Here is a 57,671-nt window from a genome sequence, read left to right as displayed (position 1 = left end):
ATTTGCTTCCAGCAATCCATCACCTGAGCAGATATATCTAGAGAAGTGCTGGGTTATAGGAGAGGGCGGTGGCTTTGACCGCGAGAGATCGAACACGGCGGGAGTCATCATTCTCGCAAAGGATATTGTTACGCTAGAGCTGTACCATGTTGACTTCCCAGAAGAGGATGAAAATTGTGAGCAAGCGAAGTGACTCGTCCGAGAAATATGGCTACCAACCCAGCAAGAGTGATTCTAGCCCTGTTAAAGGAGGCTACGCGCCGACCCCTACGAGTGAAAGGGCTCCGGCGCCGCCACCTAAAAATCCTTGACCTTCGTCAAAATGCGTCCGTTAAGAGGATTTCAGAATGTCAGAGGAGCAAAAGCGCGAGCCGAAGCTGCAAACCAACGGGTATCAGCCTTCAGCAAAGCCTGTTTTGGCTCAAGATACGAGTAAGCCTGCCGCTCAGAGCCAGCCGAAACCACCACCTCGAAACCCATGAACGAAGGCGGTTGAGGCTTTGATTTCGCATCAGAAGCGCACTTGAGACTCCTGTCGTGAGTGCGCTTCTGAGGAAGTGGCCACTTAGCATCACAAAGGTGTTGCTTCCAATCCGAAATGGTGTATTTTGGCTTTGCGTGAGCGTACCGCTCACTTGCTGCAATCGAAACGAAACATCCGCTGGTTAGCTCAGTAATGAGCATTCAATACGTTTCAGTATTGAACTGATGAGGAGGCCTCGGCAGTCTCCGACCCCGCGTCCCGCTGGAGTGCTTCACGGTGGGCCTACCATGAGAAAGATGGTGGTTTTCAGCGGATGGTTTCGATGAATGCAACATCTTTCTCTATACCCTATGTCATGGGTTGGTGTGGCCCACATTTATTTCCTATGGATTGGTGCGATGCTTTCGAATCCCCAGAAGGTGTCTAAAAATTCTATCTCTAACCGAGAAAGCTTATGCAAGCTACTTCGCGTTTCTGATGAGTTCCTAACCTCGGTCTTAGCTCTTAGCCAAGATGAGCGATATTCTAGAAAGAATAGCGTCATGAAAGCTGGTGGGGTGGAACGGCCAATCTATAATCCGCACCGTTTTTTGCGAAAGCTGCAAAAGCGTATTAATGTCGCGATATTTTCTAATAGATACGTTGTGAAGTGGCCGCACTATATTTATGGTTCCATCCCAAATCAGAAAAATAACGACGGGTACGATAGTAAGGATTACGTCTCTTGCGCTGGAAGGCATTGTGGTGCCAGAAGTTTGTTAAAGATTGATGTCTCCAGTTTTTTCGATAATGTCCATCAGGACATTGTTTACGCTATATTTAAAGACTTTCTTAGCTATAGCGAAGAAGTATCAATTATTCTTGCGGACATATGCTGTCACAATGGTCATTTGGTGCAGGGAGGCCTCACCTCAAGCTACATTGCCTCCCTCTGTCTTTACGATGTGGAGGGGCGAGTAGTTGAGCGGTTGAATAGGAAGGGGTTGACGTACACAAGGTTGGTAGATGATATAACAATCTCATCTAAAACATTAGGTACAGATTTTACATATGCATTGAAAGTGGTTGGCGATATGTTGGTCGATAAGGACTTGCCAATCAATGAGGGGAAGGCGCGAGTTTTCAGAACTTCAACTGAGCCTTTGACTGTACATGGACTTAGGGTGAGTTTTGACAGTCCAAGGTTGCCTTCGGATGAAGTGAGAAGAATACGAGCCGCCGTTAAGAATTTAGAGTCCCTTGCGGCTGAGCCTGGCTATAGAACGACCCACGACTATAGACATGATTACAATAGATGTATGGGGCGCGTTAATAAGCTTCACCGAGTAAAGCACAAGCAGCATATACCACTTTTGAGACGTTTAAATGAGATAAGACCCCTTCCTTCTCGCCGTGACGTTAACAGGGCTAAGGACATGGTGGCTCGTTTAGAGAGAGACTTTTCCTCAAAGAGGTCAACCTATTGGTATAGATCTAGATATTATCGTGTTATGGAGAGGTTGACTGTGCTGGGCCGAATCTATGATAAGGCGACTGACCAGTTGAGGATGAAACTGAGGGCATTGAGACCTGGTTTTGAGGATTAAAGTGAAGGCGATATTTCATAGGTGCGAGTGGTGTGAGATTCTGCGAAATAAGTTCTCGCGCGTGCATCCGTACTTTAAGTATCTGATTTATTTTCTCGCGTTTATAGCTGGTATCGGATTTTCAATTTCTGCTGTGATTACAGTCTCTATAGTTTTTGCGGATGAAATTTATAAGCTGCCTGTCTGTTTTTCCAATAAATGTTTTCTGCGGTTTTATGAGTATTTTAGCTCTGCTTTCACTGTTGCCAAATCTACGCTTGACTTGATAGGTGTTGTAGCAACTGTAGGTGCGATTTTTGTCGGTTTGTTAAGTTATTTATCTGCCTTGCGTTCATCGCATTTCACAAATCATGTATCACATTTGACATTGTTTCAGCAGTTCTTCGTAGAAGAAATTCGCAAGCGTGACTTGTTGGCTTTGTCTTCTTTCGATGTTCACAAGATTTATGGTCTTATCTACGGAGGTTCGCGAAGTGGTGATATGTCTATTTCGGCTGCATATTTTTCTTTTATAAGTTCAGTAAATTCAGTTATAGGTGAGTCAAATTTCAGATCATTCAAGGCTAGTAAAGGTCCGTTCATATATAAAGAGCATCAGTCGCGGATGATTGATGTACTAACTTTGATAGGCTTCGATCTGCAATTTATGCCAAAAAAAGATTTTTATGAAATCGAATTGCAAGTGTTCTCTCTGATTGATGCGATTTCAAATTCATTTTGTGGTGGTGATGCACGGGCTAAACTTGATGCTCGTATTTACAGGTGACGGTAATCGAGTGGTTAGGTTCTGTTTCTACTTTCATGCTCATAGCTGTCAAAGTGTTTGGCTTGCAATGATTGACTCTCGGTATCCGCCGAACGCACTTTCGCCAGTTGTATCCAAGCGACGTTGGAACTCAAATTCCAGGTCATCGTCCGATAAGTGAGCAATGACATCGTCGGAGTCGTCGCAGGGGGCCTAGCATCTCGCGATTATCCGCAGGCAATCATTCATGACGCGCATGGCCTCCTAGGGCCGAGCATCTATTCAACGCTCGTATTTGTCGACGCTTTACTGCCGTTGCGAGATGGCCCTTTCGGCTAAAAGCAGGCTGTCCGAAATTCTCGCGTTGCCCCGAGCAGCACACATTTGAATTTTCGACCTCATGCAGGGCGTGGCCCTCGAACCACAATTGGCTCAATTTCCCGGAATGAGTACATTTGTACTCCTCCGAGTCCTGCGCTCCTTTTTAGGATGTTAATATCGGATAGGGACTCCGAAGACCCTTCGAAAATTTACATAATCACGAACCGTGGAGCACAAGCGAATGAGAACTAACCTAAGTGAAGAAGAAATGCGGCGGGCTCTTTTCGGTGATGCTGCCCTCCAAGGCGATTCCGGGGCCAAAAGATCCGCTAGCGATACTTCGCGCAAGCCTTCACATCAAATTACATCCAAGATTCGAGTGACCTTGCAGGTAACGAATGAGTTTGAGGGTGGCTACGAAGAAGTCGTCTTTGACAGCCCTAGCCTGAGTACCCTGGTAGCAGTGATGGACGCGAAGAAAAAGTATAAGCGGTACAGGTATATTACCGTCGTTTCCACAGCTAGGGTTTAGAAGGGGCTGTGCGGTCCAGCTCTCAACTGCGCAGGTGATGCGAAAATTTTTGGCTTCGCCGTGGTGTAAACCGTTTAGGCTTACAGAATTCAGCGCCATAGAGTGGAAGGCTCGATGGAGGATCAAGGATTAATGCGGATGGAAGATGTCAATGATTGAGCAAGTACGGCGACTCGGCTCGGATCTCATTGGGCAATTGATCAACGTGGTCGGCATCGACACGAAATCGGAAACGTTTGGCCGGCTGATGTTTCAGGTAGTCCAGACGCTTGCTCCTTTCCAATTGGCCTCAATGGTCGTCTACAGTGCGGCAGGCGGCGCACGGTGCATTCATCATAATTTCGTAGAGCAAGAGCACCGGGACGGACTCGACAGATACATCAACTACACGTATGTGCTGAACCCTGTATACGCGGCGTTCCAGCAGCAAAACCTAGCAGAGCTTGAAGGGGTAGTGCGCGTCACGGACCTTAACGATGAACACCCAGTGGCTCAGGCGGCTGCGGTAGATGGGTTAATAAAGTCCGAGTCTGAAGAAATTGGCTATCTGACCCCAGGATGGCCGACCGGAATGACCGAGATCCTTGTCCTCACTCGCCTGGAAGATGGGTCTCTATGCGAGATGGGGCTCCTGAAGCCCTCACATGAAGGGCGATTCACTGAGCAGGACATCGCATTCTTGATTTCGGAAAAGCCAATTCTTGACGCTCTCCTTAACCGTCATTGGTTAGGTGTTCGTACCACAACTACTTCAGAGAATAGTCATGTGGCGAAGGCCTTTGAGAGCTTCGCCCAAGATCGACTCACCACCAGAGAGCAAGAGATAGCACAGATGATCCTTAGAGGACACTCGTCCTTGTCGATAGGGCTGAACCTTGGCATCGCGCTGCCCACGGTGAAAGCGCATCGACGGAACATCTACGCCAAGCTGTCGATCGCCTCGCAGTCTGAGCTACTGGCTCTCTTCCTGGCATCGGTCGACCGATTTCGTACGCATAGCTGAAGCCGTCTAGTCCTCTAGGATCATAGATCAGCAGCCACGAGATGAAGAAACTCCTAGGAAACCAACCTTGGAGATACCCATGAAATACGTGCGAATGGCCCTTGAGAAGGAATCCCCCGAAGAGCTGGGTTACGGGAACATCCGCTTCAACCTATCAGAAAGCTCGATCGCAGACCGACGCATGGGGGAATTCAGTGTCGACCTGTCAGACCTGGTGCTGCTCTACGGTGACCACAAAGGTCTACCAGAGCTGCGAGAACTGGTCGCACATCAAACTGCGCAGGAGTCGATCAGTACAAGCGATGTACTCCTTACCAGTGGTGCCGCTGGTGCACTGTTCATCATTTCTACATCGTTGCTGAACAGCGAATCCCATCTGGTAGTGGTTCGTCCGAACTATTCCACTAACCTTGAGACCCCTCGTGCCATAGGTTGCGAGATCTCCTACGTTGACCTTTCGCATGAAGAAGGCTTTCGTCTCGATTTGGCGGCAGTAGAGTCTGCTATTACCTCGCGCACGAAATTGATCAGCATTACGTGTCCTCACAACCCGACCGGTACCGTGATGCCGTGGACGGACCTGCTTGCATTGGAAAAGCTCGCTGAGAAGTACGACTGTCGCCTTTTAGTCGATGAAACATATCGAGATCTGACTGCGGCCGAGCCCTATCCGTGCGCAGCAGGGATTAGTTCTCGCGTCATTGCTGTCTCCTCAGTCTCCAAAGCATACGGCGCTCCAGGGTTGCGTGTGGGCTGGCTTGTGACCAAGAACCCCGAACTGTACGAATTGTTCTTGGCGGCTAAAGAGCAGATTGGAATCTGCGGAAGCATCGTCGACGAAAACCTTGCCCTGGCTGTCTTGGAGCAGCGAGATGTATGGCTTAGAACTGTGCGGGGAGAGCGAGCCGAGCGGCTCGAAATCATCCAGGAGTGGGTGGATAGTGATGAACTCATTGATTGGGTTCGGCCCGAGGGTGGGGTGGTTTGCTTCCCGTGGATGAAGGTTCCAGCATCCTTTGACTTTGACCAATTTTACAGCCGACTACTGGCCGAGCACGGCACCTACGTTGGGCCTGGTCACTGGTTTGAGATGCCGCGAAATTTCATGAGAATCGGCTTCTCTTGGCCCACAGTAGATGAACTCAAGGCCGGCCTGTCAGGAATCTCTCTAGCGCTCCGTCAAACCCTGTGATGCCGCAGCCGGGTGCTGTCTAATTCTGATGGCGCCCGCGTTCCGTGCGAATTTTAAGAGACACGGGCTTGATCCATGGTCTGATCAAGCGGCCAGACGTATCACTAATCGGTGACGGTCTGGAGCCTAAATCGCTGGTTATTCTTAGCGAGAGCTACGTTTGGGCAGGATTTTGAACGTTGCTTCGGGCTGGGGAGTGGCAGGTAGTAGAACTTAAAATGTGGCAGAGTTCGTCCTTCCAAACCAAGCACTGACCTACAATTTCAGCGGTGTAAGGGCCAGGAAAGTGAGAGCTACTCCTGCTGCGTGGTTACGTGTCCCGCCGCGGTCAATAAGGGCAAAGCTTTGTCCAGGTCTGATTGCTTAAGTAGCATGTGATCGCCATCGAACGTTGAAACGACGAACACCCCGATATTGGACTCGCTAAGCGGTTTGATCACGGAGAGTACGATGCCAGTTTCATCAAATGCGAATGGGCCTACGAACTTCAAACAAGCCCAATCGCGATCACACATGATGGCTTCAGGAATTCGGCTTTGTAGGCAGACGATGGACAGCTCATCCTGAGAGCGTGAAATTGTCACAAAACCCTCGCCGTCCGCCCAGGTAGGAATCAGCTCCTCGGGCCCAAGGCGGCATACGCTGTAGGTGCCAGCAAGCACATTTAGCTTGACGCGTTTTGTAATTGTCACTGTCGATCCTCACGAGATGAAGTGGGAATGGTGCTTCCGAAGGGGCTAAGTTATGAGGGCCTGACGATGAGTCAGGCCCTCATAACAGGTTAACGTAGCTCGCGCAGGAACTCAGATACCTTGGCCAAGCCTTCTTTCAAAACTTCAGTATTGTTGGCATACCCGATACGGACATAGCCTTCAATGTCCAGTGCGCTGCCAGGCGTAAACATCACGCCTTTGGCATCCAGCAAGCGGATGCAGAAGTCACGAGAAGAGATGTCAGCATCGATCTTAAGCAGGGCAGTGGTGCCGGACTTGGGTTTGACGTACGAGACTTTCGGCTCGTCTGCAACCCAGGCGTCCAGAATCTCCAGGTTGGTACGGGTGAGGGCATGGTTACGCGCGAGGATCTTGTCACGGTTCTCCAGTGCGATGGAGGCAAAGTGGTCATCCAGCATGCCAACACTGATGGTGTTGTAGTCTCGGTGAATCGAAACAGCATGGATCAGCTCGACGGGCCCAACGATCCAGCCCAGACGCAGACCAGCGAGCGAGTACGCCTTAGACATGCTCGCGGTGCTGATTCCTTTCTCGTACAGGTCAGCAATGGATACCGTGTAGCCATTACCCAGTTGGTCAGTCCCGCGGTATACCTCATCGCAAAGTAGCCAAGCGTCAACTGAACGTGCGACATCGACGATCTGTTCGAGCATAGCGCGATCCATCAACGAGCCGGTAGGGTTGTTGGGGTTGTTCAGTGCGATCAGTTTCGTGTTTTTGCTAACCATGCCGCGGAGTTCTTCCAAATCAGGCAGGAATGCATTTTCTTCACGCAAGCGCAGAATCGACACGTCGGCACCGTAGCTTTCCGGGATCGAGTAGTGCTGCTGGTAGGTAGGTCCAACCGAAATGACATGATCGCCAGGCTCGACCAGCGTCTCATGCACCAGAGCGTTTGCGCCAATTGCCCCGTGAGTGATGATGACATTCTCGGGGGCCTGGTTGTCGTAGAGCGATGCAACGACTTTGCGAAGACGGTCGGAGCCTTCGATAGCGCCGTAGGTCATTTTCATTGGCAGCAATTCGGAAAGGATGGTGTCCTTCTTGCCAGCGAATTCCAGCAGTTGATCGATGGTGATGGACTCGACGCAGGTTTCGGCCAAGTTGTATTTGCACTTGGTTTCGTAGGCGTTCATCCAGATTTCTACGCCGAACTCTTTAATTTTCATAGTGTGCTCTTATGATTTTTTAGGGATGGTTGAGGGTCAGGACACAGTGTCGCGGGCGTCGCTCAACGAGCTTGCGTTGTGCTTGGCTGCAACCCAGTTCTTGTACAGCTGAGTGGCGTAATAACCACCGTAACATAGGGCAATGAAAGGCAGACTCACGTACAGCGCGATGCGTTGCTCAGGATCAAAGCCGATCCCGATACATGCTCCCAGGCAAGAGAGCAGAGCGATAACAGGGACCACGGGGTACCAGCGCACGCGGTAACTCAGGTCTTCGACCTTGCCCCCGCGACGGAGGTGATCTCTACGGAAGAGGATTTGGCAGGCAGCAATGCTGATCCACACCGCGACGATTGAGAATCCGCCGATAGATATCAGCACCAGATAGACCGTCTCAGCGGCCCAGACGCTACTCATCAGCGCCGCGATTCCGCCAACCATGCTGAAAAGAATTGCAGTTGTTGGAGTGCCGCGTCGGTTCAATCGGGCAAAGCTGCGAGGCAGTTGGCCTTGATCGCCGAGTGTCCAGAGCATGCGCGCAGCGGCGTACAGGCCAGAGTTTGCAGCCGATATAAGCGCTGTGATGATCACGAAATTCATGATGTCGGCAGCGTAGGGGATGCCGATTTTGCTGAACACCGTGACGAACGGGCTCTCGGATATACCAGCCTGCTCTCGCGGTAGCATCATGCAGATGACTAGGATGGTCCCGATGAAGAAAAGCACCAGCCTAAGTACTGTTCCGTTCAGCGCACGAGGGATAGTGCGCTGTGGGTTTGCCGTTTCGCCGGCAGCAATGCCGATCACCTCGGTGCCCGCAAACCCGAATGCCACAGCCAGCAGCACGAGCCCGATGGAGCCGAAGCCAGTCGGGAACCAGCCTTCCCTGGTGAAGTTCGCCAGGCCGGTCGTTTGCGGGTCGCCGCCGGAGATGAGACCACCGATCGCCAGACCACCGACGATAATGAAGACGATTACGGTGATGACCTTGATCAGGGACAGCCAAAACTCTGTTTCAGCATAGGCCCGGACCGATGACAGATTGTTGATCGTGATCACCGCTCCGAACATTGCCGCCCAGATCCAGACGGGCACCCCGGGGAACCATCGTTCCATTAGGACGCCCGCTCCCAGCAGTTCCGAGCCAATAGCAGTAGCCCAACTTAACCAATACAGCCACGCGACCGTGTAGCCCGAAGCAGGGCCTACGAACCGTGTGGTATAGGCGCTGAAGGAGCCTGTTTCGGGCATGTGCACGGCGAGTTCACCCAAGCAGCACATGACGCAATACACCATCACCGCGCAAATCACATATGCGATGACTGCACCTAAAGGCCCTGCCTGACCGACGGTGAAACCGGAAGCAAGAAACAATCCGGTACCGATGGTGCCACCGATGGCCAACATTACCAGGTGGCGGGTCTGCATATCCTTTCGGAATTCATTCTTACGTGGAGGACGTTCGAGGGGACTTGTCATTCTTGTTTTCTCACGCTTGAGCTGCTGCTGGAGCGCCAGGTTGCTCAGTCGGCCCGCTATCGGCCATGGCCTGACGCATTGATCTTTGTTGTGAGTCCATTTATAGCCTAAAAGTCTCCCATAGACAATCATTCCATTTATGGGTAAAAATTGGCTACCCCGGCGCTGGCTGTCCTCACCTTCAATACAGCCGACGCTGGGCTGGTCTCATGAAATCCAGCTAGATCAACAAGATAAGGAATGACACGAATGAGCATTGAGCGCCTGCACACCGACAAGCGTATGAGCTTGGTGGTGAAGCATCAGGGCACCGTCTATCTGTCCGGCGAGGTCGCGAATGACTTCCACGCCGGTATCGCACAGCAAACCCGGGAAACGCTGCAAAACATCGAGCGTCTGCTGGATGAGGCAGGAACTGACAAAAATCACATCCTGTCGGCGACTATCTATCTGAAAGACATCGATGCTCACTTCACCGGGATGAACGATGTCTGGGACCAATGGGTTCCAGCCGGCAATGGCCCTGCGCGTGCAACTGTCGAAGCGAAAATGTGCGAGCCTGGCATTCTCGTGGAAATCTCTATCGTTGCAGCTTTGCCAGCCTGACGGTCCTGCTGGGGCAGTAATCGGTAGGCGATCACTGCCTTGGTCCTAAGTACAAAAACAACAAATCTCCGTTGCCCTTATCGGGTAGCATCAAGATGCCCGCCGAAGGCAACGTTTCCGCATACTTATCGGATCCTAAGGTATGGGCTTACATCTCAGGTTCGGGCACAAAATCGTGCTCGCGGCATCGGCGATCGTGCTCGTTGCGTTTTCATCCTTCACCATCATCAGCGAATCTAGACAGCGCGAAGAAATTCGTAAAAGCGTTGAACAGTTTCTTCAGGCAGTAGGGTCGGACTCTGCCTCAAGCATCTCGCATTGGATTGCTGGCAGGACATTGCTGGTAGAGAACCTCGCCCAGACAGCTGCTCTATCCCCTCATTCTCAAGCCGTAGAGCCATATCTTTCATTGCAATCAATGAAGCAAACCTTCATTGCCACGTTTGTGGGTTGGCAGGACGGTGGATTCGTGACGTTTCCTGATGACCCGATGCCTGCCGGCTACGATCCGCGGTCACGGCCTTGGTACCAGCTGGGGATGGCCACATCAGGTGTAGCTATCACCGAGCCATACGCAGACAGTATTTCGCAAGAATTGCTGGTATCGATCGTGGGCAAGGTCCAGATGCGGGGGCAGGTTTTAGGTGTCGCAGGTGCGGATGTCGCACTCAAGAGTGTTGTAGACATTATCAATGCAGCTGACCTCAAAGGTTTGGGGTACGCCTTCTTGGTGAGCAGCACTGGGAAAGTGCTAGTGCATCCAGACTCATCTATGTCCATGCGTCGCCTCGACGATGTGGTTCCTGGTGCTCAACCCCTTTTACTAGATCACCTCCAGGAGGTATCAGGAGGTAAAGAGCTGTTGATGTTCATACCAGTACGAGGTCTTCCATCGCTGGATTGGCGCGTTGGGTTGGTGGTCGATAAGCAGAAAGCGTACGCACCAGTGGAGGCATCGAGAAAGGTCACATTCATCACGCTGTTTTTGGCGGTTTTCGTTGTGATCGCCCTGTTGGGTGCACTGGTCCAGAGGTTGCTGCTGCCGCTGCGCACAATGAGTAATGCCATGCAGGACATCGCTCAAGGGGAGGGGGACTTGACGGTCAGGTTGGTTAGCCGAAGCAATGATGAGTTCGGCGCACTAGCTCAATCTTTCAACCGGTTTGTGGGCAGGGTGCATGAGTCGATGCAGCAGGTGGCCAGCGCTGCGAAGGCAGTAGATCATGGTGTGCGTGCGGTGACGCAGGCGTCGGAAGCCTCTCTCAGTAGCTCATCGGAGCAAAGTACCCGGACAAGCAGCGTTGTGACTGCAATCCAACAGCTAGGTGCTGCTACGCAGGATATCGCTCAAAACGCAGCGCTTGCCTCTCAAAGAACTGTCAGTGCTCGCGATCAGGCAGAGTCAGGATATACAGTCCTGAGGGACACCATCAAAGCGATTGATCATTTGACCCAGCTGATTGGCGTCTCTGGTAACAGCATCAATTCGCTCCATGCCAAGACAGCTGGTATCGGGCAGATACTCGATGTGATCACGGGTATTTCCCAGCAGACAAATTTGCTGGCTTTGAATGCTGCAATTGAGGCTGCGAGAGCCGGCGAGGCCGGACGCGGCTTCGCTGTCGTTGCCGATGAAGTTCGCAGTCTTGCGTACCGTACACAGGAATCTGCTCGCCAGGTGCAGCAACTCATTGAGGAGTTACAGGAGCAGGCGCAGCGCTCGGTTGCTCAAATGCAAGACAGTCAGCATTACGGAAAGGAAAGCATCGACATTGCGCAGAAAGCTGGGGTCCGACTTGGGAGCATCAACACGATTGTCGGTGAGATCGATGGCATCAACCATTCTGTTGCAGCTGCGACTGAGGAGCAGAGTACGGTCGCTGATTTGATCAGTTCCGATACGACTGAACTGGATCTACTGAACAGGAAGGGCGTCGAGAACCTCCGAGAAACGCTTGATGCTTGCGCGCGGCTACAGCAGCAGGTTGAGAGCCTCCGCGGGCTTGTGTCCGGTTTCAGGCTTTGATGTGAGAGAGGGAAGAAGGACGCAATTGGAGCCCGATCCTTCTGAAATCCATGTGCAGATGTGTGCCCATCGACGACAACCTGGTCGAAAACCAGATACGCCATGGGCACTCGGCCACTCGACTGGTTCGTTTGCTGGATTACTGCGCAGTCATATCCCATCCACTAACGCCATCGGGCTCAGGCGGTCCTGCAAAGGCCTCCATCAATTGCAATGCGTACGCCGGTGATGTATCCCGCCAGTGGGCTGCTTAGAAACGCAACCAGAGCGCCTAGCTCCTCCGGGGCGCCATAGCGATGCATTGGAATCTGTAGACTTTCTTCCGCCTCCAGTGCAGCAAGAGTGCGGCCAGATTCGATGGCAGCTCGGGTTAGCAGGTCGCGCGTACGTGCAGTGTCGAACGATCCGGGGAGCAATGTATTCACCGTGATGCCGAAGGCCGCCAGTTCATTGGCCAAAGTCTTTGCCCAGTTGGCCAACCCTGCTCTGAGGCTATTCGACAGGGCCAAGCCCGGAATGGGCTCGACTACGCTAGTGGAAGCAATTAATAAGACTCGGCCGAAGCCTTGCGCTTTCATCTGCGGCACAAAGGCATTCGCCATGGCAATGGAGGACAACAATTGGCCTTCGACTTCCCTACGCCACAGGGCTGCATCGAAGGCGGCCGCTGCTGCTGGTGGAGGCCCCCCATTGTTCAGCAGCAAAATATGCGGCGTGCCCAGTGCCGCGTGAATGGCATCTACGGTTGCCTGGATGGCATCCACATCGTACAGGTCAGCCACTATACTGACCGCGACGCCGCCATCCTCACGAATCTGTTTGACCGCCTGCCGCAGCTTTTCCTGGTCACGTGCAGCTAGGCAGACCTGCACACCTTCAGCTGCGAGTGCTCTGGCTGAGGCCAGCCCCAGCCCTGAGCTGCCGCCACCTATCACTGCCCGTAAACCTTCGAGCTTCATATTCATGGATCATCCTCCTGGGGTTGGGGCCTTAGCGCATTTCACTCTCCAAGCCATTCACTGCGGATGGCTCGGTGTTGCGCGTCAACAGGCTGATCAACACGAAACTCACAATGCTCGTGCCCAAGCCATAGAAAATCGGCGTATTGGCGTCCATCCCGTCTTTCCACAGGAAGAACAATGTGACCAGCGCACTGAGCGCCATGCTGAACAGGGCTGCCGTGGTGTTTGAACGCTTCCAATAGATCGCACCCACCAGCGGTACCATCATGCAGCCGACCAGCAGGTTGTAGGCGACGGTGAGCGGCTTGAACACATCATTTAGCACCAGCGAAAGCGCCAGGGTCAGCAGTCCCGCTACTAGTGTTGCGATCCTGTTGGTGTTGAGACTGGATTGTTGCTTGCGCACTGTTGGAAGAATGTCTTGGGCGATCGTCGAGGCGGCGGCCATCATCGCAGCACTGGCAGTCGACATCAGGGCGGCGAGGGCAGCGGCCACCACGAGTCCTCGTATACCGTCTGGCAGGCTGGCCTGTGCGATCTTGGCGAATGCGTCGTTGACGTTTTCAAGCTCAGGGATGAGTACCCGTCCAGCCATCCCGATCAGGGCTCCGCAAACTCCGTAAAGCACGCAATAAAGGCCGGCAGCTGCGCCGGCGTACTTGGCCACGCCGATGCTGCGGGCTGTGAATACTCGCTGCCAGATATCTTGGCCAATCATGATCCCCAAGAAGTAGTTGAGGAAGTAGCCGATCAGCAACGGCCAGCCAATGTTGATCATCGAAAAGTGCGTTTCGGGCAACGCGCTAACCAAGGCATTCCAACCGCCTGCCTGGTTGATCGAAAGCGGCATCAGCAAGAACATGATGCCCACCGTCATGATGATGAACTGGACGATGTCGGTCAGCGTGATCGACCACATGCCACCGATGGTGGAGTAGATGACGACGATACCGCCGCCAAGCAGTACGCCCTTCCAGAAGTCGATGTCGAAAATGCCGTTGAGGATAGTCGCGGTTGCGACAACCGAGACCACGGCCACCATCAACGCATAGACGACCATGATTAATGAGCTGCTGAAGCGTGCGGCCGGGTTGTAGCGGCGCTCCAGAAGCTCTGTCACGGTGAATAATTTCAGGTTGAGCAGGTGTTTGGACAAAAACAGGCTGATTATCATGATGCCCAGGCCCATCATGGTGCAGAACCACAGGCCTGAAATGCCGTAGACATAGCCCAAGCGAACGGTGCCGAGCGTCGAGGCCCCGCCGAGAATCACCGTGGACAATGTAGCGGCATACATGGAGGGGCCAAGATTGCGTCCGGCCACCAGATAATCTTCGCGGGTCTTTGCCCTGCGCATGGCGAACCAGCCGATGGCGAGCATCGCCAAGGCATAGATCACTACCGTAATCAGATCGATTGTCATTGTTTTAATCCTGATGCAGGCCTTCATTCTGAGGGCGAATGATCCCCTCAGAGCGCTCGACGAACGCTCCGAAGGCCATTGAGATGGGGTTGCGAGAAGAGAGCGGTTTAGTTAATCGAGGTTGATCCAGGTGGCCTTGAGTTCACTGTACTTGTCGAACGCATGCAGTGACTTGTCACGGCCATTACCCGATTGCTTAAAGCCGCCAAAGAGCGCGGTCATGTCGCCGGCATCGTATTGGTTGACCCATACGCTACCAGCTCGAAGCGCTTTAGCGACCCGATGCGCTCGTCCAAGATGAGTCGTCCACAAGCCCGCCGCGAGGCCGTATTCGCTGTCGTTGGCGATCGCGATCGCTTCGATTTCATCGGCAAAGGTCAGCACGCTCAGCACCGGCCCGAAGATTTCCTCGCGGGATATGCGCATCGCACTGCTGACCCCGTCGAAGATGGTCGGCATCACGTAGGTACCGCCTGTTTCGGCCAAAGTTTGGACTCCGCCGCAGCTCAACTGCGCGCCTTCATTCTTGCCGATCTGTACGTATTCGAGGATCTTTTCCATTTGCTGATGATCGACGATGGCGCCGACGCGGGTCTGCGGATCCAGCGGGTGGCCCGGTTGCCAGGCTTGCAGTGCCTGATGCACTTTCGCCAGCAATTGATCCTTGACCGATGCGTCCACCAGCAGGCGTGAGCCTGCGGTACACACTTCGCCTTGGTTGAAAGCGATGCCGGCAGCGACGGCCTCGGCGGCACGGTCCAGGTCGGCATCGGCGAAGACGATGTGTGGGCTCTTGCCGCCGGCTTCTAGCCAAACACGCTTCATGTTGGACTGGCCTGAGGCTTCAAGCAGTACCTTGGCCACGCCAGTGGAGCCGGTAAACGCCAGTACGTCGATATCCTGGTGCAAGGAAAGTGCTTTGCCGACGCTGTGACCAAAGCCTGGCAGCACGTTGAACACACCATCCGGGATACCCGCCTGCTTGGCCAAGGCGGCGATACGAATGGCGGTCAGCGGCGACTTCTCCGAGGGTTTGAGAATCACCGAGTTGCCCATGGCCAGCGCCGGTGCAATTTTCCAGCACGCCATCTGAAGCGGAAAATTCCACGGCACGATGGCGGCAACCACGCCCGCCGCCTCGCGGGTTATCAGGCCGAGTTGGTTGGTGGGGACCGGCGCAACCTCGCCGTAGACCTTGTCAATGGCTTCGGCGGTCCAATCGATACACTCCCAGGAGCCTGGAACATCCAGGGCCAGGGAATCACTGATGGGCTTGCCCATGTCCAGCGTTTCCAGGAGTGCCAGCTCCTCGGCGCATGCCTCTATCAGTCGAGCGAAGCGTTGCAAGATTCTCTTGCGCTCGGCTGGCGCCGACTGACTCCACTCACCGCTGTTAAAGGCACGACGGGCAGCTACTACAGCGATCTCGACATCAGCCTGATCGCAGCTGGCGACCTGGGTCAACAAGCGGCCATCGACAGGACTGTGACAGGCAAATTGCTGGCCTCCCACGGCATCGAGGTATCTACCGTCGATGAATGCACGGCCTTCAAATTTCAATTCGGTAGCTTTGCGTTGCCATTCACTTAACGACATTTGACCTCCTATTTTTAGCAACGATGCTCGACTTACTGTGCGGTTACGAATGGCGCGGCTTCACAGACTTCAATAAGGGTCGGCACGCGACTTTGTGCGGCCTCGACCAACAAGCTAGAGAGGTCTTGGTGATCGCTGGCACGAACAGCTTTCCAGCCGAAGCCTTGGGCGATGGTTTTAAATTCTGGAGTGTAAATATCCACGCCGAGTGGTTGGACGTCTCGGCGCTCCATCGCGGTCTTGATTTCGCCATAGCCGTTGTTGTTCCAAAGCAGAACGATGATGGGTGCATTGGCTTCGATGGCGCTGCTCATTTCGCCCAATGTGAATTGCAGGCCGCCGTCCCCAATCAGACAGACCACTGGCGATTGTGGGTCGGCAATCTTGGCGCCGATGGCAGCAGGCAATGCATAACCCAGCGTGCCGTAGCCTGTAGAGGCATTGAACCAGCGACGCGGGCCGTCCAGCTCTACCAAGTGGTTGCCGGTGTAGACGGTCTGGGTCGAGTCGCCAACGTAGCGCGCATCGGGGAGAGCCTGGCTGATCACGTCGAACAGATGTGTGTAATCCGCCCACCCCTGTAGATCTTGGAGAATCTCTTCGCGCACAGCTGCTGCGCGCTGGGCGCCAACGCTTTCGTGGCTCAGGGTGCCGACTGGCAAGTGCTTGAGCAGCGCATCGATGGCCAGCTCAGCATCTGCCGGCAGCGCGATGCTCGGCACGTAGTTGCGATTGAGCTGAGTTGGATCGACGTCGATACGGATGATTTTGCCGTTTAGCTTGAAACCGCCGTTGAAGACCACGTCGTAGTCGGTTTCTGCCAGTTCGGTGCCGATTGCGAGAATCACATCGGCTTGGGCGGCAAGCCTGCGCACGGGGTCGAGTGACTGGTTGCTGCCTAGTGCCAATGGATGGCCGTTGGGCAGGATGCCCTTAGCATTGATCGTGCAGGCAGTAGGCGCATCGAGGGCCGCTGCCAGCAGGCGGACTTTCTGGAATGATGCCTGGCAGCCGCCCCCAACCAGCAGCAGCGGGCGCTCCGCGCTGAGCAACAGCTCGGCCGCTGCGCTGATCAGCTCGGGATCGGGGGCAAGGCGGCCTTGGCGTGGCAGTTCGAGAATCGGGAGGTGGCTGGCGTCGAGTTCTATCAGGTCAAGAGGGATCTCGATATGCACCGGCTGCGGGCGGCCGCTTCTGAACAGGCTGAAGGCTTGCAACAGAACCTGGGGCAGTTGTTCGAGGCTCAGCACGGTATGACTGAACGCGGTAACACCCGCGATCAGATAGCGCTGACTTGGCAGCTCATGCAGATAGCCATTACCTAATCCCAATCGGCTGCGCTCGTTGACGCTGGAAATCACCAGAATAGGAATTGAGTCTGCATATGCCTGGCCCAATGCTGTGGCAATGTTAGTCATGCCTGGACCGGTGATGCAGAAGCACACGCCTGGTTTTCCGGTTACTCGGGCGTAGCCGTCTGCCATGAAGCCGATGCCTTGCTCATGGCGTGGGGTAACATGGCGAATGCTGCTTTTGGGCAGGCCGCGGTATAGACCGATGGTGTGCACCCCGGGTATGCCGAATACAGTGTCGACGCTCCAGGCCTGCAATTGATTAACCAAATACTCCGCACAGGTTGTCATTTGAATCTCCGCTTGGAAAACAGCCGCAACGGGCTAGGGTCAGTGGTGTATTTGCGACAGGAATGCGCGAGCGCGTGGGCTTTGCGGGGCTTCAAAAAAGGCTTTTGGAGGGGCGGTTTCAACGATCCGGCCAGCGTCCATGAACACCACTCGATCAGCTACTTTGCGAGCGAAGTCCATTTCGTGCGTTACGCACAACATGGTCATACCGTCCTTCGCTAAACCGGTCATCACCTCCAGCACCTCACCAACCATTTCCGGGTCCAGCGCGGAAGTCGGTTCGTCGAACAGCATTACCTTAGGACTCATGCACAGTGCCCGGGCGATAGCTACGCGTTGTTGCTGGCCGCCGGACAGTTGGCACGGCTTTTTGTGTGCATGGGTACCGATATGGACACGGTTCAGGTAACCCTGGGCGAGTGCTTCGGCGGCATCACGCGACAGGCCGCGGACTTTCATCGGCGCCAAGGTGCAGTTGTCGAGGACCGACATGTGCGGGAACAGGTTAAAGTTCTGGAAGACCATGCCTACTTCGCGTCGGGCGAATTGGCTGCCCCGGCTTTTACTGATGTCGTGACCCTCGACGATAATCGTCCCGCTGTCGTGCGGTGCTAACCGATTGATACAGCGGATTAGGGTCGACTTGCCTGAGCCGGAGGGCCCACAAATGACGATCTTCTCACCCGGTTGCACAGTCATTTCGATGTCCTGGAGGACATGGAAGTCGCCATACCGTTTGTTGACTTGGTGGAGCAGGATCATTTCGCTCATGCTGACATCCTCATGCGCGCCGTAGGCGAGCCATGGTGCGTTGAACAAAGCTCACGCGAGTTATCGCTTCGGTGGGTGCATCCCAGGCCATGCGGCGTTCCAGGCGAGCTTGCAAGCCGCTCAGCGTGTAGACCATGACCAGGTAGTAGACCAAGGCCACCGCGTAGTACTCCGAGAACTGGAACGTGGTGGAGACCGTCTGTGAAGTGACCGCCATCAGCTCTTGCAGGGAAATCACCGAGGCCAACGAGGTGATTTTCAGCAGGGTGATGAACTCGTTGGCGGTCGGAGGAATACCGATGCGCGCCGCTTGCGGCAGAATCACATGGCGCAGCGTGTGCCAGCGCGAAAGCCCCAGCGCATGGCCTGCGCTGTATTGCCCCGGATCGATCGCTTTGAGTGCCGCCCGGTTGATCTCAACCTGGTACGCCGCCTCATTCACGCTGAGGGCGATCCAGGCCGCGATGAACGGGGTGAACCACGCCTGCTGCAAAGCGGGAAAGAACTGCGGTAGGGCGTTCCATACGAACAGCAGTTGCAGCAGAGTAGGCGCTCCACGGAAAACGCTAAGTACCGAGCGTAGTGCCGTCCGCCAGACTCTCGGCGGACCGTCCAGTGCCAGTGCGGCGGGGATCGATAGGGCGATCCCCACCGAATGCGACAACAAGGCCAGCGCTAGGGTGATGCACGCGCCCTTGAAGAACGCGTAAGAGGTCAGAGCGCTGATAAAAACATCGAAGTCGAAATGCATGGTCAATACCTCTCTACGCCGAAGTTACGGGTTCAGTTGCTCCACGTTGACGCTGGGCAATTTCCACTTTTCGGCGATGGTCTTCATTTCGCCTTGGCTGCGTAGCGCCGCCAGGGCTTGTTCCAACGCTTTGACGTTGCCTTCGATTGGCCGGATGTAGACGCCGAAAATCTGCTTTTCCGGGAAGGTGTACAGGGTTTGTAACTGGCCTGGGTTCAACAGGTCGCGGTAGGCGTATTCGGTCGCTTGAGAGATTGACGCGGCTGCGCGTCCCAGCAGCAACTGCTGGATGGCATCGCTTTGTTTGGGATAGGTCTGGACCGTGGCCTGAGGTTTACCGGCAGCAGCCAGGCGGTTGTTCAGCTCACTCATGATCTTGACGTTATTGGTACCGGACTGGATGGCCACGACCTGGCCACTGAGATCTTCAAGACTGGTCATTTTCAAGGTCGACTTGCTCGACCCGATTACCACATTGGATGTCGCCAAATAGCCAACCGCCTTCAGCTTCTGGGTCCGTTCTGGAGTGATCAAAGTCCCGCTGATCACGGCATCACAGCGATTGGCCTCAAGCCCTGGGAGCAGTCCGGTAAACTCGGTTACGAAGAAACCTGGGCGTACGTCCCAATGCTTTGCCAGGGCTCGCACCATATCGGCATCGAACCCGATGGGATCTTTGTCGCCGGCCTTCTCGAAAAACTCCAGGGGCGGAAAGGATGGGTCCGAACAGACCTTGAATTCACCATCTGCGATGAAATCTGGTTTCAACATCTCATGGGCGTAAGCGCTGCCAAAGCCACTGACAATCGCGAACATGGACAAGGCAAGAGTGATTTTGCGCATGGATTTTTCCTCTGAGTTCGTAAGCCCGGTGCCGGGTCGGCACCGGGAGATCTGGGCAGACTTGAAGATGCAGGCTTTTCAGCGACCGATATGGCGCATTATTGTTTTTTGAGCATTCGGACTCAGGACGTCCGGTGATGGCAGGCCAAAGGGGCCTTTCGGGCCATACACGACAGAGGGTTCGGGGAAAAACATCAGCAATGTCCAGTAGAGAGCCGCCGAAAGCAGCAACGACACTGGCAGGCTGATATCGATATCGCCGGCCAGGCCTGCCAGCGGTCCTACGAACTGACCGGGGATGTTGACGAAGCACAGTCCAATGATTGCGCTTGGAATCCAGGCGCCCAGGCCGCGCCAGTTCCAGCCGTTGTGGAACCAATAAGCACCGCCGCGAAGTCCTCGGGTGAATACTTGCAAGTCGTCAGCGTGATAGAAGCCCCTACGCACGATCAGCCCTAGGCCCAGGACAACCATCCATGGCGTAGTACAGGTGACGATCAGCACGGCAAAGGTCGAAACGCTCTGTACAAGGTTGAAGCCAAAGCGGCCGACGAAGATGAACGCTACCGCCACAAGGCCAATCACCAACGTGGCTTTGGCGCGGGTGAAAATGTTCGGCACCAGGCTGGACATGTCGAGGCCAACGCCATACAGGGAGGCCGTGCCGGTGGAGAAACCGCCGATGAAGGCAATCATGGCCAGCGGCAGGAAGTACCAGCCAGGGGCTACGGCCAGCAGCCCTCCGATATAGTTGTTGTCTGCCATGTACTGCGGCGCGTGCTCCGCGACGATACAAGCTGTGGCCAGGCCGAACAGGAAGGGTGACAGTGTCGCTAGTTGAGCCAGGATGGTTGCACCGATGATGCGGTACTTTGGGGTGGTGTCGGGAATGTAGCGCGCCCAGTCACCAATGGAGGCGCCGAACGAGATCGGGTTGCTCATAGCCAACAAAGTAGAACCGATGAAGGCTGGCCAGAAGGTGTCAGGATGCACCAACGACACGGTCCCGGCGAAGTCCGCATTGAAGGTGTACTTGAAGGCAAAGATGCCGACGAAGAACAGGATTGTTGCGCTCCAGACCGCGATCTTGTTGACCCACAGCATGAATTGGAAGCCATAGATGCAGATCACCAGCACCAGTAGTGCAAAGAAGGCATAGATGGTGGCCAGTACCCAATCCGATTCCGGCAGGCCGATCATTCGATGGAGTGCGCCTAACAGTGCATCTCCGGCGCTCCAGACACCGATTGAGAAAAACGCGATCGCGACCAATAGGGCCAGGAACGAACCCACGACACGACCGTGAACACCAAAGTGTGCGCCGGAGGAAACTGCGTTGTTGGTACCATTGATCGGCCCAAGCAGTGACACTGGCGATAGAATTATCGAGCCTAGTAATACGCCGATTACGATGGATGCAGCCCCAGCCCAGAAAGACAAACCGAACAGAACTGGAAATGCACCCAGCATGCAAGTTGCAAAAGTATTGGCTCCGCCGAAAATCATTCGGAAGAGGTCAAACGGCGTAGCGCATCGCTCATGATCGGGAATGCGTTCAACACCAAAGGTCTCGATCTGGGTCAGCGAGACGTGACTATCCTGTTGATGCGACATAGGTCACCTCAAAGTGTAAGGGCAGATGTTTGTACAGACGCGCTTACGGCTCTGTGGCCGCTGGGCGTCTTGCGGTCAAAAAGGCAGTGTCAAAAAGGTTTTGCCTTCAAACGCGGGCGTGAAAACATCCAGCACTGAGGTGTCAGGTCGAACATTACGTGCCTTTTATTCTTGTACATGGCATGGGTTTCCTGATTGAAGGGGGGGGCGCGTAACGCTCCCCGGCATGGACTACCGACGGATTACGCCTGGCAGTACACAAAGCATTTCGTAGAGCAGGTTGGCTCCCAGAAGAGACGTGTTGCCAGTCAGATCGTACGGCGGCGAGACTTCCACAACGTCACAGCCGACCAAGTCCAAACCGTTGCAGCCACGAATAATTTCCATGGCCTGGATAGTGGTAAGGCCGCCGATTTCTGGGGTGCCTGTACCTGGCGCCCACGCAGGGTCGATGCCGTCAATGTCGAAGGACAGGTAGACCGGCCCACCGCCGACTTTTGCTCGGACTTCCTCCATCAGCGGCGTCATTGATTTGTGCCAGCATTCCTCGGCCTGAACCACGCGAAAGCCCTGTTTGCGGGACCAGTTGAAGTCTTCAGCGGTGTAGCCTTGGGCACGCAGGCCGATTTGCACCACGCGATCGCAATCAAGCAGACCTTCTTCCACCGCTCTGCGGAAGGTAGTGCCGTGGGCTAGCTTTTCACCGAACTGCTCATCGTTGACGTCGGCATGCGCGTCGATGTGCACCAGGCCGACCTTGCCATGCTTTCTGTGGATGGCACGGAGAATGGGCAGGGTGATGGTGTGGTCGCCGCCCAGCGTCATCGGAATGATGTCGTGCTCCAGGTAGCCGTGGTATGCCTCTTCGATGATTTTCACGGCGGCTGGAAGGTTGAACGTGTTGATTGCCACGTCACCGATATCAGCGATGCTCAATGAGTCGAAGGGCGCGGCACCGGTTGCCATGTTGTAGGGGCGGATCATCACCGATTCCGCTCGGATCGAGCGTGGGCCGAAGCGGGTGCCTGCCCGCAAGGATGTGCCGATATCTAGTGGTACACCGATGAATGCTACATCCAAGCCCTCGGGGGTTGGAAAATGTGGGAGGCGCAGCATGGTGGCGATGCCTCCAAATCGTGGCATCTCGTTACCGCTGAGCGGTTGATGAAAAGTCTTGGTCATCGCGAGTTTCCCCAGGGAAGTTGGTTTAAGGCAGTTCGCGCAGAACATGCTCCAGCGTTTCGATGAACAGGTCGGCATGTTCACGCTGGAAGATCAGTTGTGGGCGTACCTTCAGGATGTTCTCCATAGGGCCGGCGGAACTGATCAGTACACCTCTATTACGCAAGCCGTTTACAACTTGCGTCGTCGCCTTCGCTGCGGGTGCTTTGCTGGCACGATCTGTCACCAGCTCTACACCGATGAACAGGCCGCTGCCGCGTACATCACCGATTACGGGGTAGCGCAAGGCGAGTTCTGCAATACCGGCTTTGAGGTAGGCGCCAACATTTGCGCAGTTTTCCAACAGCCCTTCGTTCTCGATGACTTCCAGCACCGCGTTGCCAGCGGCACACGACACTGGGTTACCGCCAAAGGTATTGAAGTAGCGTGCTGTGCGACCGAACTCTTCGACAACTTCGGTGCGCATCACTGCTGCCGCAATCGGCTGGCCGTTGCCCATGGGTTTACCCATGGTGACGATGTCAGGTTTTACTCCGTGGCGTTGGAAGCCCCACATGCTGGAGCCGGTCCTGCCAAAGCCTGATTGCACTTCGTCGGCGATGTACAGAAGGCCTTCGGACTGTGCAAGTTCGACTGCCTCCTTGGCGAAGCCAGCGGGATCGGATAGCACACCGTCGCTTGCAAAGATCCCATCAAACAGCAGGGCCGCAGGCTTGATGCCTGCACTGCGCATGTCGTCGATTGCTCTGCGCATGTCTTCGGCAAAAATCCGTGAGACATTTTCTGCACCTAAGCGATAAGCATCAGGGGCTCGCACGGTACGCACGCACTGGCCGAGAGGCACACCGGCGCCAAGTGAAGGTGATGTCGCTGCAACCTGCTCAGTGATTCCGTGGTAGGCGAGTTGAGTCACGATCACGCCGGTACCACCGGTGTATTGCCGGGCAATCCGCAGCGCCAGATCGTTTGCTTCGCTGCCTGTGCAAGTAAACATTACGTGATTCAGTTCGGCAGGAAACGTCGCCAACAGCTTCTCGGCGTAATCGAGAATGCCTTCGTGAATGTACCGGGTGTGGGTATTGAGCACGTGCGCCTGATCACAGATCGCCTTGACCACATGGGGGTTGCAATGCCCGACCGATGCGACGTTGTTGTACGCATCCAGGTAACGTTTGCCCTCGGCATCATAGAGCCAGACGCCATCGCCTCTGACAATGTGCAAAGGGCGTTCGTAGAACAGGCGGTAGGCAGGGCCCAATGCACGCTCTCGGCGGGCCACCAGTTCACGTTCTGACGCAGGCAGGCGCTCGGCATCCGCTGCGGTGAATCCGTTAACCATGGTCATTGCTGTGCCTCCTGAGCGCAGATTTGGCGAATTTTCTGTTGTGCAGCCTCACGTGGAACCTGTCTGAATCTGCGCAGTGCGCTCCATGCAAGTGGCGCGTTGCGTAGGATGTAGGCACTGTTTTCGGGGTACATCGAGGCGCGCCAATTGGTGATGACGACGGTCATCACCAAGCGTGCGGCAATCAGGTCAAAGAGTATTTCCTGCTCAATTTCTTCAAGTGGGCAAACCGTGTGGTAGGCCTGGATGAATGCAATGGCCTGGTCCAGCGGATCGCCCGTCTGACCCAACTGGTAGGATGCTGCAACTGCTAGATCGTTGATCAGTGGGGCGTGGACCATGTCGCCGAAGTCGAGGATGTTCCGAATGACTTCTGCGTTGTGGTCGTCGACGATGACATTATGAAAGTTAAGGTCGTTGTGAATAACCTGAGCGCGCAAGCGTTTGAGATGTGGCAGGGCATACTGCTCGAAGTTATCGAGGAAGTGCTCTGCAAGCTGGCGATCTTCGACATTCTCGATGTGCTCGACCAACCCCTTCAAGCGCGACGAATGCTTGATGTCCCAGAGCAGCTCATGGCCGGCAGCGGGATGGAAAAAGCCACGCAGGGCTATCCCGAGTCGAGCCAGATGCTCGCCCAGCCCACTGCGAAGTTTCTGGCTCGGATGCTCGACCTTGTTCAGTGGTGTTCCTACAACGAACGAGAACAGACGTACCAGAACGGTTTGGCCATCGAGGTTTACGAACACTTGATGAAGACCAGTAGTGGTCGGGTGGATTCGTTGGACAGGCAGCTCAGGGGCAGTGTGCTGAATGTGGAGCAATGCCTTGTTCTGGAAGTCGGTGACGTTTGGGTCTTCTGCCGGATTGGAAATCTTGAGCAGAAACTGACGGTCGTCGTCGCATCGCAGGTGGAAATTGAGGTCTCGCTCGCCAGCGAGTAACGAAGCGCAAGCACTCAGGCCATAGTGCAGCTTGGCGATCGCGCAGGCTTGCTCGTCAGAGGCATGGGCGCTGGCGGCTGTGAGGACATGATCCAATGCTGGTTTTGTTTGAATCGTCACTGAACAATCACTCTGTCGGTGGCATCGATAGCGGGTGATGTACCCGTCAACATGAGACCGACGATAGGGCAGAATGGCGGTATCACATATAGCCAGAACCGAGCATGTTATAAGTCCACTTTGCGCGGGAGCGCTAACTAGCGATGACTTTCCTGCCACTGCCCTATCAATGACTTGAGCCGACTGCCGGAAAAGCTCGGGAAATGGCCACCGTGCACGGTTGTGACCGGCAGCTTTAGAAGCCGCTCCAGGCTCATGAGGTAGTCGTCTAAATTACTGTGGTAAGCGTCTTCGATCAGAGGGCCGTCGTAGATCACGTCGCCGCTGAATAGCGTTTGCGTGGAGCGCTCCCACAAGCTGATGCCACCCGGAGAGTGGCCGGGGGTGTGTAGCACTTCAAGGACCCGGTTTCCGAGATCGATCACGTCACCCTCTTCAATCATTCGAGTCGCGGGCGCGGCGTTGACGCGATATTCGGCGTAGCACAACAGGCATTCTGGGTGCGCATCGAACATTTCATCGCCGACAAATTGCCTGGCCAATGTGTTGTCCGGATTGGGGTGTGCTAACACATGAGCTTCATTGCGATGGACCACCCGCTCACTGAATTCGTGATGGCCGGCGATATGATCGAAGTGAGTATGGCTAGCGATAGCGCATACAGGGCGTTCGGTGAGCAGAGGTATCTGTTCGCGCAGGCTTACCAGCCCTGATCCGCTGTCGATTAGTGCACCTTTGTCGCGCCCCAGGACATACCACATGTTGCAACGATATAAAGGCCTGATCCAAGGTTCGTGGATCAGGCTAATACCGTCGGCCATGTGTTGCAGCTCGAACCATCGATTTTGGCTCACGATTTTCATGATGACTCCATTGACCAGGCCTGACCGCAAATCGGTCAGGAAGCAGCAGACATTACCGGTCGCTGTGTGCAAGCTATAAGGCCAGATCAAGGCCATATTTGAGTCCACTTGTACAAATGGTTCTGCATGATTTACTTGTCAGCCAACTTGAAAGCAGTGGTGAGGCGACCTTACAGCGCAAGTTTTTCGCCTCATTCAGGCGTGGGTGCTGGAAGGGAATTTACACTTCGGCTACAAGACGCTATCGACGCGTATGCGGCCGATCAGTTTGCAGATCTTGCCTATTAGCTTTCTGTGGCTTATGAGCGGCGGTCAGGGGAGGGGAGTAGCTGCATCTGGGTCGAAGAGGCTGATTCTGAGGTAAGGTGGCTTCGATACCTTATGCTTCGGTCACGACTTTCTTAGGGGGAGCGACCCTCGAGGCAGCTGGCGGCCACCTTGAGGGTGCTCAGTTGTAAGCTTCGGGTTTAGTCGAGGCTGATCCAGGTCGCCTTCAATTCGCTGTACTTATCGAAAGCGTGCATAGAGCGGTCACGACCGTTGCCTGATTGTTTGTAACCGCCAAAGGGAGCGGTCATGTCACCGGCGTCGTATTGGTTGACCCATACACTACCGGCACGCAGTGCCCGAGAAATACGGTGTGCTCGGGCGAGATCGCGCGTCCAGATGCCAGCGGCGAGTCCGTACTCAGAGTCGTTGGCGATCGACACGGCTTGTGCTTCATCACTGAAGGAGATGACGCTGAGAACGGGGCCGAAGATTTCCTCACGAGCGACACGCATGTCGCCATTGGCTCCTTCAAAAATTGCGGGGCTAACGTAGGTGCCACCGCTCTCGGATAGAACTTGGCATCCGCCTTCACGCAGCTTGGCGCCTTCTTGTTTGCCGATCTCCACGTACTCCAGGATTTTCTCCATTTGCTGGCGGTCGACAATTGCACCGACTCGCGTCGAAGGGTCCAGCGGGTTACCTGGTTGCCAGGCAGTCATGGCGCTCGAAATTTTGTCCAGCAGCGCCTCCTTGATCGATTCATGGACCAGCAATCGGGAGCCGGCAGTGCAGACCTCACCCTGATTGAATGCGATACCCGCTGCGACTGCCTCCGCTGCGCGATCTAAATCTGCATCGGCGAATACCAGGTGCGGACTCTTCCCGCCAGCTTCCAGCCAAACCCGCTTCATGTTCGATTTACCTGAAGCTTCCAGAAGCTTTTTGGCAATCATGGTCGAGCCGGTAAAGGCCAAAACATCAACATCATTGTGGATGGCGAGGGCGTTGCCGATGGTGTGGCCAAAACCGGGAACCACGTTGAAAACACCACTTGGAATACCCGCTTCCTTGGCCAAGGCGGCAATGCGGATCGCGGTCAGCGGGGATTTCTCAGAAGGCTTTAGGATGACTGAGTTGCCAAGTGCGAGCGCTGGCGCGATCTTCCAGCATGCCATTTGCAGTGGAAAGTTCCACGGTACGATTGCAGCGACTACACCGGCCGCTTCTCTCGTGATCAGGCCAAGCTGGTTCTCTGGAACCGGAGCGACCTCTCCATACACCTTATCGATCGCCTCGGCTGTCCAAGCGACACATTCGTATGAGCCAGGTACGTCCAGACTCAGCGAATCACTGATGGGCTTTCCCATGTCCAGTGTTTCGAGCAGTGCCAATTCTTCGGTATGCGCTTCCATGAGTTGCGCAAGACGCAGCAGCACTTTCTTACGCTCCGCTGGCGCCATACGACTCCATTCGCCACGTTCAAAAGCTTGGCGGGCAGCACTGACTGCTATCTCTGCATCGGCATCGTCGCAACTCGCAACCTGGCAAAGCAGACGTCCGTCAATTGGGCTCAGGCAGTCGAAGACCTCGCCGTTCAGGGCGTCTCGATACTCACCATCGATGAAGGCTCGCCCTTCGATGTTCAACGCTAGTGCCATTTTTTGCCAATCATGTACGGTCATGTGTACTCCTGTCGAAAGTGGTCATTGGCTGAAGGATGTAAATTTTTTGCTTAAAGGTAGAAATCAAGGCAGGTCGATTTGTCTTGCGAGCATCGTTTTTCGCCGGGTGTGATTGGTGCTTGGCGGGCTCGGGGCATTTGGGGCCTTACATCTCCCTAGGCTCGGGTAACGTGACCAGAAGTAACCAATAGAGGATGGCGGGCATGAACGATGAAGCTGGCAGGCTGATATGGGCTGGGCCGGCCAGATCCGCGAGAGGATCGACGAATTGCGCAAGCCGAGCGCTGCACTTGCAGCCATCCGCCTAGTCCTCGCCAAGTCTTCTATTTCTGTACATGGCACGGCCTTCTACAGAAAAAGGGAGGCAGAGCCTCCCTTGTGGTTAACGGCGAATAACGCCCGGTAGTACGCAGAGCATTTCGTAGAGCAGGTTTGCTCCCAGAAGGGAGGTGTTGCCGGTGGTGTCGTAAGGCGGGGAAACTTCGACGACGTCGCAACCGATAAGATCCAGGCCGTCGCAGCCGCGGATAATTTCAATGGCTTGAATTGTTGTCAGACCGCCAATTTCTGGAGTACCTGTGCCAGGTGCCCAAGCCGGATCGATCCCGTCGATATCGAAGGACAGATAGACCGGCCCACCGCCAACCTTCTCGCGTACTTCGGCCATGAGAGGCTCAAGGGACTTGTGCCAGCACTCCTCGGCCTGGACCACCCTGAAGCCCTGATTGCGGCTCCAGTTGAAGTCGTCAGCGGTATAGCCCTGCGCCCTAAGGCCAATCTGCACAACACGGTTGCAATCCAAGAGCCCTTCCTCTACCGCGCGGCGGAAGGTTGTGCCATGAGCGATCTTCTCGCCGAACATTTCGTCGTTGACGTCGGCATGAGCATCAATGTGAACGAGTCCAATTTTTCCGTGCTTTTTGTGGAGCGCGCGCAGGATGGGCAGAGTGATTGTGTGATCCCCGCCCAAGGTGAGGGGAAGGATTCCATGACTCACGATTCGGTCGTAAGACTCCTCGATGATCCGCACCGCTTCTTTCAAGTTGAAGGTGTTGATTGCTACATCACCGATGTCCGCTACGTTCAGCGAATCGAACGGAGCAGCCCCCGTTGCCATGTTGTACGGGCGGATCATCACTGACTCTGCGCGAATCGATCGCGGGCCGAATCGTGTTCCTGAACGCAGTGATGTACCGATATCCAAAGGTACGCCAACGAAAGCAGCGTCCAGTTCCTCCAATTGTTCAGGGGACTGAATGTGCGGCAGGCGAAGCATGGTTGCGATGCCACCAAAGCGGGGCATCTCATTGCCGCCCAAGGGCTGATGTAGGTTTCTTGTCATGGATCTCTCTCAGGCTGGAGGTATGTAAACGTCTAGCGGGTTCAATCTGTCTGCATCAAGAACATCCCATCACCTCGATGAGCGCTCAGCTGTGCCGAGGCAGCGCTTGCGCCGACCCTCTCACTGATTGGCCATAGTGAATTGGGCGGGAAATTCAGGGTATATTTATATCCTAAATGTCTACACTGGACAATAAGTCCACCGTGTCGGGTCTCTATGCTTGCTGGGAGGTGCCCAGAAAGTCCCTGTTTGCGGGGCCCCTCCTGGCTGAAGAGTGGTCAGATTACGGAGGACAAGTGGCTATGGATCTATCAATGGCAGCCATAATTGTGCAGTTGATAAGACCACTCTGAACGGAAGGCGAGGCTGACTGCTGCTGGAAACGGCTTTATGATCGTGTTCGTTTCAGGTGAGAGTGGTGAGACCAAAATGGCGGTATTACTACATGACTTGCTGCTTGACTCGCTGGATCGCCAAAGTGGCATCAGTCTTCAGCGGCAAATCTACGAAGGGATCCGAGAGGCGATCCTTCAGGGACACCTGCCGGTCGACGCCCGTATGCCCTCTACTCGCGCCTTGGCTGAGCACCTAAGAATTTCCAGGGTGACTACATCGCTTGTCTATGAGCGGCTCACGACAGAAGGCTATCTCTACTCAAAATCGGGGAGTGGTACTTACGTGGCGGACACGCTGCCGCGGACCTTCCATCGCGACCCTGGTACTGACGTATCTTTGGAGGCTGATCGCCTACTCTCCAGCCGCGGCGCTGAAATCACACGCCGTGTTACAGGGCTTGCTAAGGCAGGAGGAGCATTTGTTCCGGGTGTTGCTGATACGGAATTCTTTCCATTTCACATCTGGCGGCGCCTCCAGAATCGCTATCTGAAACGGAACCATGCCGAACTCACCGGGTATGTCGAACACGGTGGATATAGGCCGTTGCGGGACGCCCTCAGTGCCTACCTGTACACGTCGAGAGCAGTGAGATGCAGCCCTCAGCAAGTGATCATCACGATGGGGACGCATCAGTCGCTCGATCTGATCGCGAAGCTGCTAACGGATCCTGGTGATGCAGCTCTAATAGAGAGTCCATGCCATTGGGGGGCGCCAGTCGTGCTCTCGGCTGCGGGCCTTGAATGTCGCCCACTTCGCCTCGATCTAGAAGGGGCCTGCATACCCGAGACAGATGTGGCAGAGGGCTCTCGTCTAGCATTCGTCACGCCTTCCCATCAATACCCCACGGGGAGCGTCATGACCTTGCAGCGTCGGCGCGATTGGCTGTCCTTCGCAGAGGCGCAAAACCTATGGCTGATCGAGGACGATTACGACAGCGAGTTTCGTTATGACATCGATCCCTTACCCTCTATGCAGGGATTGGGTAACAAGAATCGAGTAATTTACCTTGGGACTTTCAGCAAGGTGACATTTCCCGGCTTGCGGTTGAGCTACCTCGTCGTTCCAGAGGCATTGGCAGATGCCTTCAGCAAAGGGATGACCCAGCTTTACCGACCTGGGTTTCTGACGCTTCAAGCCGCAATGGCCGATTTCATTTTGGAGGGTCATTTCGCAACCCACATCCGGCGAATGCGAGCAGTCTATGCCCAGCGCCGCTCTCACCTGCAATCCACTCTCGACGCCTACTTTGATGGAGACATTCAATATTCTCCGGGCCAGGCCGGTTTGCACCTAGCAGTGAAAATTGGTCCGGCAGGGACGGCCAGAAAAATGATCAATGCGGCTGTCGATCATGGGCTCACATTGCGCGGAGCGTATGCGTTGGATCCTCTGGCTGGTGACGATAACCTGCTGGTTCTTGGCTATGGAGGCATCAGGGATTCCGAGGTGGAAGGTTCGGTGCGGCGTTTGAGAGGTCTCTACGATGCCGTGAGATAGGGGGTGGAGAAGTCATAGGGGGGGGGGGTGGACTGGATATCTATTGTGGAATGGGACGACACATTCTGGTTATCATCCGCCTCCTTGAAGAGCCAGGCAGCTGAGGTTTATGTGAATTCGAACAAGACGTGGACCGCGGCGCTGATTGGCATTACTGCGATTTGGGGATGGAGTTTCGTTGCGAAGCAGCAGAATCTGCACAGCATGAGCGCTTCGGCGCTGAATGCTTGGATTTTTCTGTTGGGGGCTATCGCACTTCTTCCGTTTGCTTGGCGACGGGTACCCACACTCACCGTTAAAGACTGGCTTGCCGGTTCGCTAGCCGGCGTGGTCTTGTTTATCGCTTTCGCGTTTCAAACGAGTGGATTGGGGCAGACAACGCCCTCTAATGCCGGGTTCATCACAGGGCTCTCGGTAGTACTTACCCCGTTTTTCCTGTTCTTGATCAATGCCGAAAGGCCTTCGTTGAAGCAGGCAATGGGCGCCTTCGTTGCTCTGGTTGGCCTGGGTTTGCTAAGCCTCAATGGTTATGCAATCCACTCTGGAGACCTGCTTATCCTCGGTTGCGCTATCTTTTTTGCCATACACATCGTGGTCCTAGCCAAGATCAATTTCAGCTCGTCCTCGTTGGTGCTCGCGTTCATCCAGCTCCTCGTTGTTGGCTTCTTGTCTTTGGCCTGGAGTGTTTGGGCGGGGGAGTTCTCGGTGCCGGATACTGCATCATCTCTGACTGTGACTTTGGTGGTGGCAGTGTTTGGTACGGCCCTGGCCTACTTCGTTCAGACCCGCGCCCAAGCGGTACTTTCCGCTCAGAAGGTAGCATTATTACTGATCTTCGAGCCCATTTTTGGAGCGTTCTTCGGCTATCTGCTTGCAGGAGACAGATTCACGGTCATGAATATTACAGGTGCGGTGATGATCATCTCGGGCATGCTTGTCAGTGAGCTTCGACTGCCGCGTCTGCGCCGAAAACCTTTGACCATGGCAGTAGACTGAAGATGGAAAATTTCATCGAGTTACCACGCTCTGTCGGGTTGAGATTGCGTGAGGAACGTTTGCGATTTGGTCTCAGTCAGACGGTCTTCTCGAAAATGCTGGGCGTGTCACGAAGAACCCAGACTCTCTATGAAAATGATGGCAGAGACCCTGGAGGGCTGTACCTGTACAAAGCTCAGGAGTATGGGGTGGATGTGCACTATGTTCTGACTGGCCGTCGGGAGTCGGTGCCACAAGAGGAGCAGAGTCGCGGGGCTAAGCAGCTGCTGGAGATATTCAGCTCTTTAGTTGATAGAGACAGGGACTTTTTACTGCGGATAGCTAAGACGCTTGTTCAGAGTGCACGACCAACCAGCCCTCGTCCCGCGCAACACATTGAAGAAGGGTAATGCACCTATCAGGTTTGGTCGTGCTGACAGACTAGCCATGTGCCGTGAGGCCCGCACGACCCAACGGGCCGATAACTGCCCTTCCTATGAGTAGGCGAGCGCGCCGTAAAAAATCTCCTGGCGAGAGTGGTCGGTATAGGAGCTTGTTAAGCGTCCTCTCTCAAGGATTTGAGGTACTTGTAAACCGTGGCCCGTCCCATGTTCAGAACGTTGGCGACATAATCCGCACCGCTTCGGCCATCGAATGCTCCCTCGGTGTAGAGCGCTTCAACAAGAGCGCGTTTGCTCTTCATATTCAGAGTGTTTAGAGAAAGATGACGCTCGTTCAACCAAGCGTGGAGGAACGTGTTGATCCGTTCTTGCCAGTCATCTTTGAACAACGCATCAGGTTGAGGGATCAGTCTACTGACCTGGAAGAACGCGTCTAGCGCAGCACGTGCTTGCTCAAGCACCGAGAAATTCAGATTGATGCACAAGAGATACTCGGCCTCTCCGCGACCGTTTTTAAGAACGCTGGTGATCGACCGAATTTTTTGTCCGTTCCAGTTGAGCTTTTCGTACGGTCCGAGGCTGGACACGTCTGCAAAGTCGCCTGGCAGTTCATCTAGAGCCGAATCATCACCTAGCTTGCGCTTGGAGAAGTTGTTAGCGATATGGACTACGGTTTGAGTGCCGACCTCATGGATGATGACCTCGGCATGAGGAAATAGCAGAGTAGCGATGCCGTCTGCGATGACCTTGTAGTTTTCCAGGCTGCTCATGGCGACGTTTTGCTTCCTTGTTGATCGTGTTGAGGGATCTGGAGGGTGCAAGCATGGGGCTTGCTTTCCTGTCATCCCAGCTGAATCAATGGATAATCGGTGATTCGAGTCCAATATTCTACAGCTTGTTGATGCTGCGATGCTGAGCATCGCAGCGATAGTTGGCATCCTGTGCTTAGGCCTTGGAGTTGAGTCTCTGGATGTGCAGTGAGTGCAGCTCCATGGCAATCGCGACGTCTTCCAGCCCTAAGCCGACCGAGCGGAAAAATACGTTACGGCTGTAGTCCGGCAGCTTCGCTTTTCCCAAAACGAGTTCAGATAGGTCACCTACCAGCATGCTTGCATCCCACTGAGATGTCTCTCTGCCGATGATCATTTCGCCGGCCGTATCAGGCGTTGTCTTGCGATAGTCACAGTAGACATCCATTTTTTTCAGGTCGCTCGGGCTTACCTCGTGAGCCCTGGGAGCATTGGTGCTGATCGACGTGATCAGCGCCGTATTGCCCAATAGGCCCAGATCTAAAACTGGTTTTGCCGAGGAGGTACAAAGAAGGATAACGTCGGCTTTTGCCAATGCTTTCGACTGAAGCTCGCAGAGCAATACGCGCTCATCCATTCTCTCAATCTCTTGGCGTGATGCTTCATCCATGGCGCCGAGATTTGGCGAAAAAATCGAGATCCGTTCCCATTTCCTGAGGCTTCGAGCATAAGTCAGGTGAGCCCGTGCTATCGGTCCGGTACCTATGATTGCTAGTCGTTTTGCGTCTTTTTTTGCAAGGTGCTCAACCGCGAGCGCTGTTGTGGCCGCTGTACGCTGAATCGTCAAGTGCCCAGCATCTGTCAGCATGATGGGTTGGCCGGTTCTGCTGGACATCAGCATCGTCCAAGCAGTCACGATAGGTTTATCTTGAGTTGGGATGTATGGCGAGGTCTTGATTCCGTAGACCTGCTCCTCGTTAAGAACGCCGAGATAATTGATGAAATCACCACCGTTCGCGAGTGTGATCTGCTGCTGTGGCGGTTGAAGTGCTGTCCCATTAGCGAGCGAAGCAAACATTTTGCGCATTGCGCCGATTGCATCAATGCCAGGGCTCAGGGCCTTTACTTCGTGATCGCTATAAATAGTGAGCGAGCTTTGGTTGTCGTGCATGTTTCAGATCTCTCAGGTGTTCGTGCGGCATTCCTTCCTGGAGGTTCGCTGTTCATAGTTTTCCTGTGACAGGAAGGCGCGTGAAGAGTTACTTCACTCTGAATGCAAAGTCATTCTTCCCCGTAAACGTCGAAGTCAAAATATTTTGCATTAATCTCCTTGTAAGTTCCGTTCTCGCGAATATCGCCAAGCGCCTTATTGAAAGATTGCGCCAAGGTGTCGTCACCTTTACGTACCGCGATTCCGATACCATCCCCGAAATATTTTGGATCGGTAAAGGTCGGGCCAACAAAGCTGAAGCCTGCACCGACGGGTTTCTTCAAAAATGTCTGATCGAGAATTACGTCGTCCGCCAAGGTGCCGTCCAGACGGTTAGCTTGCAGGTCGAGGTAAATTTCATTCTGCGATGTGTAGCGCACGATTTCGGCGCCTTTGGCCTCAAACATTTGACTGGCGAATCGATCATGGATACTGGAGCGCTGAACCCCGATACGTTTGCCAGCCAGCCCCTCCAAATCGTCACCCACCGTGGTCCCTTCTTTCATTACCAGTCGGGCTGCGCTTCGATAGTATCGGTTTGTAAAATCAACTGACTTTTTCCGATCCTCTGTAATTGAAAGTGATGCAAGAATTGCGTCAATTTTTCTAACTTTAAGCGATGGGATTAGTCCATCGTATTCCTGTTCGATCCACCTGCACTTGACCTGCATTTGCTTGCAGAGAGCGTTGCCTATGTCGTAATCGAACCCGGCCAATTCGCCATTGGGTTGCTTATAGGCAAAGGGAGGGTAGGCTGCTTCAATACCTATTTTCAGCTCCTTCTCTGCGGCATGCGCCATGGAGAAACTCAAGCCGAAAAATATCCCCGCAATCAAGCGCTGTTTATTGTTCATGAACCTTACCTCTGTATAGTTATTGTTTGTGAGCATTACGCTCGATGGGTCAAGGCAGTAAAGGTGAATCAACGTTTATTCTTATATTCCCATAAGCTTGCCGGTACGCCGGTGTGCAAGTGGGGTGGTGCCAGCCAACATGCCTAGTTTTTGTCCTTGGCGAGTCAGCTTTACATGGTGACGTGCGACGAGAATGCCAGTGAGATTACTGAGCACCGGGATTCTGGAGGCGCCAGGAGTGAGGTCGATCGGGACAACCTCGGCGATAAGCTCACCTTCGACGACCGTATCACCAGGCCTTTTTTTCCATGCCACAACGCCTGTTGCAGGGGATTTGAGATGGGTTACGCCTTCAAGAGGATAGATTTTTGCGGGCCCAGAGGTCGCCAAATTACAGCCGCCGCCAATAACTCCCTCATGCTTCAAAAATTCGATTATTCCTGCCGCGTCTACCGCTGCCATCTCGTCATCAACGTCAATTTGGCCCCGTAATTCCAGCGTTGCTGAGAAACCCAAGTGCTGTGTATCCACAAGGCCTAGGTGGAGCGCCTCCTTCCAAGCCTTGGCATACGCCTCGTCCAACGGGAACCCACCAGCTTCATCTTCCAAGAACACGGCATCCACATGGGTGGCCGCAGCCAAAGCGAGCGCTCGCACCTGTTGGTTCCAGTTGGAGTAAATGTGAAGGATGCTAGAGGTGTCACAATGAAGGTCGATCAGGATGTCATGCTTCAGGGCTTGCTTGAGTAGCCAGGCCTTACCCGCATCGACTGCGCCATCTACCGCGATGTCTTCAATGGCCTCGGCAAAAATTGCCTTCAGCCTGTGTGTATCGTTTGGAGTAGGAGGGCACTCTTTGAGGATCTGCCGGACCTTCTCAGTGATATCAGGGAAGCTACGGTTGAAATTTTCACCGTTAGCCATGTTGTACCGCCCTGGCATCTGGCCAAAGAGCTGTTGGCCAAGGCCAATAGGGTTCGCATACGGAACGATTTCGATGTGGCCGACGATCTCACCGCGCTGCTCCAGCTCGATCAGCAGCTCCATCAGGTGCTGGAGAACCAGTAGTCCTGGATGCTCATCTGCGTGCGTTGCCGCTTGGAGATAAACGCTACGACCAGTGCCTGGCTCACCGAAACTATGCTTGACGAGCTGGTGGCTAGCGCCGGGCGAAAACGAAGGGAGAACATAGATTTCGGACGAGGGCATGAACGTGCTCTGCTTTGCGTGTACTATAAATCCATGGTGGACTCAATTTGCTCGAAATTCAAGGCGGTTTTTTAGAGTCACCAGCTTCATCTGAGGACGCATGGCCTGGGCCGATCTCCTCTGAGATCGACCCTCTGAGACTATTTGGGAGAGAGTAGGTAGGCTTGGGTGTCGCCTACTTTCGTGGTGGACTCTGTCGGGCTCCACAAGCCAATGTTCTCGTCGACGCCCTGCAAGACCCACCGAGCGTCCGGGCGGCCCAGTGTTTTTGCGGCTTCAGCCGAGATCCGACCGAAATCGCCGGTGCTCTGATGGTTCACGATTAGGCCAAGAGATACCCCTGGCAGCATGCTGAAATTTCCGAAATCGGAGTTGCTGTCTCCGGCTACGAATATCGGGTCACGGCCTTCGCGTCGCGGCGCGATGTACTTCCGAATGATTTCCGGTTTGCCTTCGCGATAGGAGATTGGATGGCCTTTCTTGGCTTGGGCAATGTATGTGCCGGCCGCTGAGGTTTCGAGTCGTAGACCATAGACCTGGTTAGAAGGAATGTTGTAGCCGAACTCCGGTCTCGTAGCGATAACCTTCACGAGCGGCTCGAAGCCCGCGGACACAACGAAGACATCGATCCCATTGCGTTGAAGGGTGTGCATCAGGTCAGCGATTTCTGGAACAACCCGCATGCCTTCCACGTAGCTGACTTTGACCACGCCAGCCTTGCCTGGTCTTGAGTGAGGGCTTTCGAGAGTGGTTTTGACGATGCCAGCTTGAAGGCTATGGCGGACAGAGCTAAGGGCAAGGTCCTCAACATCCTGTTTATTCATGTTGCTACAGAAGAAGACCTCCCAGGGGTAAGCCACCTTGGCGCCATGGGTGTCGATGATGGCCTGGAACAGGAAATACAGCTTCGTCTTGAAGTCCCTGAACTCGTCCGTGCTGAAGATCGCGGCGTCGCGCTGTCCGGCGGGCTTACTGATGTAGTTCTGATACAGAAACTCATAGTCATTGCCGAGATCGCTTGTGAGCGCACCGAATGCAAGAGGATGACCATCGCTGGAGTGAGCAATGGTATCGCCCGGCTGGCTTGGGATGTTGGTGGTCAGTACCTTTCGAAACTCAGCGGGGGTGAGCTTAAAGGCCAGATTGTCGATCTGGTACAAGAAAAACTTGTCTGTTACATCATTGATGATGCTCGTATCGTCCCAGTCAAAGGAGGCATACGGGCGTTTCGATTCCGGTGTGTTCGCCGGGACGCCATTGGCGGCGATAAGGCGCTCGATGGCGTTGCGAGTGTTTGGAGCCCATTTCCCTTGGTCCAGGAGCTGTGCAGTTGACGGCTGAGATGCGCTTGCATTCAGTGCAAGACCAGCAAGCAAGGCGGTCCATATGAGCGCGCGAGTAGGTTGGTACATGTCCACTCCATATCGTTTTTGTTTGAAGGTGTGATAGGTTGTGGATTTATAGTCTACTGGATACGATTTGTCTGCATCTGAGTGTGCGATGCTTCAAAATTTGTGAGTTGAGTTGGGAAGAATCGAAAGGAGTACTTTTGTGCTCCTCGGCTGGCGCTAGTCTGCCCTTAATGGATCGCGGCCTGCATTCTTTACGCATTCGGGCGGCGGCGAAGAATCGAAAGTAGTACAGCGCGATTGGCTGTTATAGGTCGAAAGCAGCCGCTCGCGACTGACCGCAATCGACCCATAGCGGTCACTAACGCTTGGTGAGGGCTGGGCTTTAGTTCGTCCCTGTAAGCTAAGGATCGACTTGGTTCGCTAGCTAGGTATTTTAATTTGCCCAAGGCTCAATTTCATCTTCTTCAAAACTTATGTTGAAGTACTTCTTGGGATCGTAGCCGTCACAATAAGCTACAGGTAGATTTGTTAGAAGCTCGTATTTTTCTATGTAACCCTTTGCATTCCATTTTTTTCCAAATCTAGATACTAAATTAAAAAATAAAATATAAAGCTCCGGATTAGAAAGCTGCGCCCTATAAATTTTCACAAGATTTATTTTTTCACTTTCAGATAGGTATTTATCGTTATCTACAAGCTTTATTGCATTGTACATATTCCTGAAGTAACTGCTTAGGTCTGTTTGGTTCGTCCTTCCAAGCTTCAAGTCCTCGCGAGCTTTAACCTTGCTAAGCATCATTCCAGCTATAATGCTGCCACTCTGATGAAATGATAGTTTCTGACTTATGAAATCTATCCAGGTGTCACTTTGACCATAGTAAAAGCACATATAAGCAATATCTATTTTTTGTGCGTCAGTTAGGTTGCTAGATAGTTCTTGGTCAATTTCAGTAACTGCTTGGAGTAGTCGCTTTAGTTGGATTTTATAAACTACAAAAGCTCTCCTTCCCTCCTCACTAATTTGACTTTTTTCTGTTTCAAGGCTAGGCACCCGAATACTTCTAATGTTTTCATTATGATAGTCAAGCATTTTAAAAAATCGATCGCGAGCACCATTTTTTGATATCTCTAGGTGCTGGGAGACTATTGTGTAAATCAATAGGATAACGCTAAATATTGCAAAGATCGTCCCAATGAAACCACCAAAAAAGTCGCCAAATTTCGCCGCCAATTCTGAATCAATCTGAAGACTTGTATTAAAATATGTGTCGTTAAATAAAATGAATGCGGCTACTGTCAGTGATGCCACTCCAAGAGATACGCAGCATATTTTTATTGCTCTAATTGTCCAGTCCATATCACTCTCAAGATTTTAGTCTATAGTTAGGCGACTCATGTAAAGCATTAATTTTCCAATTTTGTCCGCAGGACGTTACTTGGCCACGCGTAATACTTTAACCTGTTCAGTCGAGCGCTGGAAGCGGGCATAGTGAGGGTGTAAAATCGCCAAGACCTGTCCCTAGGTTATGAAGTTTTTGGTAGCGTGTATATGGTCGGTATTGAGTTAGTCTACTCCTTTGCGAATGACTGTTTTTGGCCGTGAGCTGCCCCCACGAAGGCAGCTATGGGTCGGTAGTTGCCTGTTGTAGGGAGGCAGGCGCCAGCCACGCCGAAGCGAGGATAACGCCGCTTTGGTTATCGTGGCTGGCGATTGCTGGCCCTACATGAGTGATGTCACAATGCCTTGCCACGACTTGCACGCTCAACCACGAGCGCGATTCACGGACTCTCACGATGCCCAGCCTCTGTTGCTGTTCTAACGCGCTCGACCGGCCGGAGAGAATTCTGTTGGTTCGGCTGCGTCGACTGCTGTGTTTTGTGTTGCTCTCGGCTCAGGCTGCGTGGGCGAGCCCTGTCACTCAACAGAATAGTGCTGTGCAGGTGATTGATGTACAGCTACGTTGGAAACATCAGTTCCAGTTCGCGGGCTACTACGCCGCCATAGCCCAGGGCTATTACCGCGAAGAAGGGCTGGACGTGCGCTTGCACGAAGGTGGCCCCAATGTCACACCGGTCGAAGAAGTGCTCTCTGGGCGTGCCCAATATGGCGAAGCCAATAGTGAATTGCTCTACGCACGCCTGCATGGAAAGCCCTTGGTAGCGCTGGCGGTGATTTTTCAGCACTCACCTTCCGTGCTCGTGGCTCGTACAGACCAAGGTGTTCGCACTGCGCACGACCTGATCGGCAAGCCGTTGATGCTGATGGATGCACAGACAGATGCCGATTTTCTGGCGATGTTCCGGAGCGAAGGTATATCCCTCGAAAAACTACAACTGCTCCCCAGCAGTTTTCAAATTGAGGATCTGGCCAGCGGTAAAGTGACGGCGTTCAACTCGTACCTGACCAACGAACCCTTCTACCTGCAACAGCGGGACGTGGAATACAACATCATCTCGCCCGTCACCTACGGGATCGACTTCTACAGCGACATCCTGTTCACCAGCCAGGCCGAGATTGACGAGCATCCACAGCGTGTCGAGGCCTTCCGCCGCGCCACCCTGCGCGGCTGGCGCTACGCGATGGATAACCCCGAGCAAATCATAGACCTGCTGCTCAATCAGTATTTGGTGGAGAAAAGTCGCGCGCACTTGCAATTCGAAGCTCAGGCCATGCGTCCGCTGGTGGTATCTGACCTGATCGAGATCGGTCATATGAACCCAGGGCGCTGGCAACGTATGGCTGAAACTTTCCTCGAACTGGGCATGGTCGACAATATCGCCGGATTGGAAAACTTCATTTACGATCCCAACCCGCCGCAACTCGTCGAGCGACTGCGCAGGACCATTGTTCTGATCAGCATCGGCTCTGTGCTTGTCCTGATGTTCGCTCTGGTTCTGTTGAATGCCCAGCGCCATCTACGCAACGAGATCAAGTTGCGCAAACTCGCCGAAGAGGAAGTACACAAGCTGGCTTTCTATGACAGCCTGACTGGCTTACCAAATCGCAATAGTTTTATTCCCTTCGCTAGTCAGAGGCTGCTCGACGCAAAGAGTCGTGGAGAGCATCTGGCCTTGTGCTATATCGACTTGAACCACTTCAAGCAGATCAATGATCGTTATGGCCACCAGGCGGGCGATGCCATGCTGATCCACGCAGCCTCGGCGATCAAATCCAATATTTGCGAGTTTGAACTAGCTGCGCGCATGGGCGGTGATGAATTTGTCGTGCTGCTCGACGGCGCGCATCACCGAAGCGATATCCAGCGCGTCACCGGTGAAATCTGCGAAGCCGTCGCCTTGTGCATTCCATGGGGAAACAGCCAAATCAAGGTTAGCGCCAGCCTAGGGGTGGCGTGGTATCCGGAAGATGGTGAAGACCTCGACGATTTGATTTTAAAGGCTGACACCGCCATGTTCCAAAGCAAAGCCAGTATCGCTGCGCAGGCTTGAAGCTGCTGCGTGGTGCCCCTGCGAAGAGACTTGATGGTTAGAAATCAGTGTGCCACGGCGGTGTGCGTCGCCCTTCGCATGAGGCTTCTATTCAGCGCCGTTGACTGACCCGGATTGTGAACGCTGAATGGCCACTTCTGGCCGATTGCTGCCCTTCGCGACAGGCAGCTTTGGGTTGTAAGCAGCCGTTCGCGACTGACCGCTATCGATCCATAACGTCGCTGATGGCGCGCCCCTTGAGCCATTCCATCAGTTCGACAAGTCCTGGCTGAGCGGTCTTCGCCTGGCAAACGATGTAATAGCTTTTGCCAGTCAGCACTTTCTGAGTGAAGGGCATGCACAGTCTTGATCCGCGCAAGTCGTCACCGATCAAGGCCCAGTCACCGATTGCAATCCCTGTTCCTTGAGATGCCATGGCAATAGCCATGTCGAGTGTTTCAAAATGGTGCCTAGGCCCTTGGGCTTCGAGTTCTACTCCCGCTGCCTGCAACCAGAGACTCCAGTCGTGCTCATCACGTGATGGGTGTAGGAGCATGTGCTTAGACAAATCTGTACTGCTTTTCAGCGGCACCGGGCCTTCAAGCAGTGATGGGGCGCAGACAGGTGTCAGTTGCTCATCGAATAGCTTCCATGTGCGTAGGCCCTGATTTGGCGTATCGCCATAAACAACCGCGGCATCGAATCCTTCTCTACGGAAGTCCACACCATGTTGCACTGTGGTAGTCAGTTCTACCGGGACGTCTGGGCGCAGTGCGTGCCACTCCATCAGCCGTGGTAGCAGCCAGCGCATCACACAAGTCGGGGCTTTAAGCTGCAAAGTCGTACTCAGACCTCCGACTTCACTCATTCCCTGTTCTACAAGGCCGAATATCTGTTGTACCCGCGGCAGCCATTCCTGTCCCTCGCGTGTCAGGCTCAGGCCACGCGCTTGACGTTGAAATAGCGCGTAGCCGAGCTGTGCTTCAAGCCCGGCAATTTGTCGGCTGATTGCTCCCTGGGTGATGTGTAACTGTTGCGCGGCACGGGTGAAATTACAGTGCTGGGCAGTGATCAGGAAAGTGTGCAAAGCGGTTAGCGGGGGAAGACGTTTCATCGCTCCAAGCCATGATCTATAGACATGGCTAGTATGCGTATTTTTGCCTTGTGGCGGTAGCTCAATTTTCGGTCCAATGGAATGCATACTCCAACAAGATCGAGGCGAAACCTGATGGCAACCTGCGGCGAAGTACTGGTAAAACTTCTGGAAGGCTATGGCGTAGACCATGTCTTCGGCATTCCTGGTGTACATACCGTCGAGCTGTACCGCGGGTTGGCAACATCATCTATCCGTCACATCACGCCACGTCATGAGCAAGGCGCTGGGTTCATGGCTGATGGCTATGCGCGTACCCGTGGTAAGCCTGGCGTGTGCTTCATAATCACCGGCCCAGGGATGACCAATATCACCACCGCGATGGGCCAAGCGTATGCTGACTCCATCCCCATGCTGGTCATTTCCAGCGTGCAAGTCCGGGATCAGCTTGGAGGTGGTCGTGGAAAGCTGCATGAACTGCCGAACCAAAGTGCATTGGTTGGTGGAGTATCGGCATTCTCCCAAACGCTGATGAGCGCTGATGACCTTCCTCAGTTACTGGCTCGTGCCTTCGCTGTATTCGATGGCGCTCGCCCACGTCCGGTTCACATCGAAATTCCGCTGGACGTTCTGGTTGAGCCAGCTGATCACTTGCTATCTAGCCGCCCAGTACGCAGCAGTCGCGCCGGGGCTGCACCTCAGGCGATTGCACAAATGGCCGAGCGCCTGGCGCAGGCTCGCCGGCCTTTAATCTTGGCGGGTGGTGGTGCGCTGGGGGCCGGCGCTCCTCTGGTGGAACTGGCGGAGTACCTTCAAGCCCCTGTGGCGCTCACCATCAATGCTAAAGGACTGCTTCCTTCCGAGCATCCCCTGCAAATCGGTTCGACCCAGTCGTTGGTTGAGACCCGCGCGTTAGTTGCGGAAGCCGATGTGGTGCTGGCTATCGGTACCGAGCTTGCCGAGACTGACTACGACGTCACTTTCAAAGGTGGTTTTGAGATCCCAGGTAGCCTGCTGCGTATCGATATCGATCCTGATCAGACCGTACGTAACTACCTGCCGGAAGTAGCACTAGTAGCCGATGCCGAACTGGCAGCACGTGCGCTTGTGGATTCATTTAAAGCAATGCAACAACCTGCACGCGAAAGCGATTGGGGAAGCGTGCGTGTTCAGAAGATGCGTGAATCCCTGGCTGCTACTTGGGATCCGGTAATGTTGAGCCAGACTCTTTTGCTGACCAGCATCCTCGATGAGCTGCCCAATGCCATTTTGGTTGGCGACTCAACTCAGCCTGTATACACCGGCAACCTCACGCTGGACATGAACCATCCACGGCGCTGGTTCAATGCATCTACCGGCTACGGCACTCTGGGATATGCGCTGCCAGCAGCAATGGGAGCATGGCTTGGGAGCGCGGAGCAATCCGAGGACCGTGCGCCCGCTGTCTGTCTGATTGGCGATGGAGGTATGCAGTTCACGATGCCTGAGCTGGCCAGTGCAGTTGAGGCGCAGGTGCCGATGATCGTTCTGCTCTGGAACAACAACGGTTACGAAGAGATCAAGAAGTACATGGTCAATCGGTCAATCGAGCCGGTAGGGGTAGACATTCACACTCCTGACTTCATCGCTGTTGCACGGGCTCTTGGGGCTGAGGCTGAGCATATTGGCACTGTTGAGCAACTGCGGTTCGCTCTCGCGCAGGCGGTGAAGCGGAAAGGTCCGACTCTGATCCATGTTGATCAGTACGAGTGGCAGGCTACTGTCTCCTGAGCCAAGCGGTGGGGCGATTACAGAAAGTCGCGAGGGGCTGTTTTCGACCTATTGAGGACGTTGAGTGGGGATTACCTAGACATCACAAAGGGACGCTGCCGGCCGACTCTCAGTCTTGTTAGGGTGGGGATCATTCGCGGGAGCAAGCGCTACTCTGTGGGTGGCCGGTGCCGGAGGCGCCGGCCTTTCCCCACTTATTTCAGTACTCCCAGAAGATGCGTTGCAGCTCTTTGCTGTCCTGGGTCTTGGTCATCGCCACCATGGCCAGAATCCGCGCCTTCTGCGGGTTCAGGTCATGCGCGACAACCCAGTCATACTTGTCGTCTGGCTGCTCCGCATTGCGTAGTACGAAACCACCCTGGTTTACGTGGGACGAGCGAATAATCTGCACACCGTTCTTGTGCAGTTCCTGCAACGCTGGGACTACACGAGACGACACCGATCCATTACCGGTCCCTGCATGGATGATTGCTTTGGCGCCACTCTGTGCCAGTGCCTTATAGGCGGTGTCGCTGACGTTGCCATAGCTGTAAGCAATGTCCACCTGTGGCAGGCTGCTGATTTGCTTGATGTCAAACTCTGACTGGGTGGTGTGGCGTTTAGCGGGGAGGCGGAACCAGTACGACTTACCTTCTACTACCATGCCCATCGGACCCCAGGCGCTCTTGAAGGCTTCAGTCTTGATGTTGACGGACTTGCTCACGTCACGACCAGACTGGATCTCGTCGTTCATGGTCACCAATACGCCTTTGCCGCGCGACTGCTTGTCGCTGGCTACGGCCACGGCGTTGTAGAGGTTGAGCATGCCGTCGGCAGACATGGCTGTGCCGGGGCGCATCGAGCCAACTACCACGATCGGTTTGTCGGTCTTTTCGACCAGGTTGAGGAAGTAAGCAGTCTCTTCCAGGGTGTCGGTGCCGTGGGTGATAACGATGCCATCCACGTCGTTGCTGTCGGCCAGCTCCGAGACCCGCTTAGCAAGCTTCAACAAGTCCTCATTCGTAATACTCTCGGACGCAATTTGCATCACCTGCTCGCCGCGCACATTGGCGAGATCCGCTAGCTCCGGCACACCGGCAATGAGCTTGTCGACGCCAAGCTTGGCGGCTTGGTAGGTGGCGCTATTGGCAGCGCTTGCGCCTGCGCCGGCAATAGTCCCGCCAGTCGCAAGGATGACCACGTTGGCCAGCTTCTGCTGGGTTTCTGCTTCTTTTGCCGAAGCGCCGGTTGGCAGGATAAGCAGCAGCGCCAATGCGCTGGGTGCGAAGGTTTTCAAAGCAGCATTCATTGTTTTGTCTCTCTTCCTGATGAGATTGGTTGCTGTGTTGCGCCTACTCCTAGGCAGATTCCGTACCAGAGGCTGCCTTGCGCGACAGAATTGTAGACTACCCCCTTATCGCGGCAGTTTCCCTAGGACTGAAGCAGCGCGGCATGCTTCTCTTAGTCGGATCTTCGAACATTCAGGTGGATTGATGTTCGGTTTTCCGGGGGAAGAAGGGGGAGGCCGGTAGCGACACTGCGTAAGGAGGCTTGTGCAGAGGAGGGGCGGAGTATTTAGCTAAATGACAGTCGGTGCGAATGAAGAGCCTGACTCTTCACTCCACGCCGTAGGCGTCAACGTCTAGAGCAAACGTAGGTGCAGTAAGGCAACAAAACGACTACTATCCCGATTTACATTCACCCAATAGGATCGATGTCAATGTCTAGACTTGCCGAATTCAGAGAACTTGAGCGCAACTTGGCCGCTCAGCTGGCAGAATTGGAAAATCTGAAGAATGACGCCGGCCTGAAGAAAGAAATCGAATTTGAGAAAAAACTGCGTGCACTGCTTGAGAGCTATGGCTACAGCCTGCGCGACGTGGTCAACGTTCTAGACCCTCAAGCAGCTCGTCGTACTCCCGGTGTAAAGGCGCCGAAGGTTACCCAGCGTAAGGCCCGAGAGGTCAAGGTATACAAGAATCCTCATAATGGTGAGGTAATCGAGACGAAGGGCGGCAACCACAGCCTTCTGAAGCAGTGGAAGCAAGAGCACGGCAGCGACGTCGTTGAATCTTGGGTTAAACGCTGAACGTCAACGATATGGCGAGCAGAAATAGAATGAACGTGCGCGCGTAATCTCTTGAGGCGCGTCCACCCTGGATGATTTCCGCCTAGCGGGTAGCTAACAATTACTCGCTAGGCGTGACCTACCATTTTTCTGATCGGGAGCCAGACCTGCCCGATTTCTGTTGTTGCGTATCAAATAATATTAATTTGGCCAATATTGTCAGTTTTACAAACCCAAGCATTTTACGTGCCGATTTTTTGCTCAAGGACGAATGTGCAGAATTTGCACATTGCTATATCGGATTTAGTCTTCGCAGGCAGAGCGTAAGCATCTGCGAATTGTGCCGTACGATTTGGTCAAACGCTACTTATGTGGCGCGTCCGCATTTCACTCATCTCCTGCGCCATAAGCAGCAAGCTTGACACGTCCACAACGCACTCAGCGCTAGGCTCAGCTCAGCAGCAGTCGCCACGCGATATCGTAAGTGCCCATCTGCCAAGTTCCCTTTACAACTTCAAACTCTGAAACAATCCTAATTCGTGGCTTGCACGGAATCTGGAGTTCTAGGCCAGTTCATGGAATGCATGGTGAAGCTTCCTTGAGGACTAACGAAGCTGGGTACGCGCTGTTTTGAAGCTATCCATGCGAAGCAAGCTGACAATCGCCTGAAGTAGCCTGGACATCGCTTGCCGCCTGCGTGGGTGGTGGGGGAGAAACCTTTCAGCACTCTGGAAAAGCCCACCGAGACCGATGCACGCGCTTCGCTGCTATTAGGTCGGATGAAGACTCTCACATCACCCGATGTCGTGCGACAGCTATGGTCCCGCGAATGGGCTTTCGGGTTCTGGCTCCCAACCAGGCCCTTACTCAGCGTCTCCATTGCTTTGTTTGGTACCGCTGACCTGATTGACTCAGCGTGCTCTCATCAGCTCGCCAGTAGTCCATATCGCTACTGTTCCAAATAGAGATCGGTCTCCAGTGTTCAGAGATCGGATGTCGCACTCAGGCAATACCCGACTTGGGGGCTTGCGAGCACATCGTCACTCTATCCCAGAGAGAAAGCTAAACGAGAATGCCCTTCCAAACAGAGTAATTTGTATGCGAGCACAGTAGTTGTCCGCGTTGTTACAATTTTTTTGAGATTTTTTTCTAGGCGATTTTTGTCAAATGATATTGACGTACTGGCAGAAGTCGCGGCAGTGAAGAATGCTTTGACATTTAAATCCCTTGTGAATGAATTGGTTAAGATTTTGTCAGTGTTTATGAGATTAACCATTCATAAAATTTTGTGACATATTTGCAGTTTTCTTATGGGGTGACAGTTTGATGGTTTGGCCGCAGTACTAGACAGTGCCTTCCGGACATGTTTCCATTTTTGCAGTCGAAGAAAACGAGCTTGATAAAAATGGCAGTTGTGAGATTCGTTAACTACAAGCCGGCAGATGTCTATGTGCAAAATGGGGTGGTCATTGAGGTTCCACATAGAGCTGGGCTTGGAAAAGCTGCAAGCGATGTAACCATCAAAGGTTTTCCCCAGGTGTATTGGTCTAATGGAAGCGTTTGGGAAGTGGCAAGCTTTTGGCTCTCAACCTTTTTTTCTCAGGTAATGCGTGGAGCGATGAGCCTTGATACCTTAGTTGGCCTTGCCTATTGCCTATCGCACTATATGAACTTCTTGGAAAGGGAAGGTCTTCATTGGCTGGCCTTTCCGTTGTCGCAAAATAGGCGGTGCGTTTTTCAGTATCAACTGGAATTGCAGGGGGAGTTGAAAAAGGGGAATTTGTCATTCACTTCTGGTAAGGCACGGCTTAAAGCTGTCATTAGGTTCTATCGGGCTCTTGCGGATTACCTGTTGGTTTCTCAGCCTATAAGTGTGTTTGAAGGGTTAAGTCTCGAAGACAGGGTTGCAAATATTGCAGGTTTAGAGCGGACTCTAGCTGTGAGCAACGAGCAACTTAAGCTAAGGGGCAATAGAAATATAATGGGGCGAGTTGAGGATGGCTTGCTACCTGTGAGCTTTGAGACTCAAAAGCTGATTTTGAAAATTGCCTATGAGAGCGCTTCTCCTGAGGTTTATTTGATGCTTGTGCTCGGTTTCTACACCGGAATGCGATTGGGCACAATTTGTGATTTGAAATTGTTAACTTTTAGGCATGCTAGACCGTCGGAGGATGGCGGATTTTATTACCTGTCTGTCGGTCCTTCGGTGAGTTATGCCCCTGTGGCTACCAAGTTCGGGGTCAATGGCGAAGTCCCAATTCCTGCGTACTTATATGAGATGGTTCGCTCTTATACGAAATGTTCCCGACGCTTGCGGCGGCTTTCAAAGGCAATCGATGCAGATAAGCAGTTAGTGTTTTTGAATAAAAATGGAAAGTCTTACTGCCGGAAAGGGCAGGGGAGCAGTAGTACCGTCAATAACGAACTCTTAAAGATTAGGAGGGTCGCACGCAGTCAGGCTTATGAGCTTTCATTTAAGTTTCACCAGTCGAGAGCGACTTTCGGTACAGATTTTGTTCTGTCTAATTTAGATAAACCTGGTGTCAGCCTGAAGTCCGTCATAGGGACACTGAAGGATGTGCTTCTACACAAGTCGGAGAAAGCCACTATGACTTATATTCGCTTTGTTCAGGATCATAAGGCTAAAGCTAAATGGGCTGATGAGTTTTTCCGACGAAGTGTTGAGCTGAGAGCGAAGTGGTAGTGCGGGTTGCGAGGCAAAAGTCATAGGTCGGAGGAATGAAGTTGAACATCAAGTTTCCAGTTATTGATTATCGCCACCTGCTATACATAGGGGGATCTGCCGGCAATAGGCGCGCCATCAATACCTTGATTGAGGCAGGAGTTTTGGGAGCGCCGCAGCTTGGAAGGAAGCCTGTTATCGATCTTCTTCACTCATATTTCGACAAGAAATTAATTTCCCAAAAGACGCGCCATGTCGTTATGCAGATGATCAGAGTTCGCAAATTCTATAAGTTTTTGGATGAGCTTGGTGTCGATTTGACACTCGACAATGTTTCATTCAGCTACGAAGCCTACAGCAGAAGGTTACTAGAAACAGCCTGGCTTCGTTCGAGCACCTTATCGCTGAGTGCCGCTCGTCAATTAGATAATGGTATTCGAGCTGTTCTCCTGGAAGCCTTGAGTTTGCCAACTGGCGCGTTCAACTCAGCGTTTGGCAAAATTGGGTTTTTCCGTCCTCTCAGTAAGCGGACCCAAAAATGACGATTCGTACAAAATCTGAAAGCGAATTAGGGTTCGAGCATTGTGATTTTGAGGGCAATAAACCCATGACCAGTTTCCGTTACCTACTCTACGTTGGTGGGGCGGATACCAATATGCGCTCTGTAGAAAAATTGATTGACACTGGCTATTTAGGGGCGCCACGAAGCAGCAGGCAGCATCTTGCAACATTATTTCACTCGTACTTTGAACGTAAATTTAGCACCCATTCGAGACGAAGCGTTGTAGGTGACGTGTTTTCTCTAAGGCGTTTGTATAAAGATTGTGACAGTCTTGGCGTCGATCTTACTGTGGAGAACGTATGCAAAAACTATGAATCATATAGTGCACAACTTTGGCAGTTGTTGCTGTCTGGCAAGTGTTCCATCTCCGCCGAATCAGCGTACCGGCTTGATTCTGACATTTTGGGCATTATTCAGGGGGCACTTGAACTGTCTGTAGGCACTCTAAGATCTGCGTTTAATTACACGGAGCTTAGGCGGCGCGGATTGATCAAGGTTTTCAAGATTGATAAGAGCAATCTCAATGAAGGTTTTAAATTCGGGGCAGATCTACTTGACGTTATCGAATCATTTACGCTCGATGCATGCCTTGGTGAGCTACCTCTGATAATCCGGTATTCAAATGCAGAGAGCTATGAGTACTGGGGGAATTTGTCCCGCCCAGAGAAGCTAAGGGGGGCGGATGGTCGGCTTGCTCACAATGTTGAGCGCACGCACGTAGCCCGAGAAAAGAAGAGATTGAGCGGAAGTGTTAAGGCTCGTGCGAAGCTTTTGGATATACGAGTGCACGCGGAATTTGCTTTGTTCGTTGCACAGACCGGTATGAATGTTTCTGTCGCCTATTGCCTTCCTTTTGAAGACTACAGGTGCGCTACATTTGAGGGTGGTTATAGGGTGCAGGCTTATAAGCCTCGTAGAGGAAGTAAAGTAGAGTTCCTTATTTTTAGTGAATATAAGAAGTATTTCATTGATTATCTTCGTTTTCTCAAAGACGCGTTTCCAGATGGATGCGATTATCTGTTTCCCTTCAGTATCAAGGGTGAGAAGCGCGCGATGGAGTATAGGCAAACGCTATTTGCGGCTTTGCTTAAAGATAGTGGCAGAAATTGCCTTACCTTAAAGTCACTTCGCGAAAAGCGGGTCAATTGGTTACTGCGCGAAACGCATGATCCTGAGTTCGTGGCAGATGTTGCTCAGCATACTGTAGGGACGATGTTTAAAAGGTACTCGAAGCCAAATCACCACATCGCAAGTAGTGAGTGGGCCTCTTATTTTGCCGAGCGAAAAGAAGCGAGGCCTGCGGCACTTGATGGTGAGTGCCGTCCTTATAGCCCTGAACCTATAAAGGGTAGCCAAGTTACTCCCGATTGCGTTAACCCTACAGGCTGTCTGTTTTGTGAGCATTATGAGGGTATTGAATCCTTTGATTACATATGGTCATTGCTCACATTTCGCTACCTGAAAACCTCGGAGTTGAAGCTTATTCCTGTTGGCAGGGGAATCGAAAATTCGCCACAGAAGTCCGTTATCGATCGTATAAATTTTATTGTAGAGGATTTCTCGAATTTGAATGATGAGTGTCGATCTTGGAGGGATGAAGCTGAAATTAGAATTTTGGAAGAAAATTTCCACGACAATTACCGTGCTTTGATTGAGGTTAGATTCAATGTCTGAACGCATGATTTGCAAAATCGCTATGGAAGATCCACCGCTGTGTAGTCTGAATAGAGAACTTCCACAATTTCCCCCGTCAGACGACTTTCCTGTGTGCATTTCTAAGCGCGGGGTTGTATTGGCCCGATTTAAAGATGATTGTTGGCCGATGCAGGAATGGCTTGGGAAGGTCTTTACATTTAGGTTTGGGCGAGAGTCAACATCGAGGGTATCTCCGTGGCTGTCAGAGAAAGAGTCCTACTTTTTCAAGCTGATCGTGGTTCTAATGATGTGGGTTGCTCCGGGGGGGCTGACTCCCTCGACTCTTCAATCTCGATACGGAAAACTTAGAAAGCTATTTAAATTTTGTGCAGAAAATGGAATTTCAGTGGCCGAGCTATACAGGTTTCCTCATTTGGTTTCCAGTTTTACTTCGCAGTCTATACCATATGCTAGTCAATTTGTAAGTCCGCTCAGATCTATTTATAATTATCAAGATGTCTTGGGGTTTAAGATTTTAAATCTTCGTCAGATCGGGGAGCTATTTATAGCAGGAAAAGCACGGAAATCAAGACAAACTCCTTATATTCCGTCTCGTATTTCCCAGGCGCACTTGTTGCGCGCTCTGGAGTTGATGAATGATTATAATGCGCACGCGACTGCTTTCGAGGATTTATATGCATACGTTTGGGGCGCGTATGTTAGTAATAATGGTGCGGCCACAACTTGGAGCGGTAAGTTGATTAGCCCTTTTAATAAGAGCGCTATTGGGCCGGGCGCCGTATATTATGGGGCCTTTGCTAAGGCTGCGGAGAGATTTGGGGTAAAAGACGTATTGTTTAAGTGGATGTCTCGCCGTCCGGGTGGGTGTCCCAAGATTGACTTGATAACGCTAAGCTCTTTTCTAAGTTGTGTTGTGCTCGCAGGTTCTACCTGTATTTCGAGCCTCAGTGCAATGCGGAAAGAAGAGATAAACAAACTGAGAATTGACTGTTTTGAAGCGCGTGAGACCGATCTTGGAACTGTTTACTATCTTAGTGGCGAAACTACTAAAACTATTAAGGATGACGATGCGCGCTGGGTTACATGCCAGGACACGCTGAAAGCAGTCTCTGCTATGGCATCTATAGCGAAGTTGAGAATGGCGGCGGCGATAGAGTTGGGCGTCGATCATTCGGCGGATGAGGTTAACAATCCGTATCTCATTTGTAGGGCTTACGAGCCTTGGTCAAAAGAATGGGGCAAAGATCGGTCGGTTCAAACGGGCTTGCGGAAAGCTATTAGTGCATCAAGTTTTTATAAGAATTGCCCAATTTTGTTTTTGCCAAATGATACAGTCATTACTAAAGAAGATTTCGAAGAGGCATTGAAGGTAAATCCAGACCTTAATATCAAACGTTTTGCCGTTGGTGAACGGTGGCCGTTTGCGTTTCACCAGTTCCGCAGAACATTAATGGTAAATGCTTCTCTTTCAAAATTGGTTTCGCCGCAATCTATGCAGTATCAACTGAAGCATCTTTATCTGAGTATGCAGATGTATTATGGGCAAAATCATTCTGGGTTGGCTTTTGACTCTAAGGCTAAGGAGGAGTTTATTGAGACTTCATATGAGATGATAGCTCATCGGATTGGGGAGTTGAAGAGTCCTAAGTTTGTATCCACAATAAGTGCTCTGCATAAAGAGCGCGCAATTAGCTACTATGAGGGGAAAACTGTGAAGCAGCTTACGAAGATGGCCCGGCAGGGGGCAATGTCTGTCAAAGAGACTATCATGGGAATTTGTCTCAATACAGAGCCTTGCGAGTTTGGAAGCGCTGACTTCGTCTTGGGCTGTAATGAGTGTACTTCTGGCCTTGCCTGCAAAGATAATTTGCCTCTCATAAAAAAGGTTGATGATCGATTAAAGTCCCAGCTTGATTCTACTAAGGAGGACAGCCCTCGCAAAGATGCGCTTAGGGTTCAATATGAGTTTACACAAAAACTGATCAATGTGGTGCTGGTTTAATTGCCAGTTGGAAGCTGATGGGTAGTCTTCGCAACTGAGTTGCCTTGCCTGTCCGCCACATACCTCGTATGTCTTAGGTTTAAAGGAGCTTTTGTGAAAGATAGCGCTGAGGAAGAATACCGTAAAGCATTTAAGCGTATCATTGAAGGGAAGCCTATTCGAATAAGTAAACATGCTAAGTTGACGCTGGCCAATATCGCGCGAGAGGCAGGGAAAGATCCGTCAGCGCTGAAGAAATCACGTTACCCTACATTCATAGCTGAAGTTGAGGAGTACAATAGCTCACCTAGCCCGACTGTAAAGCGTTCTGACCGTTCGCTTACCGCTCAGCTTACAGCTGCCAGAGCTGAGAATAACGCTTTACGGGCGCGATGTACGGAATTGGCTGCTGAGAGGGATATTGCACATTCAAAAGTTCTGAATCTCCAACTAGCACTCATTGAGAAATGCCACGAATTGGAGGAGTACATTGGGCCGTCTAGCATAGCGGTTCTGGATCAGCATGCTCGCAAGAGGTTTATGGATCGAAAGGATAGGGAGGAGAGATCTTAGATCATCGCCCGGAAATATTCGATGTCCGGATAATCTAGGAATGTCCTGTGCTTATGTTCGCTGGAAATACCTCACCAGTTTAATCGCGTGCATACCGCAACGTTTTGCCTAATCGTCAAGTGAGGTTGAGATACGCTGCTGTCCTGAGCGGTGCTGTCTTTGGGTGTCGATGGTAAAAACGAGCCACCCGTGCTAAATAGCCAAGCGATAGATGGCTTGTCGCCATCAAGCATGAGGTGGCGCAGGGATGCAATTTGTAACGAACGGTCCGGATGTCCCAGATGAACTGCTCCAAGCCCACGAAGAGGGCAAGGTGGTTTTCTTCTGCGGAGCAGGTATTTCTTACCCAGCTGGGCTGCTGGATTTCAAAGGCTTGGTACAGCTCATCTACAAAGAGGCGCTGACCACTTTCGATAGCGCAGAGCGGAAAGCCTTCGATTACTATCAATACGATGCCACGCTAGATCTCCTTGAGCGGCGCCTGCCGAACGGGCGGACTGCTGTTCGAGAGGCGTTGGCACGGGCACTAAAGCCCAATCTTCGGCTCAAAGGTGCAACGGACACGCACGCAGCATTGCTGAGTTTGGGGAGGAGCCGGACCGGAGCGTTGCGTCTCGTCACAACAAATTTTGACCGCGTATTCGATGCCGCAGGTCGGCGCACAAAGCAGCAGTTCAATTCTTACTCCGCCCCGATGCTTCCACTTCCTAAAAATAGTCGCTGGGACGGGGTGGTTTATCTGCACGGTTTGCTGCCGAATAAGCCCACTGTCTATGAACTCAATCGACTCGTCATCACGAGTGGTGACTTCGGCCTTGCATACCTGACCGAGCGTTGGGCTGCCCGATTTGTGAGTGAGCTATTCCGCAACTACGTGGTTTGCTTCGTCGGGTATAGCGTCAGTGACCCGGTTCTACGCTACATGATGGACGCGCTGGCAGCTGACAGGATGCTTGGCGAAATAACTCCTCAAGCATGGGCTTTCGGCTCCTGTAATCCTGGGGAGGAGAGCCAAAAAACTGCTGAGTGGAAGGCAAAGGGCGTAGCTCCCATTTTGTATCACACCCAATCGGGGGCTAATCCGCATAGAGGTTTGCATCAGACCCTGAAAGCCTGGTCTGAGACTTACAGGGATGGGACTACTGGTAAGGAGCGGATAGTGACTAATCATGCTCTCTCCAAGCCCTCAGCTAGCACGCGGCAAGATGATTTCGTGGGGCGTATGCTATGGGCGCTCTCTGATAGTTCAGGGCTACCCGCGCGCCGGTTTGCGGATTTCAGTCCCGCCCCGTCCTTGGAGTGGCTGTTGGACGCATTCAGTGATCCGCGCTACTGCCACTCAGATCTCGGACGCTTTGGGATTCCTGCCCAGGCGGAAACTGACAAAAAGCTCAGCTTCAGTCTGGTTCAGAGGCCCACGCCTTATCACTTGGCAGCTCCGATGACGCTTGTCGCCGGGCGCACGGGTTATTGGGATGATGTGATGTTCCAGATAGCTCGTTGGCTTGTGCGCCATCTCGACGATCCTGATCTTTTGCTTTGGCTCACTGCTCGGGGTGGATGCGTCCACGAGCGCCTTGAGTTTCTTATTCAGGAGCAGTTGGGGCTTACTGCCAAGCTTCAGAATGAGGGAAAAACCAGCGAGCTGGATGCGCTCCGAAAAAGCTCACCTAAGGCGATCCCAGGGCCTCTCATGCGCAAGCTCTGGGGGCTGTTCCTGGCTGAGCGTATCAAGTCGCCGTGGAGAGAGATGGATCTTTACAGCTGGGCCGAGCGACTGAAGCGAGACGGCCTAACCGCGAGTCTGCGGCTACAGCTACGTATGCTGCTTTCACCTGTGGTTTCCATATCCAAGCCATTTCGATTGTCGGACGATGTGGATATTTCACCAACTCATCTACGGCATCTGGTGAACTGGGAGTTGGTCTTAAGCTCCGACCACGTCAGATCCACGCTCTCCGAGTCGTCTCATGAAATGTGGACGTCGGCGTTGCCGTTGCTCCTAGAGGACTTCCAAACACTGCTCCGTGATGCATTGGATCTTTTGCAAGAATTAGGTAGTGCTGACGCCTTTGAGGATCGATCATTCTGGGATCTGCCTTCGGTTAGCCATCACTGGCAGAACCGCGGCTTCCGCGAGTGGGTCGTGCTCATTGAGCTAGTCCGCGATTCGTGGATGGCAAATTTCAGACAGCATCCCGATGCTGCCGCGAAGATCGCGCGCGGTTGGTTTGAGAATCCGTATCCTACCTTCAAGCGCCTGGCGTTCTTTGCGGCGAGTCAAGATGGCGCTATACCCGCAGAGGAGTGGGTTGAATGGCTGCTAGTAGAAAATAGCCGTTGGTTGTGGTCAATCTCCACTAAGCGAGAGCTTTACCGCCTACTTGTGCTGCAAGGGCAGAGGCTGCCGCTTGCGGCTCAAGAAATGCTGGAGGCGGCGATTCTGGTTGGGCCTCCGAGAGATAATTATGCTGATGACATCACGGATGATCGCTATCAACAGCGTGTAGACCAGGCCATCTGGAGAGCCTTCGCGAAGCTTCGGTTGGGGGGACTTATCCTCGGCCCTCATGCTCAGCAAAGGTTTGATGAGCTGTCTGCTGCCTACCCGCTTCTCCGATTGGCGCAGAACGAGAGCGATGAATTTTCTCATTGGATGAGTGGGACCGGAGACCCAGATTACCAGGATGAGCGGGTCATCAGGCTGGCACCTCACAAGCGAGAAGCACTTGTTGAATGGCTCCGAAATCCCCCGGCCGAAAATGAGTATTTTGACGAAGACACCTGGAGGGACGTCTGTAAAAAACATCTTCTCAACAGCCTGCATGCGTTGGCAGACTTAGCGAAGGAGGGGCAGTGGCTGGTGAGGCGTTGGAAGGAGGCTCTCCAGGCTTGGAGCGAGTCAGGTGTTTCCCGAAAGTCGTGGCGTTATGTTGCTCCATGGATTGAAGCGATGCCGGACGAGGTTCTTTCCCAAGTAATTTACGATGTCACTCGCTGGCTTGATGAGGTCTCTAAGTCGAGCTTTGAAGGTCTAGCCGTGTTTTTGAGGATCTGCCGCAGAGTGATGGGGCTGCCTCTTGATACGGATACGGGCATAACTAGCAATGGTGAGCCCATCAATCAGCCGGTTACTGAAGCCATCAATCATCCGATTGGTCACGTAACCCTAGCTCTTCTGAATATCTGGCAGAGAACCGAGCTTAGCGATGATGATCGACTTCCAGAGGAAATCAGTCACCTCTTCACGGAGTTATGCGACACACGAGTGGACAGATACCGTCATGGTAGAGTTTTGCTTGCGTCGAGACTCATCTCTCTGTTCAGAGTTGATGAGGCGTGGACTAGAGCTAATCTGCTTCCACTTTTCAGTTGGGCTAACAATCCAGCAGAAGCTAGATGGGCGTGGGAGGGCTTCCTTTGGTCACCTCGTTTATACCGCCCGCTTCTTTTAGCTTTCAAGGCTGATTTCCTCAATACCGCTAGCCATTATGTAGACTTAGGGGGGCATGATGAGCAGTTCGCTGCGTTTTTCACCTATGCAGCATTAGGTCCCCTTGAAGGCTATAGCTCTGAGGAGTTTCGTCTCGCTTTCGCAACGTTTCCTTTAAAGGCGTTACAGGAGTCTGCTCAGTCTCTGTCGCAAGCTCTGGAGGGAGCAGGGGAGCAGCGAGAGGAGTATTGGCAAAATCGAATCCTGCCCTTCTGGCAGCATGTCTGGCCAAAATCTAAAGATCTGGTGACACCCATCATCGCTGAGTCGTTGATACGGATGACCATTGCAGCTGGGACAGAGTTTCCCGCTGCTTTGAATGCTGTCTACGACTGGCTAGTTCCTACGGAGCATATGCATTATGCCGTACATCGTCTGCGAGAGTCAGGGCATTGCACTGCCTACCCGGCCGATGCGTTGCGGCTATTAGAGGCAGTGGTAGATGATCAAGCCTGGCCATCTCCTGATCTTGGCCCGTGTTTGGGCGATATTATTAAGGCGCAGGCGAGCCTC

At 53.1% G+C, this 57,671-nt stretch carries 43 protein-coding genes and 1 pseudogene (1 of these 44 running past the window's edge); 19 read left to right on the top strand and 25 right to left on the bottom strand.

Annotation, left to right across the window (positions count from 1 at the left end; translation table 11 throughout):
* The 5 genes from ACEWE8_RS08610 to ACEWE8_RS08590 form a co-directional block, all read left to right on the top strand.
* Positions 1–193, top strand: the 3' end of a protein-coding gene (locus tag ACEWE8_RS08610) for a DUF6338 family protein (protein WP_395589285.1). 434 nt of this gene lie to the left of the window's left edge; 193 of the gene's 627 nt are visible here — the last part of the coding sequence; its start codon lies off the left edge, out of view; it ends in the stop codon at positions 191–193.
* 617 nt (positions 194–810) lie between these two features.
* Positions 811–2,070, top strand: a complete 1,260-nt coding sequence (locus tag ACEWE8_RS08605) for a reverse transcriptase family protein (protein ID WP_395589284.1) — start codon at positions 811–813, stop codon at positions 2,068–2,070.
* A gap of 61 nt (positions 2,071–2,131) precedes the next feature.
* Positions 2,132–2,836 (top strand): retron Ec48 family effector membrane protein, encoded by a 705-nt coding sequence (locus ACEWE8_RS08600; protein WP_395589283.1) that lies wholly within the window; start codon positions 2,132–2,134, stop codon positions 2,834–2,836.
* Between the two features lie 983 nt (positions 2,837–3,819).
* Positions 3,820–4,671 (top strand): LuxR C-terminal-related transcriptional regulator, encoded by an 852-nt coding sequence (locus tag ACEWE8_RS08595; RefSeq protein WP_395589282.1) that lies wholly within the window; start codon positions 3,820–3,822, stop codon positions 4,669–4,671.
* A 79-nt stretch (positions 4,672–4,750) separates the two neighbouring features.
* On the top strand, positions 4,751–5,863 hold the full coding sequence (locus ACEWE8_RS08590; RefSeq protein ID WP_395589281.1) for an aminotransferase class I/II-fold pyridoxal phosphate-dependent enzyme: 1,113 nt from the start codon (positions 4,751–4,753) through the stop codon (positions 5,861–5,863).
* 293 nt (positions 5,864–6,156) lie between these two features.
* Here ACEWE8_RS08590 and ACEWE8_RS08585 read toward each other — a convergent pair whose 3' ends face one another.
* The 3 genes from ACEWE8_RS08585 to ACEWE8_RS08575 form a co-directional block, all read right to left on the bottom strand.
* A complete protein-coding gene (locus ACEWE8_RS08585) occupies positions 6,157–6,555 on the bottom strand; it encodes an ACT domain-containing protein (RefSeq protein WP_395589280.1) in 399 nt (132 codons plus the stop codon).
* Positions 6,556–6,644: 89 nt separating this feature from the next.
* Positions 6,645–7,766 carry an aminotransferase gene (locus ACEWE8_RS08580; RefSeq protein WP_395589279.1) on the bottom strand — a complete coding sequence of 374 codons (1,122 nt, stop codon included), beginning with the start codon at positions 7,764–7,766 and terminating at the stop codon, positions 6,645–6,647.
* 36 nt (positions 7,767–7,802) lie between these two features.
* Positions 7,803–9,194: an amino acid permease gene (locus ACEWE8_RS08575; protein ID WP_395589278.1), complete on the bottom strand. Its 1,392-nt coding sequence runs from the start codon at positions 9,192–9,194 to the stop codon at positions 7,803–7,805.
* Between the two features lie 300 nt (positions 9,195–9,494).
* Here ACEWE8_RS08575 and ACEWE8_RS08570 point away from each other — a divergent pair, with 300 nt between their 5' ends.
* From ACEWE8_RS08570 to ACEWE8_RS08560, 3 genes and pseudogenes are all read left to right on the top strand, one after another.
* The gene (locus ACEWE8_RS08570) at positions 9,495–9,851 is read left to right on the top strand and encodes a RidA family protein (protein WP_395589277.1); all 357 of its coding nucleotides are present in this window, start codon (positions 9,495–9,497) and stop codon (positions 9,849–9,851) included.
* 142 nt (positions 9,852–9,993) lie between these two features.
* Positions 9,994–11,019: pseudogene (locus ACEWE8_RS08565) on the top strand (cache domain-containing protein); the annotation flags it as partial.
* Between the two features lie 18 nt (positions 11,020–11,037).
* Positions 11,038–11,877, top strand: coding sequence for a methyl-accepting chemotaxis protein (locus tag ACEWE8_RS08560; RefSeq protein WP_395589299.1), 840 nt, complete (start codon positions 11,038–11,040; stop codon positions 11,875–11,877).
* 179 nt (positions 11,878–12,056) lie between these two features.
* Here the strand turns inward: ACEWE8_RS08560 and ACEWE8_RS08555 are convergent, their stop codons facing one another.
* The 14 genes from ACEWE8_RS08555 to speB (ACEWE8_RS08490) form a co-directional block, all read right to left on the bottom strand.
* A complete protein-coding gene (locus ACEWE8_RS08555; RefSeq protein ID WP_395589276.1) occupies positions 12,057–12,842 on the bottom strand; it encodes an SDR family oxidoreductase in 786 nt (261 codons plus the stop codon).
* A 25-nt stretch (positions 12,843–12,867) separates the two neighbouring features.
* Positions 12,868–14,262: a sodium:solute symporter gene (locus tag ACEWE8_RS08550; RefSeq protein ID WP_395589275.1), complete on the bottom strand. Its 1,395-nt coding sequence runs from the start codon at positions 14,260–14,262 to the stop codon at positions 12,868–12,870.
* A gap of 111 nt (positions 14,263–14,373) precedes the next feature.
* A complete protein-coding gene (locus tag ACEWE8_RS08545; protein WP_395589274.1) occupies positions 14,374–15,858 on the bottom strand; it encodes an aldehyde dehydrogenase in 1,485 nt (494 codons plus the stop codon).
* Between the two features lie 32 nt (positions 15,859–15,890).
* Entirely contained in the window at positions 15,891–17,501 is a 1,611-nt protein-coding gene (locus ACEWE8_RS08540) for a 5-guanidino-2-oxopentanoate decarboxylase (RefSeq protein ID WP_395589273.1), read from the bottom strand.
* A gap of 39 nt (positions 17,502–17,540) precedes the next feature.
* Positions 17,541–18,263, bottom strand: coding sequence for an amino acid ABC transporter ATP-binding protein (locus tag ACEWE8_RS08535; protein ID WP_395589298.1), 723 nt, complete (start codon positions 18,261–18,263; stop codon positions 17,541–17,543).
* A gap of 19 nt (positions 18,264–18,282) precedes the next feature.
* The gene (locus ACEWE8_RS08530; protein WP_395589272.1) at positions 18,283–19,023 is read right to left on the bottom strand and encodes an amino acid ABC transporter permease; all 741 of its coding nucleotides are present in this window, start codon (positions 19,021–19,023) and stop codon (positions 18,283–18,285) included.
* A gap of 24 nt (positions 19,024–19,047) precedes the next feature.
* Positions 19,048–19,866, bottom strand: coding sequence for a transporter substrate-binding domain-containing protein (locus ACEWE8_RS08525; protein ID WP_395589271.1), 819 nt, complete (start codon positions 19,864–19,866; stop codon positions 19,048–19,050).
* 78 nt (positions 19,867–19,944) lie between these two features.
* On the bottom strand, positions 19,945–21,480 hold the full coding sequence (locus tag ACEWE8_RS08520) for a purine-cytosine permease family protein (RefSeq protein ID WP_395589270.1): 1,536 nt from the start codon (positions 21,478–21,480) through the stop codon (positions 19,945–19,947).
* 231 nt (positions 21,481–21,711) lie between these two features.
* The gene (gene speB, locus ACEWE8_RS08515) at positions 21,712–22,662 is read right to left on the bottom strand and encodes an agmatinase (RefSeq protein ID WP_395589269.1); all 951 of its coding nucleotides are present in this window, start codon (positions 22,660–22,662) and stop codon (positions 21,712–21,714) included.
* A 25-nt stretch (positions 22,663–22,687) separates the two neighbouring features.
* Complete coding sequence (locus ACEWE8_RS08510) at positions 22,688–24,007, bottom strand: aspartate aminotransferase family protein (protein ID WP_395589268.1); 1,320 nt, start codon at positions 24,005–24,007, stop codon at positions 22,688–22,690.
* A complete protein-coding gene (locus tag ACEWE8_RS08505; protein ID WP_186723280.1) occupies positions 24,004–25,071 on the bottom strand; it encodes a phosphotransferase in 1,068 nt (355 codons plus the stop codon). The genes ACEWE8_RS08510 and ACEWE8_RS08505 overlap by 4 nt, the downstream gene beginning before the upstream one ends.
* Before the next feature lie 137 nt (positions 25,072–25,208).
* A complete protein-coding gene (locus tag ACEWE8_RS08500; RefSeq protein ID WP_395589267.1) occupies positions 25,209–25,934 on the bottom strand; it encodes an MBL fold metallo-hydrolase in 726 nt (241 codons plus the stop codon).
* A gap of 467 nt (positions 25,935–26,401) precedes the next feature.
* Positions 26,402–27,886 carry an aldehyde dehydrogenase gene (locus tag ACEWE8_RS08495; protein WP_395589266.1) on the bottom strand — a complete coding sequence of 495 codons (1,485 nt, stop codon included), beginning with the start codon at positions 27,884–27,886 and terminating at the stop codon, positions 26,402–26,404.
* A gap of 382 nt (positions 27,887–28,268) precedes the next feature.
* A complete protein-coding gene (gene speB / locus ACEWE8_RS08490; RefSeq protein ID WP_395589265.1) occupies positions 28,269–29,228 on the bottom strand; it encodes an agmatinase in 960 nt (319 codons plus the stop codon).
* A 390-nt stretch (positions 29,229–29,618) separates the two neighbouring features.
* Here speB (ACEWE8_RS08490) and ACEWE8_RS08485 point away from each other — a divergent pair, with 390 nt between their 5' ends.
* The 3 genes from ACEWE8_RS08485 to ACEWE8_RS08475 are packed head-to-tail and all read left to right on the top strand — an operon-like array spanning position 29,619 to position 32,506.
* The gene (locus ACEWE8_RS08485) at positions 29,619–31,121 is read left to right on the top strand and encodes a PLP-dependent aminotransferase family protein (protein WP_395589264.1); all 1,503 of its coding nucleotides are present in this window, start codon (positions 29,619–29,621) and stop codon (positions 31,119–31,121) included.
* A gap of 45 nt (positions 31,122–31,166) precedes the next feature.
* Positions 31,167–32,117, top strand: coding sequence for a DMT family transporter (locus tag ACEWE8_RS08480; protein WP_395589263.1), 951 nt, complete (start codon positions 31,167–31,169; stop codon positions 32,115–32,117).
* Positions 32,118–32,119: 2 nt separating this feature from the next.
* On the top strand, positions 32,120–32,506 hold the full coding sequence (locus ACEWE8_RS08475; protein ID WP_395589262.1) for a helix-turn-helix domain-containing protein: 387 nt from the start codon (positions 32,120–32,122) through the stop codon (positions 32,504–32,506).
* A gap of 146 nt (positions 32,507–32,652) precedes the next feature.
* Here ACEWE8_RS08475 and ACEWE8_RS08470 read toward each other — a convergent pair whose 3' ends face one another.
* The 6 genes from ACEWE8_RS08470 to ACEWE8_RS08445 all read right to left on the bottom strand — a co-directional run bounded on the left by ACEWE8_RS08470 (position 32,653) and on the right by ACEWE8_RS08445 (position 39,228).
* Positions 32,653–33,267, bottom strand: a complete 615-nt coding sequence (locus ACEWE8_RS08470) for a transcriptional regulator (RefSeq protein WP_395589261.1) — start codon at positions 33,265–33,267, stop codon at positions 32,653–32,655.
* Between the two features lie 175 nt (positions 33,268–33,442).
* Positions 33,443–34,417 carry an ornithine cyclodeaminase family protein gene (locus ACEWE8_RS08465; RefSeq protein WP_395589260.1) on the bottom strand — a complete coding sequence of 325 codons (975 nt, stop codon included), beginning with the start codon at positions 34,415–34,417 and terminating at the stop codon, positions 33,443–33,445.
* 110 nt (positions 34,418–34,527) lie between these two features.
* Positions 34,528–35,310: an ABC transporter substrate-binding protein gene (locus ACEWE8_RS08460; protein WP_395589259.1), complete on the bottom strand. Its 783-nt coding sequence runs from the start codon at positions 35,308–35,310 to the stop codon at positions 34,528–34,530.
* Positions 35,311–35,391: 81 nt separating this feature from the next.
* Complete coding sequence (locus tag ACEWE8_RS08455; protein WP_395589258.1) at positions 35,392–36,519, bottom strand: succinylglutamate desuccinylase/aspartoacylase family protein; 1,128 nt, start codon at positions 36,517–36,519, stop codon at positions 35,392–35,394.
* A gap of 140 nt (positions 36,520–36,659) precedes the next feature.
* On the bottom strand, positions 36,660–37,931 hold the full coding sequence (locus tag ACEWE8_RS08450) for an HAD family hydrolase (RefSeq protein ID WP_395589257.1): 1,272 nt from the start codon (positions 37,929–37,931) through the stop codon (positions 36,660–36,662).
* Positions 37,932–38,304: 373 nt separating this feature from the next.
* Positions 38,305–39,228: a putative phage abortive infection protein gene (locus tag ACEWE8_RS08445; protein WP_395589256.1), complete on the bottom strand. Its 924-nt coding sequence runs from the start codon at positions 39,226–39,228 to the stop codon at positions 38,305–38,307.
* 437 nt (positions 39,229–39,665) lie between these two features.
* On the opposite strand from ACEWE8_RS08445, the gene ACEWE8_RS08440 reads away from it, so the two are divergent.
* Positions 39,666–41,321, top strand: a complete 1,656-nt coding sequence (locus ACEWE8_RS08440) for a GGDEF domain-containing protein (protein ID WP_241194880.1) — start codon at positions 39,666–39,668, stop codon at positions 41,319–41,321.
* A gap of 202 nt (positions 41,322–41,523) precedes the next feature.
* Here the strand turns inward: ACEWE8_RS08440 and ACEWE8_RS08435 are convergent, their stop codons facing one another.
* The gene (locus ACEWE8_RS08435; RefSeq protein WP_395589255.1) at positions 41,524–42,414 is read right to left on the bottom strand and encodes a LysR substrate-binding domain-containing protein; all 891 of its coding nucleotides are present in this window, start codon (positions 42,412–42,414) and stop codon (positions 41,524–41,526) included.
* A 114-nt stretch (positions 42,415–42,528) separates the two neighbouring features.
* Here ACEWE8_RS08435 and ACEWE8_RS08430 point away from each other — a divergent pair, with 114 nt between their 5' ends.
* The gene (locus ACEWE8_RS08430) at positions 42,529–44,163 is read left to right on the top strand and encodes a 5-guanidino-2-oxopentanoate decarboxylase (protein WP_395589254.1); all 1,635 of its coding nucleotides are present in this window, start codon (positions 42,529–42,531) and stop codon (positions 44,161–44,163) included.
* 199 nt (positions 44,164–44,362) lie between these two features.
* Here the strand turns inward: ACEWE8_RS08430 and ACEWE8_RS08425 are convergent, their stop codons facing one another.
* Positions 44,363–45,451: an asparaginase gene (locus ACEWE8_RS08425; RefSeq protein ID WP_395589253.1), complete on the bottom strand. Its 1,089-nt coding sequence runs from the start codon at positions 45,449–45,451 to the stop codon at positions 44,363–44,365.
* 411 nt (positions 45,452–45,862) lie between these two features.
* Here ACEWE8_RS08425 and ACEWE8_RS08420 point away from each other — a divergent pair, with 411 nt between their 5' ends.
* The 6 genes from ACEWE8_RS08420 to dsr1 form a co-directional block, all read left to right on the top strand.
* Positions 45,863–46,231, top strand: coding sequence for a histone-like nucleoid-structuring protein, MvaT/MvaU family (locus ACEWE8_RS08420; protein ID WP_395589252.1), 369 nt, complete (start codon positions 45,863–45,865; stop codon positions 46,229–46,231).
* 1,342 nt (positions 46,232–47,573) lie between these two features.
* Positions 47,574–48,914 carry a hypothetical protein gene (locus tag ACEWE8_RS08415; RefSeq protein ID WP_395589251.1) on the top strand — a complete coding sequence of 447 codons (1,341 nt, stop codon included), beginning with the start codon at positions 47,574–47,576 and terminating at the stop codon, positions 48,912–48,914.
* A gap of 35 nt (positions 48,915–48,949) precedes the next feature.
* On the top strand, positions 48,950–49,435 hold the full coding sequence (locus ACEWE8_RS08410; RefSeq protein WP_395589250.1) for a hypothetical protein: 486 nt from the start codon (positions 48,950–48,952) through the stop codon (positions 49,433–49,435).
* The gene (locus ACEWE8_RS08405; protein ID WP_395589249.1) at positions 49,432–51,129 is read left to right on the top strand and encodes a hypothetical protein; all 1,698 of its coding nucleotides are present in this window, start codon (positions 49,432–49,434) and stop codon (positions 51,127–51,129) included. The genes ACEWE8_RS08410 and ACEWE8_RS08405 overlap by 4 nt, the downstream gene beginning before the upstream one ends.
* Positions 51,122–53,113, top strand: coding sequence for a hypothetical protein (locus ACEWE8_RS08400; protein WP_395589248.1), 1,992 nt, complete (start codon positions 51,122–51,124; stop codon positions 53,111–53,113). Before ACEWE8_RS08405 ends, ACEWE8_RS08400 begins: the two co-directional genes overlap by 8 nt.
* A 799-nt stretch (positions 53,114–53,912) precedes the next feature.
* Positions 53,913–57,671, top strand: a 3,759-nt coding sequence (gene dsr1 / locus ACEWE8_RS08395) for an anti-phage defense-associated sirtuin Dsr1 (protein ID WP_395589247.1), incomplete at its 3' end; no start/stop codon positions are given.

This window comes from Pseudomonas sp. TR47 (genome assembly GCF_044143025.1).
GTDB lineage: Bacteria > Pseudomonadota > Gammaproteobacteria > Pseudomonadales > Pseudomonadaceae > Aquipseudomonas > Aquipseudomonas putida_E.
Note: the sequence above shows the minus strand (reverse complement) of the source record. Positions and strands in the feature narration are given on the sequence as shown.

Bases quoted from the DNA above. Each gene is read 5' to 3' on its own strand.
- ACEWE8_RS08440 (WP_241194880.1), top strand. From the start codon at position 39,666: ATGCCCAGCCTCTGTTGCTGTTCTAACGCGCTCGACCGGCCGGAGAGA.
- ACEWE8_RS08415 (WP_395589251.1), top strand. From the start codon at position 47,574: ATGTTTCCATTTTTGCAGTCGAAGAAAACGAGCTTGATAAAAATGGCA.
- ACEWE8_RS08485 (WP_395589264.1), top strand. From the start codon at position 29,619: ATGATCGTGTTCGTTTCAGGTGAGAGTGGTGAGACCAAAATGGCGGTA.
- ACEWE8_RS08555 (WP_395589276.1), bottom strand. From the start codon at position 12,842: ATGAATATGAAGCTCGAAGGTTTACGGGCAGTGATAGGTGGCGGCAGC.
- ACEWE8_RS08545 (WP_395589274.1), bottom strand. From the start codon at position 15,858: ATGTCGTTAAGTGAATGGCAACGCAAAGCTACCGAATTGAAATTTGAA.
- ACEWE8_RS08410 (WP_395589250.1), top strand. From the start codon at position 48,950: ATGAAGTTGAACATCAAGTTTCCAGTTATTGATTATCGCCACCTGCTA.
- speB (WP_395589265.1), bottom strand. From the start codon at position 29,228: ATGACAAGAAACCTACATCAGCCCTTGGGCGGCAATGAGATGCCCCGC.
- ACEWE8_RS08500 (WP_395589267.1), bottom strand. From the start codon at position 25,934: ATGAAAATCGTGAGCCAAAATCGATGGTTCGAGCTGCAACACATGGCC.
- ACEWE8_RS08520 (WP_395589270.1), bottom strand. From the start codon at position 21,480: ATGTCGCATCAACAGGATAGTCACGTCTCGCTGACCCAGATCGAGACC.
- ACEWE8_RS08435 (WP_395589255.1), bottom strand. From the start codon at position 42,414: ATGAAACGTCTTCCCCCGCTAACCGCTTTGCACACTTTCCTGATCACT.
- ACEWE8_RS08400 (WP_395589248.1), top strand. From the start codon at position 51,122: ATGTCTGAACGCATGATTTGCAAAATCGCTATGGAAGATCCACCGCTG.
- speB (WP_395589269.1), bottom strand. From the start codon at position 22,662: ATGACCAAGACTTTTCATCAACCGCTCAGCGGTAACGAGATGCCACGA.
- ACEWE8_RS08455 (WP_395589258.1), bottom strand. From the start codon at position 36,519: ATGCCCTCGTCCGAAATCTATGTTCTCCCTTCGTTTTCGCCCGGCGCT.
- ACEWE8_RS08535 (WP_395589298.1), bottom strand. From the start codon at position 18,263: ATGATCCTGCTCCACCAAGTCAACAAACGGTATGGCGACTTCCATGTC.
- ACEWE8_RS08510 (WP_395589268.1), bottom strand. From the start codon at position 24,007: ATGACCATGGTTAACGGATTCACCGCAGCGGATGCCGAGCGCCTGCCT.
- ACEWE8_RS08460 (WP_395589259.1), bottom strand. From the start codon at position 35,310: ATGAACAATAAACAGCGCTTGATTGCGGGGATATTTTTCGGCTTGAGT.
- ACEWE8_RS08430 (WP_395589254.1), top strand. From the start codon at position 42,529: ATGGCAACCTGCGGCGAAGTACTGGTAAAACTTCTGGAAGGCTATGGC.
- ACEWE8_RS08530 (WP_395589272.1), bottom strand. From the start codon at position 19,023: ATGCATTTCGACTTCGATGTTTTTATCAGCGCTCTGACCTCTTACGCG.
- ACEWE8_RS08450 (WP_395589257.1), bottom strand. From the start codon at position 37,931: ATGTACCAACCTACTCGCGCGCTCATATGGACCGCCTTGCTTGCTGGT.
- ACEWE8_RS08425 (WP_395589253.1), bottom strand. From the start codon at position 45,451: ATGAATGCTGCTTTGAAAACCTTCGCACCCAGCGCATTGGCGCTGCTG.
- ACEWE8_RS08540 (WP_395589273.1), bottom strand. From the start codon at position 17,501: ATGACAACCTGTGCGGAGTATTTGGTTAATCAATTGCAGGCCTGGAGC.
- ACEWE8_RS08570 (WP_395589277.1), top strand. From the start codon at position 9,495: ATGAGCATTGAGCGCCTGCACACCGACAAGCGTATGAGCTTGGTGGTG.
- ACEWE8_RS08495 (WP_395589266.1), bottom strand. From the start codon at position 27,886: ATGACCGTACATGATTGGCAAAAAATGGCACTAGCGTTGAACATCGAA.
- ACEWE8_RS08550 (WP_395589275.1), bottom strand. From the start codon at position 14,262: ATGACAATCGATCTGATTACGGTAGTGATCTATGCCTTGGCGATGCTC.
- ACEWE8_RS08560 (WP_395589299.1), top strand. From the start codon at position 11,038: ATGCAGCAGGTGGCCAGCGCTGCGAAGGCAGTAGATCATGGTGTGCGT.
- ACEWE8_RS08525 (WP_395589271.1), bottom strand. From the start codon at position 19,866: ATGCGCAAAATCACTCTTGCCTTGTCCATGTTCGCGATTGTCAGTGGC.
- ACEWE8_RS08465 (WP_395589260.1), bottom strand. From the start codon at position 34,417: ATGCACGACAACCAAAGCTCGCTCACTATTTATAGCGATCACGAAGTA.
- ACEWE8_RS08405 (WP_395589249.1), top strand. From the start codon at position 49,432: ATGACGATTCGTACAAAATCTGAAAGCGAATTAGGGTTCGAGCATTGT.
- ACEWE8_RS08575 (WP_395589278.1), bottom strand. From the start codon at position 9,194: ATGCAGACCCGCCACCTGGTAATGTTGGCCATCGGTGGCACCATCGGT.
- ACEWE8_RS08580 (WP_395589279.1), bottom strand. From the start codon at position 7,766: ATGAAAATTAAAGAGTTCGGCGTAGAAATCTGGATGAACGCCTACGAA.
- ACEWE8_RS08420 (WP_395589252.1), top strand. From the start codon at position 45,863: ATGTCTAGACTTGCCGAATTCAGAGAACTTGAGCGCAACTTGGCCGCT.
- ACEWE8_RS08605 (WP_395589284.1), top strand. From the start codon at position 811: ATGCAACATCTTTCTCTATACCCTATGTCATGGGTTGGTGTGGCCCAC.
- ACEWE8_RS08475 (WP_395589262.1), top strand. From the start codon at position 32,120: ATGGAAAATTTCATCGAGTTACCACGCTCTGTCGGGTTGAGATTGCGT.
- ACEWE8_RS08590 (WP_395589281.1), top strand. From the start codon at position 4,751: ATGAAATACGTGCGAATGGCCCTTGAGAAGGAATCCCCCGAAGAGCTG.
- ACEWE8_RS08595 (WP_395589282.1), top strand. From the start codon at position 3,820: ATGATTGAGCAAGTACGGCGACTCGGCTCGGATCTCATTGGGCAATTG.
- ACEWE8_RS08470 (WP_395589261.1), bottom strand. From the start codon at position 33,267: ATGAGCAGCCTGGAAAACTACAAGGTCATCGCAGACGGCATCGCTACT.
- ACEWE8_RS08445 (WP_395589256.1), bottom strand. From the start codon at position 39,228: ATGGACTGGACAATTAGAGCAATAAAAATATGCTGCGTATCTCTTGGA.